This window comes from Kosakonia sp. YIM B13571, from assembly GCF_042788095.1.
In the GTDB taxonomy this organism is placed as follows: domain Bacteria; phylum Pseudomonadota; class Gammaproteobacteria; order Enterobacterales; family Enterobacteriaceae; genus Kosakonia; species Kosakonia quasisacchari.
In genome coordinates, this window is the sequence record NZ_JBHZPL010000001.1 from 340,580 (window position 1) to 398,250 (window position 57,671).

Consider the following 57,671-nt stretch of genomic DNA (forward strand, 5'->3'; position numbering starts at 1 on the left):
AACCATCAGCATTACCGTGAGCAGCAGCGATGCGTTCAACCTCTACAACACCACCGGTGCAACGGCCGCTACCACAGGCCAGATCGTTAACGGCAGCGCACGTTCCACTGACGCACATGGCTTTGATGTGCTGCAGGGCGTGGTGAGCTCCGGCGGCACAACGGATGGTAATCCACTGGCCGATCTGGATAAAGCCATCAAAGCCGTGGATACTGAACGCAGCCTGCTCGGTGCTTCCCAGAACCGTTTTGAATCAACCATTTCCAACCTTAACAATACGACGAACAACCTGTCGGCAGCGCGCAGCCGTATTCAGGATTCTGACTATGCAACCGAAGTCTCTAACATGTCCCGTTCGCAGATCCTGCAACAAGCTGGCAGCTCCGTACTGGCGCAGGCTAACCAGGTTCCGCAAACCATGCTGTCCCTGTTGCGTTAAGTTGTGTGAAATCCGCTTACCTCCTTCAGGGCGGATTTTAAAGATGTCATTCCTTTGACTAACACCCGCTTTGTCATGAGGGCGGGCTTCATTGAGCATAACGAGTTTATTGTTCTTTTTTATCCCGCATATGTTGATGGCATTGCGGGATTTTTTTATTTAAAGGAATGAGATTTTTACGAGAAATAAACAGCCAAAAAAAGTGAATGCAAGAGTATTGCATTCACCAAAAGAAAAATTAGAGGATATCAATAAGCACTACAACGAGGGTGAAGCACGCACAAAATACATTACAGGCCAAGGCTATTAAGCAACTCGTCAATATCCTCTTGCCCGGCCAGTTGCGAAGCAGAATCAGCGCTGGCTTTATTGATGGCCGCGCGCCCTTCTCGCGGTACGTTATCTAACAGCACATTCAGGAACTCTTTCTCAATATTTTCCAGCAATGCCATCATGCGCAAAATGATCCGCGCCGTGGTATCCGGGAAATCCTGCGCCAGCATAATTTCCCGCAGGTAGGATTTTGTGACTTCGGTGCAATAGGGAACCGAGTCCAGCCAGACGCGCGTGGCGCGGGCAAGCGCCATTGTCTCGTCGATACTTGCGGCTTCATTATGCTGCTGCCATTGCGAAAGCAACTGGTTCGCTTGCTGGCTCAGTTGCTCCTGAAAAGGTTGTGACAGTTCGATATAGTTGAGCGTCTTGCCGGATGCCTGGGCCGTAAGATCGACCACGTACTGCAACCGACTGCGCGCATCCGGAATAGAGTTAGCCAGTTCAACAATGGTGATATCGTGGCCTAACTCACGCAGGCTGCTTCTTAACATGCGGGTGACGTTGCCAATGCGGGAAATCAATTCATAAATATCCGTCGACGCACCCGAAATACCTTGATGATGCATTATCACTTCTCCTTTAATGCATACGATAAGATATTCAGTTATCGGCAATCGATGCTGACACTTAAATAAAAGACGCCACATAGCCAGTCGCTATTAACATAAAAAAAGAGGCATGAATTTATTTAAAAATAATCAACAGAAAATACTTATATAAAAACAAAATATAGTTTTCACCTGTTAACAGAAAAAAGGAAAGTATCGACGAATAATACACAGAATGAAGAAAGGGGATATTCCCCTTTCTGCTTCAGGAGGTTGGGCTGACTTTCCACAACTCACCGTCAGATTCATCAGTCAGCACATATAAATAACCGTCCGGCCCAATGCGCACATCGCGTATGCGCTGCCCGCGATCGCCCAGAATACGGCCATCTTCCGTCACCTTGTCGCCCTGTACGGTCATGACGATGACATCTTCATCTTTCAGCGCGCCAATAAACAATTTGTTTTTCCATTGCGGAAACACATCAGCATGGTAGAAAGCCATACCACTGATCGCCGGGGATTTTTTCCAGTAGAAGATTGGCTGCTCGGTTCCCGCGACAATCCCGCCTTTCGCTTCCGGGATCTTCAGCCCGCTGTAGTTGATGCCCCAGGTGGCAATCGGCCAGCCGTAATTTTTACCCTTTTGCGGAATATTGATCTCATCACCACCACGCGGACCATGCTCGTTGAGCCACAACGCATTACTCCACGGGTTCATCGCCATCCCCTGCGGATTGCGAATACCGTAAGACCAGATTTCCGCTCGCGCCCCCGCTTTGCCAGCAAACGGGTTATCCTCTGGCACTTTGCCTTGATCGGTCAGCCGCACCAGTTTGCCCTGTAATTTATCCAGATCCTGCGCCGTCGAACGCTGGTTATTCTCGCCCAGCGCAATCCATAAATAGCCTTTGCCATCAAACACCAGCCGACCACCAAAGTGGTTACCGGTGGAGAGTTTCGGCTGCTGGCGGAACACCACCTGGAAATCGTCGAGGCGTTTAAAATCCTCGCTAAGGCGACCATACCCCACCGCTGTTCCGGCTTTATCATCCTGACCCGCTTCGGCGTAGCTCAGCCACACCCGGCGCGACTGAGCAAAATCCGGGGCCAGCGCCACATCCAGCAAGCCCCCCTGGCCATGCGCCCAGACGTTGGGAACCCCCGTAATCGGATCGGAAATCCCCTTCCCTTGCTGCCATAAACGCAGTTGCCCGCCGCGCAGGGTAATTAACATGCCGTGATTATCAGGCAGGAAAGCCAGCGCCCAGGGATGATCAAGTTTGGTTTGTAACACATCAACTTTCACCGCAGCAGGCGCGGCGAACACAGAGGTGGAGAGAAAGAGAAAAAGCAGCGGGATCTGGCGCATACGGCGCTCCTTTATGCGGTTTTTTATTCTGATAAAGGGTAGACCGCGCAGCGCGGGCAAAAGCGACTTTTACATTACCTATACACAACCACATTCGCATCGCGGTTGCTGCAGGAAAGCCGCTGGGGATTCAGGTACAGCAGTGTGGAGGGCGTATACGCAGAAAGGGGGAGCTTCCTCCCCCTGGTATCAGGCTTCTTCGAGCGGTGAATGCTCGTTCAAATACTGAATGCAGTAATTAAGCACATTCAGAGAACGTTCCAGCTTGTCGACATTCACCGAAATGTAGGTGGGACAATCCTGTCGCCCGCTCATCAGACAAACAGCTGCTGAGGAGAGCGCTTCCTCGGCACGGTATATCGCACTGCGTGAGTCGCGATCCGGCATTTCGTTTAACCGTTCGCCTTTATCGCGGATCTCCAGCGCCAGGGCAAAGAAGCGTTCACGCAGACGATCATTTTCGCTGACCGACATGTACCCTTTCGCTTTTCGCATCTGGATATAGGCCGCAAGGTCACTTCGGGCAGCAATCAACTTCGTCAGCAGACGACGCGCAAGTTCATCAACGGTCATACATCTTCCCCCCTTGTCAGCCAGTGTAGGATCATAGTATGGTCGCTTTTTGAACAAAAGCATGCGTCCGGTCAATATTTAATTTTATCTACCGGACCTTTACATTTCACTTAAAGTAAGCCACGCACGCCAACCGCCGTAATCTGTGATATCCCGCGCACCCAGCAACCCATAATCTTCACAAATGAATCCCGTCAGCCAGCGACCGTCCTCCAGCTCAACCTTACCCAATCCGAGCGGAGCCGGAATACCGGCAAGAAAAGATCCCACTTCACTGTGTGGCAGTTCCCACACTTCCACGGCGATCGCCGCGCCTTGCACGGTATCCCGCACCATGCCTGGTCGTTTGCCGTCCGCTAATGCATACAAACGGTAGTGAGGAGCACTGCGGGTTGCACCGCGCAGCGTGGCCCCGCGCTGACGAAGCTGGAAATTGAGTGCCAGCCCATCCAGATGTGCGCCGCACACAACAATCGACATGCGGTCATTTGTCGCCACGCGGCCAGGCGCGACACGGCGCATTTCTCTGCCACCCGGCAACGCCAGTGGCTGGCTACGCTGTAACGCATCAGCAAGGCTTAATAAGTATTGATCGGTGAACAGGCGGCCAAACAGTGTCACGCCAGAAGGTAAACCATTCGCCATTGTGCCTGTGGGCACCGCGACCGCAGCGTAATCCAGCAGGTTCATAAAGTTGGTATAGAACCCCAGATCCGAATTGCGCTTGACCGGTTCCTCAGCCAGTTCAGCCAGCGTCACTGGGCGCGGATAGGTTGGCGTCAGCACGCACTCCAGCTCCGCCAGAATCGCATCGCACCGCGCTTTGTAGCGCTGCAACTGGTACTGCGCCGCAAACGCGACGACTGCGCTCATGGCTGGCGCATTGCCGAGCACGTCGCGGATCACTGGCAACACCGCCTCCGGCTGCTGCTCCATCAATGCTCCCGCCACATGATAACGCTCCGCCACCCACGGGCCTTCATACAGCAGTTTTGCCGCCGCGAGGAACGGTGAAAAGTCGATAGTGACCGGCACACCACCCAACGCTATCAAGCGGTTTTTGGCCTCGTGAAACAGCGACTCACTCTGCGCACACCCCAGGAACTCCAGCCTGTCCGGCACACCGAAGCGAAAACCGGGTTCTGGCACGCCAAATGCCTGCGCACTGTTCCATGCCGGGTTAGCCCGGCTGTATTCGTCCCGCGCGTCTTTAACTGCCGTTAACGCCAGCAACTGGCTGGCTTCCGCCGCCGTCGCGGTGAAAAATGTCACGCAGTCCAGCGTACGGCAGGCCGGCACCACACCGGCCGTAGAGATGAGCCCTTTGCTCGCTTTAAGCCCAACCAGGTTATTTAACGCTGCCGGAACGCGCCCGCTTCCAGCGGTATCCGTACCCAACGCAAAACTGGCGATCCCCAGCGCCACCGCCAGCGCAGACCCGGCGCTGGAGCCCCCCGCCGGGTAATCGGCCAGCACGCTGTTGCGACACGCACCATAGGGCGAGCGCGTGCCATTTAAGCCGGTGGCGAACTGATCGAGATTCGTTTTCCCCAGCGGCACCGCGCCCAGCGCAATCAGCTGCGCGACAATAGTCGCATCTTCGCTCGCGGTGTAGGCAAATGCCGGGCAGGCTGCGGTGGTGGCGATCCCCGCCAGGTCAATATTGTCTTTGATGGCAAATGGCACGCCATACAGCGGTAAGTTCTCTGGCGGTACGTCGTCGAGCGCCGCCAGATACGGCTCCAGCTCCGCGTCGCTGAGAAGATAAATAAAGGCGTTGAAATCAGGGTTAAGCGCTATCGCCCGCTCACGCAGTTGCGCGATGACAGTGCGCGGCGTAAAACGCCCGTCACGGTATGCCTGCGCCAGTGCGTCGAGGCGTAAATCAACAGGATGTGTCATAACGTTTTCTCCAGCACCACCACACACTGACCCGCGCGCACCTGGCTACCTGGCTGCACGCGCACCTGGCTCACCACACCGTTGTGGGTGGCGAGTAATGGGATTTCCATCTTCATCGATTCCAGCACCACCAGCACGTCGCCTTCTCGTACGGGTTTACCGATTTCCACATTCACCTGCCACAGATTACCGGAAACCGGGCTATCCACCCCCAGTTGCCCGGCGCTTAGCGGTGCGTCATCTTCCGCTTCCAGCAACACATCGCTGCTATCGAAATGTGCCTGCCCGCTGGCAATCCAGCGCTGGCGCTCGGCGTCGAACGCGCCTTGTTGCTGGCGACGGAACGCGTCAATGCCCGGGGCTTCATCGGCAAGGAACTGTTGATACTGCGCCAGTTGCAGCGTGGTAGGCTCAATGCGCAGCGGATAACGCCCCAACGGAAAGTCGCGGCGGATGGTCAGCAACTCATCAGCAGAAACCGGATAGAAACGGATCTGGTCGAAGAAGCGCAGCAACCAGGGCTTGCCGCCGAACTCCTCGACCGTATGATAGCGATTCCACATTTGCAGCGTGCGGCCCACAAACTGGTAACCGCCCGGCCCTTCCATGCCATATACGCAGAGATACGCGCCGCCGATACCAACCGAGTTTTCCGCCGTCCAGGTGCGCGCCGGGTTGTATTTGGTGGTCACCAGCCGGTGGCGAGGATCGAGCGGCGTGGCGACGGGTGCCCCGAGATAAACATCACCCAGCCCCATCACCAGATAGCTGGCGTCGAACACCGTTTTGTACACCTCATCGAGGTTCGCCAGATCATTAATACGGCGGATAAACTCCAGGTTACTCGGACACCACGGCGCGTCGCGGCGCACGGTGGTCATGTATTTATCGATAGCTTTCTGGCACGCCGGGTCGTCCCACGACAGCGGCAGCCAGACAATGCGTGACGGCACATCCAGATCTTCTCGCTTACAGACGCCCTGCCACAACCCGGCAACCACTTCCAGCAATTGCGTAAGGCTCAGCGTTTCCGGCCGATAGTGAATTTGCAGCGAGCGAATGCCTGGTGTCAGGTCGATAACGCCCGCCAGCGCACGGGATTCCAGCGCCTGCATTAAGGCGTGCGCGCGAAAACGCAGCACCAGATCCAGCTCCGTCTCACCAATCTCCAGCAGCAGGTGTGTGTCGCCAGAAAGGCGCGCCACCAACCGTTTATCCGCCTCGCCGCGCACCAACACAATCGGGGAAGCCAGTTCAGCCGCTTGCCACGCAGCCTGCTGTGGTTGCAGGTGGCTGATGAGTGTTTCCTGCGCTTGCGCCAGTTGGCGCGCAGTGGCGATATTCACCGGGATAAAACGCACTTTATCGCCCGCTTTCAGTTGCCCGATGGCGTGCAAGTCGGCTTCGATCACCGTCACCGGGCAGACAAAACCGCCGAGGCTTGGGCCATCCGGGCCGAGGATCACCGGCATATCGCCGGTAAAATCCACCGCGCCAATGGCGTACGGATTGTCATGAATGTTCGACGGATGCAGACCCGCCTCGCCGCCGCTGTCACGTACCCACTCCGGTTTCGGGCCAATCAATCGCACACCGGTGCGGCTGGAGTTGAAATGCACTTCCCAGTCGGTGGCAAAAAAGGTCGTCATATACGCCGGTGTGAAATACTCCGGCGCGCCGTGCGGGCCATAAATCACCCGCAGTTCGCGCACGCTTGCCAGCGTAGTGTACAAGGCTGGCGGCAGCGCAGAATCTGCGACTGGCGACGTTAACGGTGGCAGATGCAGCACGTCACCGGTACGCAGCGCTCGCCCGGCGTGGCCACCGAACTGGCCGAGGGTAAAGGTACTTTTGCTGCCGAGATAATCGGGCACGCTAAAACCACCGCGCAGGCACACATAGCTGCGTACGCCATCGCCGCGTATTTCTCCGATGCTAAGCGTCATCCCGGCACGCACACGCAAGACGTGGTTGTTGGGTTGCGGTTCGCCATCAAGCGCGACGGCGATCTCCGCACCGGTGACCACCAGTTGCGCGTCGCAGTTGAATTTCAGCGTCGGGCCGCTCAGCGTGATCTCAAGCGCGGCCGCCTGTTCATCATTGCCGAGCAGGCGGTTGCCGAGGCGCAATGCCAGGCTGTCCATCGGCCCGGAGGGCGGCACACCGACCGCCCAGTACCCCACGCGGCCCGGATAATCCTGCACGGTGGTTTGTGTTCCGGCGCTGAGCACTTCCAGTGTGCTGGCCTGGTAAGTTAGCCCTTCGAGGCAGCGCGTCCAGGGTTTACCGCTGGCGAACGGCGCGAAGGTTAAAATTTGCTGTAAATAACTGCGGTTGGTTTCTACGCCGTACAGCCGCGTTTCGCCGAGCGCGCTATGCAGTGCATCGATAGCCTTTGTTCGCGTAGGCTGCCAGGCGATGATTTTCGCCAGCATCGGGTCAAAAAAAGGCGGCACTTCACAGCCGGATCCCACCCAACGGTCGATACGCAATGCCTTGCGATCACCCACCGGAAAAAACACGTCGGTGAGTAGCCCAGGCGAAGGCTGAAACTGACGGCCAGGATCTTCGGCGTACACGCGCGCCTGAATCGCGTGCCCGTTCGGGGAAAGGCTTTCCCGCAGCGTGGCAAGCGACGGCAATTCTCCGGCAGCGAGCGCAATCATCCAGCGCACCAGATCAACACCCCACACTTGCTCGGTGACGCCATGCTCCACCTGCAAGCGGGTGTTCACTTCAAGGAAGTAAAAGCGCTGCGCGTCGCTGTCGTAAACAAACTCAACCGTGCCTGCGCTACGGTAATTGACCGCTTTCCCCAGCGTGATTGCCGCCGCGCACAGCGCTGCTTCCATCCCGGCGGGTAAATTGGGCGCGGGCGTCTCCTCCAGCACTTTCTGGTTGCGGCGCTGCACGGAACAGTCGCGCACACCGAGGGCAATCACCTCGCCGTTGCCATCGCCAAATAGCTGCACTTCAAGGTGACGCGCGCGTTCGATGTACTTCTCGATAAACACGCCCGCATCGCTAAAGTTGTTTTTCCCCAACCGCACCACGGCGTCGAAGGCGTCATTAAGCTCGTCAGCGTGATAACAGACGCGCATACCGATACCGCCGCCGCCCGCCGTACTTTTCAGCATCACCGGGTAACCCACCGTTTGAGCGGCGCGTAATGCTTCACCCACGTCCGCCAGCAGTTCGGTGCCTTCCAGCATCGGCACGCCGTGTTTTTTTGCCAGCGCACGCGCGGTATGTTTCAGGCCGAAGAGGCGCAGTTGCTCCGGCGTCGGGCCAACAAAAGCAATTCCCGCCGCTTCACAGGCTTCGGCGAACGCCGCATTTTCCGAGAGAAAACCGTAGCCGGGGTGAATCGCCTGCGCGCCACTCTCTTTAGCAGCCGTAATAATTTTCTCACTCACCAGATAGGTATTCGCCGCCGGACCGTCGCCAAGGCTGATAGCTTCGTCGGCTTCGCGGATATGCAGGCTACTGATATCCGCTTCAGAGTAGACCGCCACGCCGCCCACGTTCATGGCGCGCAAGGTGCGCAGAATACGGCAGGCAATCGCCCCGCGGTTTGCGATCAGGAGTTTCGTCAACATAGGTCAGACTCAATCGTGGCGGGTCGTCCCGCCGAAAATCGGCTCACCGCATGGTCGTCCATGGGGAAAATACATTTACGCCACGATGCGCCCGGCGCGAACGGCAAACAGGTGGTAAATCACCTGACGCAGGCGCTGCCAGCGGGTCGGTTTCAGTTCCATATCAGCACCTCAGCGGGGGTTGGGTTCCAGCCATTACACGGGTTATTGAGCTGCGGGCAGTTGGAGATAAGCACAATGACATTGCACTCGGCGCGCAATTCCACATATTTGCCCGGCGCGGAGATGCCATCTTCAAAGGTCAGCCCGCCCTGTTCAGTGACCGGCACGTTCATAAAGAAGTTGATGTTCGCGCCAATATCGCGCTTTTGCAGGCGACCGTCATGCAAGCAGGCGCAGAGGAAATTGTCGCGGCAACTGTGCATATGGCGCTTGTCGAGCGCGTAGCGCACGGTGTTGCTCTCCTGCGCGCAGGCACCGCCGAGTGTGTCGTGGCGACCGCAGGTGTCGGCAACAATTGTCAGTAACGGGTTGCCAAGGTTGGAATAAAGTACGCTGCCGGTGGTGAGATACGCATTGTTCTGGCGGCGCAGTGTGCGCTGAGCATCGTAGCGTTCACGCGGGTTATCGGCGTTATAGAACAGCGTATCGACGGCCTGGTTACCTTCAAGATCGCGCAAGCGCAGGGTCTGGCCTTTTTTCACCTCAAACAGATACGGTTCGCCCGCCGGGATCACATGGCGGAACGTGGCCTGCTCAGCAGATTTTTCACAGGACTCAGTCATGTTGCGCCTCCTTACAGGGCGAAAAGTTCGGTATTGGTGAAGGCGCGTTCGTTTTCCGGGCGCGTCAGCAAGGCGTTTACTGCCGCCTGGTCGTCCTCCGCCTGTCGCCAGCTAAGCGCAACCGGGCGCGGCGCATAGGCGCGGGAGGGGTCCATCGGGTGTTGCAGCGCGGTCAGCACGATCAGCACATCCATTGGCGCGTAGAGATCGACATAGCTGCCCGGTTGCGAATGGTCGGGATGGAAGTGGAACTGGCCTTGTTCATCGACCGTCACCTTGCTGAAAAAGTTAACCACCATCAGCAGGTCTTCAAGATTGAGATCCCACTTGCCCATCTCCACCAGCAAGTTATCCGTGCCGTTGCGGTAAAAGCCGTTGCGCAGCTCTTGATAGCGCCCCTGACCATATTTTTCCGCCACTTCGGCGGCATTCAGCACGCCGCCAAACGGGTCATGCCAGCCGCAGGTATCGTTAATCATGCCCGCCAGCACGCGGCCCATATCGGAATAAAAGCAGTGCCCGGCAGTCAGCCGCGCGGTGTGCTGGCCTTTTAAGGTGTCCGGCAGGTTCAGACGCTCACTTTTCTCGTGCGCGTTGAACATCATCAGGCTGATGTTCGCGCCGCCTTGCGTGTCGGTCATGCGCAGGATCTGCCCGCGTTTGAGGATAAAAGAGAGATGCCCGCCGCCCGGCAGCATCTCCTCGCGAAATGGGGTTAAGGTTGTCACAGGATTAACTCCTTAATGCGTAAACGTTATCGGGCTCAGAACCGCTCAACGCGGAGAGCCGCGTCTCATTAAGCGGAATGTCATAGGTGATGCGCGCGCCATAGGCATTGGGGGCGTGCGGGTCGATGCGCACCTTGTCGAACACCAGCAAGCGGGTGCCGAGATTGAACCCTTCGGAAAGATCGTGAGTGACCATAAAGACCGTCATGCGGGTTTCACTCCACAGCTGTAACAGCAGCGCATGCATCTCTTTGCGAATACCGGGGTCGAGTGCGCCAAACGGCTCATCCAGCAGCAACACGCGCGGTTGCATAATGAATGCCTGAGCGATAGCTAAGCGTTGCTGCATACCGCCCGAGAGCTGCGCCGGGTATTTATCCAGCGCGTGACCAAGGCCGACTTTTTCCAGCATCTGTTTTGCCTGTTCGCGTACCGCCCGTTTTTTCGCGCCAAATAGCCGCCCGAAAAGGGGTGATTGCGGTAATTCAAGGCCAATGGCGACATTATCCAGCACGCTAAGATGCGGAAATACGGAGTAGCGCTGGAATACCACACCACGGCTGCTGTCCGGTTCAGCGCTGAGCGGTTTACCGTCTAACGTGATGGAACCACGGCTGGGCGCTTCCTGACCAAGCAGCAGGCGCAGAAAGGTCGATTTACCGCAGCCGGACGCTCCCACCATCGAGCAGAACTCGCCCTCTTTGACCTGCAAATTCAGGCGCTCCAGTACCACGTGATCGCCATACTCCTGCCAGATGTTGTTGATGGTGATAAAGCTCATGCCTTCCCTCCTTCCGCCCAGGGAAAACAGGCTTTATGTAACTGGCGCAGCGCCAGATCCATCAACCACGCCAGCAGCGTCACCCACAGTACGTACGGGATAATGACGTCCATCGCCATGTAGCGGCGCACCAGGAAAATGCGGTAGCCCAGCCCGGCAGTGGAAGAGATGGCTTCAGCAGAAATCAGGAATAACCATGCCGATCCCAGCAACAGGCGCAGCGAGGTCAGCAGGCGCGAAAGCAACTGCGGCAACACGACCCGCAGCACCAGCGTCCAGCTGTTTGCTCCCAGCGTTTGCGCTTTGATGAGGATCTCGGGTGGAATTTCACAAGCACGATGTTCGAGATCACGCGCCAGCATCGGCGTGATGCCGATAACTATCAGCATCACTTTTGACACCTCATCCAGCCCGAAAACGATAAACAGCACCGGTAAAATCGCCAGCGGCGGGATCATCGACAACACCGTCATCAACGGCGACAGCGAAGCGCGCCACAGCGGGAATACGCCGGATGTGACGCCAATGCACAAGCCCAGCAGCGAGGCAATCGCCAGCCCCGTCAGCAAGCGAGCAAGGCTCACCAGCGTATCCACCCAGAACAAGTATTCGCCGCTGCGTTTATCCGGGGTAAACGCCATCCGTGAAAAGGCGTCCAGCATCTGCTGCAAGCCGGGTAACAGCTTGTCCTGCGGGTTGGCCTCCAGCCGCACTGCTGAGCCCAGAAAGTAGGCAGCCAGCAGCAAAACAAAAGGCAGCAGCACGAGCATCATCCGCATGCCGGGCGTGGGATGGCGGTTAATTTGTCGCATGGCGGGCTCCGTCAGTGATCACAGCGCGCCGGCGGCGGCCATTTTCACGAAGCTGTCGTCAAAGCGCAGTTTCACATTGTTGGCATCCCCCTGGCTGATATTGCCGGGGAACGTCATACCAATGAAATCCGCACTCTGCGCGCCATCGCCGAGCAGCCCTTTTGCGAAGGAGAACGACGCAACGCGCTGCATGGTTTTCGCCAGTTCGCCCGAGGTAACAAACGCAATGTTGTCCGCCGGGGTATAGAACAGATGCGTGGTTTTCAACTGCGCCTGATAACCGGCAAGGTCAGTGCCGGAAGCGGCGGCCATGGCATTCAGAACGGTGTTGTCCTGTGCTTTCATTAACCCCATCATTTCATACCACGCACCGGTCAATGCTTTGCCAAGCGCCGGGTTGTCTTTCAGGGTTTGGCTGTTAACCACCATCATGTCGATAAGCTCGCCCGGCACCTGCGAAGAACTGAAGACTTCAGTGGTTTTTGGCGTGCTTTTAATGACGGAAAGCTGCGGGTTCCAGGCCACAGCGGCCTGCACATTTGGCGTGGCGAACGCCGACACGATATCGGCATCCGAGGTGTTTACCACGGTCACGTCTTTTTCCGACAACCCCGCTTTTTCCAGTCCGCGCACCAGCAGATAGTGAGAAACAGACAGTTCCGGCAGGTAAACTTTCATCCCTTTCAAGTCCTTAAGGGTTTTGCCTTCACCTTTCATCACCACGCCGTCGTTACCTTCGGAGTAGCTGCCGAGGATCAACGCCGTGGTATCGACGCCGCCCGCCGCCGGAATGGTCAGCGCATCCATGTTGGTCATGGTGCAGCCATCAAACTGGCCAGCGGTGTACTGGTTAATGGATTCGATATAGTCGTTGAGTTGAACGACATTGATTTTGATGCCGTATTTGCTGGCCCATTTATCAATGATCTTGCTACTGCTGATGGTGCCCCACGGCATCCATCCGGCGTAGATCGTCCAGCAGACGTTGAACTCTTTTTTTACGGCGGCAAAAGTGGGGAGGCTGACCAGCATCACCAGCGACAGCACAAGGGAGCGGAGTAACGGCGTTTTTTTCATTCTTGACCTCTGATTGGCACAAAATTAGGGGGCAGCGCGACACCCATTGGTGCTGCTGTCTCCCGGGTTTTTGTCCCGCCGTGTAACCTCGCAGAGGTCGCCAGCTCTTGGACCAGACATTCACATAAGTGAACCGGAACCCTAGCCAGCTATTTTTCAAATTGTGTGTTGCACTGCGATTCCCCTTCTGCAAGGCCTGTGCCAAATTGTTTTTTAATTGTAATCAGCGAGTTAACAGAACGCGCCACGGCGAACTCCCTGTTTTGGTGAGCCACTGCAACGCGCTGCACCAGGCTGGTGCTCTCAGGCCAGTGGTCAGAAAGCATTTGTCTGGTGTATTGTTTTTAAACGATTAATCACAAACATGGACACCTGCAATATGCTTAAGATTCTTGGCAAAACGACGTCGATCAATGTGCGAAAAGTGCTCTGGACCTGCGAAGAAGCCGGGCTGGATTATGTGCAGGAGGATTACGGCAGCGGTTTTGCCTCCACGGAAACGGACGAATTCCGCGCCATGAACCCCAACGCGATGGTGCCGGTACTGATAGACGACGGTTTTGTACTGTGGGAGTCCAACTCGATTTGCCGTTATCTGGTGCGTAAAGCCGGGCGTGAGGATTTGCTCCCCAATGAGCCACAAGCCTGTGCCAACGTTGAGCACTGGATGGACTGGCAAGCCACCGAGTTCAACAACGCCTGGCGCTATGTTTTCCCTGCGCTGGCGCGCAAAAACCCGGCCTTTAACGACCCGAAAGCCATCGAAGCAGGCATCAAAGAGTGGAATCACTGCATCGGCATTCTGGAACAGCAGTTGCAGCGCACCGGGGCATTCGCTGCGGGCGACACCTTTACGCTGGCGGATGTGGTGCTGGGGCTGTCGGTCAACCGCTGGAAGATGACGCCGTTTGAACACCCGCACGTACCCGCTATCGATGCGTGGTTTGCGCGATTAAACCAGCGTCCGGCGTTTTTGCGCCACGGCAATAATGGCATGGTGTAAAGCGGTGCTATCTCCGGCGAGCGTCACCCACGATTACACGTCAGCGTATCCCGACCCGATTGCGGTGAGCAAAGGCGAGCGCGTACTGATAAGCCATTGCGATTTGCAGTGGCGCGGTTGGGTGTGGGTGACGTTAGCGTCGGGGAAAAGTGGTTGGGCGCCGCAGCAGCTTTTCTCGGCACTCAGCAGCCATGAAGGGCTTTGCCGGGAAGATTACTGCGCGCACGAGTTGACAGTGCGCACCGGGGAAACGCTTACGATCCTCAACGTTCTCAATGGTTGGTACTACGCGCAGAAAGCGGATGGGGAAAGGGGTTGGCTGCCGCAGGAGTGCGCAACCCTGCTATAAGCGAGCAATCAGCGCCCGATTTTAGCCCGCAGCACCTTGACGCCGCGGGCTAAAAGCCAGGCGATAACCAGCACAATCACCACCAGCATAATGGTGCTCGGCGGATCCATGCCCCATTCATAGGTATCGGTAATAAGTTGGTGCCGCCAGAGCAGATCAAACAGCCAGTTCGATGACCATTGCCAGAACCAGTTAATCGGCTTGATGACAGCGCAAATGAAAAAGGCGAGCACCACATACAATAGCCCCGCCAGCACCTTTATGATTGCCGCCCGCATCGTTTTTCCCTTTCCGGTGTTGATAAACCGGACGTTTTACCAGCGCGTGGGGCGCATTTCAATGAATACGCGTTCTGGCCATTTTTCGCCGCAATCATGCTGGCGAACTACTTTTCAGGCCGTTCGGCCTGTTTGTAAATATCCGGTCGGGCAATCGTCCACGTATAATCGGGCCGATTGATAGGCACATAACCGGCTTGCGCGTACAGCCAGGGGGCGGTGGAGGTAAAAAGGACAATCCGGCGCAATTTTTCAAAAAGCGGATGCGCATGGCAGCAGGCGATGAGCCATTTCCCCAGTTTTTGCCCCTGATACGTTTCCAGCACATAGACATCGCACAAGTAGGCAAAAGTGGCGTAATCGGTCACAAATCGGGCAAACCCTATTTGTGCATCTTGGTGAAAAAGACCGAAATTAAGGCTATTTTGCACGGAGATTGCCACCGTTTCTCGGTCAATACCCGCCGCCCATGTGGATCGCGTCAGGTAACGGTGAATCGCTGCAATATCCTGCTTTTCGGCGTCGGTTGTTATCAGATAATCCTCTTTACGCCATTCCTGAACCTCGAAACCTGCCATAACGCCTGCCCTTTATCACGTGGGGAAAACGTTCAAATTAGCACGAATTTTGCGCACCAGTGAGCACGAGAAAAGACGAAAACCTGGGGCTTTTTTACCGGGTAAGCGAAGCGCATAGTAATGATTTACTCGCGAAGGGGTAAACGAACGTTGCCCGGTGCCGATAATACAACTACCCCCAAGCGCTTCATTTACAAGGAAGATGCCATGAAAACCTATGTGTTCTACTCCAGTGACATTGCCGTGAATGTCTATGAGAAAAAAGCCTTGTCGGCCGAGGAAGTGCGCCAGCTTAAAGCTGAAGGCTTTCGCAAAATGCCGTTTGAAACCAAAGCGGAAGACGAAGCGCAGGCAATCGATATCATGCTAGCGCATTTCAAAGAAAATACTGAAGCCCTTGAAGAGTTCACCAAAGACTGGTGCATCCCCGCCACCATTTTCTGCGCAATTTCTGCGTTGAGCTGAGTAGCAGAAAGCCGCATATGCGGCCTCTTTTAATGCGCGCAGGAAAGTGTCTCGCCGGAAACGTGCAACAGCGCCGTATGCATCGACGCGGTAAACATCGCGCCATGCGTCAGGCCGGGATAAAGCCGATACGTTACCGGTATTCCCACACTGCGCAGGTGTGAAGCCGTCTGGCTTGCCACATTTAACGCGTCCGACGTGGCGTTTTCGTCACGGGATTTTCTGTCACCATCGCCTTCCATAAACCACACAGATTTCTGGCTGCCCTGCGCTTTGTTGGTATGTTCAAGAGCGTTGAGCAGCGTTGTGTTATTACGATCCAGCGAAGGAACGGCTGAGTAGAATGTGTGAAAGAAGTCGGACGATAAAAAGCTCTCCAGCACAAATAATCCGCCGTAAGAGTGCCCCCACAGCGCCCGTTTTTGTGGGTCAATATTGAGATTTTTTTCAGCCTGCGGCGCAATGGTGTGCTCCAGCAACACGCGGAAAACAGCGCTACCGCCACCGGCCCTGCCGCGCAAATTCTGCGGGCTACTTTGCGTTGCAGGCGTGTAATCATACGCTCGGGCGGTTAAGTCAAACGGCAGATCGGTCTGATAGCCAATCGCTATCAGCACGGGCGGATCGCGCTGCGACAGTTTTTGCAACAGATCATCAGATAACCGGTCCATCACCGCGTTGCCGTCCAGCAGATAGAGCACCGGGTAGCCGCTAGCGGGCGGTTTTTTATTCGGGATGGCGGTCCAGACTTTGTAGTGGCGTTTGCCATCGGCGGAATCAAAGGTACTGACGGTGAAATGGTAAAACGCGGAGCCTCTATCGGCGATATTCGGCCCTAAAGGTGCCATGTCCGGGCGGGCATAACTGTTTGCCGCGCAGAGCAGCAGCAAAAAAGCCGCCAGGCGGCGAATCACTGCGATATGGGTAACACAAGAGTTAACTAAACTGGCTGCATTAAACGAGTTTAACTGCATGAATATATAGTTATTTTCAACTGAACGCGTGAACATTATCCTTCCCTGGCGCAGAAACAAACAGCAGTAAAGTTAATGCGAATCATTATTGATTGCAACCAAAATGGCCTTTGCTGCAGCTTCGCCTGATAACGGCAACTGGCTTCTTACCCGGAAACAAAAATCATACTTTTGTATGAGAAAACTTTGCGCCGCTGCGTCTAATAATTCAGCAATACCCCTACATTCTGGACCGTTACCATGCGAGCAATTCTCCCGCTTCTGTTGCTCATTTTATGTAGCATAATCAATCGTGTGGATGCTCGAGAAACCAGCACCCTCAGCAATGATAGGTTAGATATTGAGTCACACCAGACGGATGATTTACTCAAAGAACATCCGTTTGAAACGAGAATAAAATCAGCTGAATATGAATCAACTATCTTCAATCTGGCCATCCGCAACATGCAGCAGGAAGGTATTAACCAATACCCTACGCGTAATGAAGATAATAAAAACGTAATGGAGAAATTGAATTTACCGCCAGGCAGCATTGCTGAAAATACACCAGTCTGTAATTCAGCTACAGTTGAATATTATCGTGGCTATGGCGATAAAAAATCGGCGCAATCTGTCATTAACCGTTGTCAAAAAAAGCTGGAAAAGAATAATTTCGGGACATTCACGTCTGCGGATAAATTTATTCCCTCAATCGTTTACTTACGGTCGCCATTAGAAATGTGCACAGGCTTTTTAATTAATAACACCACCGTGGTAACAGCAGCGCATTGTAATGTCGACACGGCTTATTTTAGCAACGGCGAATCGAGAAAAGTCAGCAAACAAAATGGTAAAGTGTGTTTTCAAACTGAGGGCAGTTATTGCGACTATGCTGCATTAACTATTGATAAAATTAACATTGCATTGCCCCCTATTCAGTGGCAACAAGCTGATGTCAATGACGATTTATGGATCCCAGGCGTTGCTATTTCCTCCCTTGAAACTATCCCAAAAAGTTATCCAACTTCTATTATGGCGGCAACCGATAACCAACAAAATAAAAGCTGCAAAGTGGTTTATATCAACAATAACTGTCTTATTCATCTGTGTACGGTGCTGCAGGGATTTTCCGGTGCGCCAATCGTTAATATGACTAAAAGCAAAAAAGAAAATAGCGTTGTAATAAGTGGCATACATATATCATCGGAACAAACTCTCAGTAAAAAGATGTGCCAATTAGACACCGAAAAATTACTGGCTAATTACGGTGTACCAAAATCAAAACTACCCTTTTAAGAGGTAACCATATGCCCGGGAAAAGAACACTTCTGTTTATCAGTGCACTCCTGGCAGGGTGTGCAGGTGAGCATGCAAACAACGTCAGTTATAACCCGCAGACAATAAAAGAGGGCGGAATTGAAGAAATGCGTGCGTTTATATCCGCAGATCCCTGCCCTGCTGCAATAAATGAGGACAGAGGCTCCAATGAAGCCGCCGCGCTATTATTAGCGGTGGCAACACCGATCCTCAGTGAAACCCTTAAATATGGATTTGCGCTAATATCAAAAGTTGGCAGCAATATGGCGAAGCCCTATCCGTTAAATGCCTATATTTATCCGAATGAAACCACGCTAATTTCCAACGCGCAATGTTTAACGCTGGTTTATGGTGAGTTTGGCGGCACGGGGAAAAATAATCTGGCGACCCCCGAATTACCCTATCAATATTACAATAACAAACTTCTGGCCGGGCAATTAACCAGCGATCTCGGTTTTGCCATGCAAATTAAAATACAGCGTAGCGAAGAGCGATTATCGTTTGTTCCGTATTCTCTTTTTTACCCCAAACAACTGCGGCCATACGGCATTAATAATCACCATGGGTTAACCGTGGCGATAGATTTTGGCGGTAATGATGCCACGATCGAGTTTGATAAATTATATGTCGGGCGTTATTACAATCAAAAAGCAGTAATTACGCACGGCAAGACCATTGAGCTGGCAAAAGTGACGCCGTATACCCTGAAAATTACGGTAACGGAAGGGCCAGACAATGAAACGCTCGCCGGGCTGTTGCAGGCGGTGTCATCAAGTGATGTCGTTGCGGCGCAGCAGCAGCTCCTTAAAACCTATATTGATAAAAAGATCGCCGAAAAAACGGGAAAATAAAGGCCACGCATAGCGATTAAAAGCCAGCCTTCTCTGGACATAAAAGGCGGTAAGATCTGCCCCTAACCGCCAATAGCGCAACGCATTTAACGCTGCGCTATTTCCCTGCTACGAGTAAATTGCTGTTCCAGCATCGCGCTTCCCCACTGTTCGCCCAGCCACTCTTTGCTTAGAGTGAAGCCGAAAGATTCGTAAAGTGCGCGCGCGGCATCCAGCCCGCTGAATGTCCAGAGCTGCACGGCGGAAAACTGCTGTTCATCGCAAAACTGCATCGCTTTGGCGAGCAATTGTCGCCCCACGCCGGTGCCACGGCATTCATCAGCAAGAATGAACCAGCGCAGATGCGCCTCGTTATTACCTAAATCCTCTCCGTCGATGGCAACCGAACCGACGATTTTGCCCTGAGACACCGCGAGCCAGATGTGATTACGCGCATTCTCCAGACGCCCGGTAAATTCGGCCAGGCCAGCGGCCACTTTGCTTTCAAAAAAATAGCCAAAACCATAATGTTGCGAATAGTAGCTGGCGTGCATTTCGCTGATGCGGCCAATCATTCCCGGCAGATAACCGGTAACGATTTCCGGTTTTTCACGGGCAGGAAGCGGCGCGCCCTGGCGGCAGGCTTCAAGTGCGGCGGCATAGGCCGACAAACCACGAGCAACCGTCTCCCGCTCAGCAGCATTAAGATGTTGCAGCGCTTCACGCACACGCATTGCGCCGTAGCTATTAATGCGCGCGACGCTCTCTTTGCCCTGCGCGGTCAACTGCAACGTTTTATAGCGGGCATCCTCAGCCGAGGGAACGTCCTGTAATTCACCGGCAGCGATAAGCCGGCTCAGCATACGGCTGACGCTTGATTTCTCCAGCCCCAGGATCTGCACCAGTTGCGCGGCCGTCATCGCCCCCTGCTTTTCCACTTCCAGCAGCGTATGCACGGCGGAAGGGGAATAATCTGTCGCCGCAAGTGTGCTGTTCATGAAGCCCAGCTCACGCACCATCCGCCTTGATGCTGCCCGGATATCGTTGATCAGTTGGTCGACGGCCACGTTGTTGCCTCACGGGGGAAATAGATAGTTGTGTAATACAACCATCAACGCAGCAGGCTGTCAACCCAGGAGCCGTTGATGTGGCTTCACCCCGCATTACCGCGTCAGCGACACCCTTCCCGCCAAAAGCCGACTGTTGCTGTTCATAATTCCCTGAGCTCCCCCTTAATTACCCTATAAATCCAGGCGAGAGCCCTGTACAATCCCTGCCCTAAGATCCTATAACTGATTAATTTTTGAACTATGAGCAATGTAAACCTGCAGCCGAAAATCGGCTTTGTCTCTCTTGGCTGCCCGAAAAACCTGGTGGATTCCGAACGTATTCTCACCGAGCTGCGCACCGAAGGCTATGACGTGGTGCCAAGCTATGACAACGCCGATATGGTTATCGTCAACACCTGCGGCTTTATCGACAGCGCGGTGCAAGAGTCGCTGGAAGCCATCGGCGAAGCGCTGAATGAAAACGGCAAAGTCATTGTGACCGGCTGCCTGGGCGCGAAAGAGGATCAAATCCGCGAAGTGCACCCGAAAGTGCTGGAGATAACCGGGCCGCACAGCTATGAGCAGGTGCTGGAACATGTTCACCACTATGTGCCGAAACCGCAGCACAACCCGTTCCTGAGCCTGGTGCCGGCACAGGGCGTAAAACTGACGCCGCGCCACTACGCTTATCTGAAAATTTCCGAAGGCTGTAACCATCGCTGCACGTTCTGTATTATCCCGTCGATGCGTGGCGATCTGGCGAGCCGCCCGATTGGCGACGTGCTAGCCGAAGCCAAGCGTCTGGTCGATGCGGGCGTGAAAGAGCTGCTGGTGATCTCGCAGGACACCTCCGCCTACGGCGTGGATGTAAAACATCGCATGGGCTTTCACAACGGCGAGCCGGTGAAAACCAGCATGGTTGGCCTGTGCGAGCAACTGGCGAAACTCGGCGTCTGGACGCGCCTGCACTACGTTTACCCGTACCCGCACGTTGATGACGTCATTCCGCTGATGGCGGAAGGCAAAATCCTGCCGTATCTGGATATCCCGCTGCAACACGCCAGCCCGCGCATTCTCAAGCTGATGAAGCGCCCCGGCGCGGTCGACAGGCAACTGGCGCGCATTAAACAGTGGCGTGAAATCTGCCCGGAACTGACCCTGCGATCCACCTTTATCGTCGGTTTCCCTGGCGAAACGGAAGAAGATTTCCAGATGCTGCTCGATTTCCTCAAAGAAGCGCGCCTGGATCGCGTCGGCTGCTTTAAATACAGCCCGGTAGAAGGCGCAACCGCCAACGAACTGGCAGATCAGGTGCCGGAAGAGGTGAAAGAGGAGCGTTGGAACCGCTTTATGCAACTGCAACAGCAGATCTCCGCTGAGCGCTTGCAGGAAAAAATCGGCCGCGAAATTCTGGTGATCATCGATGAAGTGGACGAAGAAGGCGCGATTGGCCGCAGCATGGCAGACGCTCCGGAAATCGATGGCGCGGTGTACCTGAACGGCGAAACCGGTGTAAAACCGGGCGACGTTATCCGCGTAAAAGTGGAAAACGCCGACGAATACGATCTGTGGGGCTGCCGCGTTTAACACCTTTTCCCTCTCTGCACACGGAGAGGGAATTTCCTATCCCTTAATCTTCGGGTCGAGCGCGTCGCGCAGGCCATCACCCAGCAGGTTAAACGCCAGCACCGTCAGAAAAATCGCCAGCGAAGGAAACAGCGCTACATGCGGCGCAATCACCATATCTGCACGCGCTTCGTTGAGCATCGCCCCCCACTCCGGCGTTGGCGGCTGTGCGCCCATACCGAGAAACGAGAGGCTGGCGGCTGAGATAATCGACGTGCCGATGCGCATGGTGAAATAGACCACAATCGATGAAACCGTGCCCGGCAGAATATGGTGGAACAGGATCACTGCATCACTGGCACCAATGCTGCGCGCGGATTCGATAAAGGTTTGTTGCTTGAGTACCAGCGTATTACCACGCACCAGGCGGGCAAACGCCGGCACGGAGAACACCGCCACGGCGATGATCACGTTCGCCATGCCGCTGCCCATCACCGCTACCACCGCAATTGCCAGCAGAATGCCAGGGAACGCGAACAGTACATCGCAGATGCGCATAATCAGGCGATCCCACCAGCCTTCGTAGTAGCCCGCCAGCAGACCCAGTACCGTGCCGATAGTCGCGCCAATGAGCACCGCAAAGAGACCCGCCGCGAGCGAAATCTGCGCGCCGACCAGCACGCGGCTTAAGATATCGCGCCCCAGCGAATCAACGCCAAACCAGTGCACCAACGATGGCCCTTCATTAAGGCGGTCATAGTCGAAATAGTTTTCCGCATCGAACGGGGCTATCCACGGGGCGACAATCGCCAGCAGGATCAGCAGCAGCACAAAAATCCCGGCGGCCATCGCCAGCGGTTGTCGGCAAAAACGCCGCCAGAATTCATGCCACGGCGTGCGCACATGCCCCGGTTTGACTACGGGCATGGCGTTTAAAACCGCCTGTCGACGCCAGTTTAATAATCGCATCCTTACTTGTACCTGATCGCGGGATTAAGGGCGGCGTAGAGTACATCCACCGCTAAGTTGATAAGAATAAACTCCAGCGAGAAGAGCAGCACCTCGGCCTGAATCACCGGGTAGTCGCGCATTTCCACCGAGTCCACCAGCAAACGGCCCAGCCCCGGCCAGTTGAAGACTTTCTCCACCACAATGGAGCCACCGAGCAAAAAGCCAAATTGCAGCCCCATCATGGTGACCACCGGGATCAGCGCGTTGCGCAGGCCATGCTTGAGGATCACCCATCGCTCGCTGACACCTTTGGCGCGCGCAGTACGCATATAGTCCTCGTTGAGCACTTCCACAAACGAGGCGCGGGTAAAACGCGCCATCACCGCCGCCACTGCCGCACCGAGCGTTAATGATGGCAAAATATAGTGTAGCCAGCTGTCAGCACCGACGGTCGGCAGCCAGCCGAGTTCCACTGAGAAGATCTGCATTAGCAACATGCCCAGCGCAAACGCCGGAAATGACATGCCCGTTACCGCCAGCGCCATCCCCAGATGATCCGGCCAGCGGTTACGCCACACGGCGGCGGCAATCCCCGCGCCAAGCCCAAACAGCATCGCCCAACACATGCTGGTGATAGTCAGCAGCAGCGTTGGCATAAAACGGCTGGCGATTTCGTCCACTACCGGGCGGCGCGAGGCCATCGATATGCCAAAATCGCCCTGCAGCACATTGCCGATGTAGTGCCAGAACTGCCGCCACAGTGGCTGATCCAGCCCAAGCTGGCGGCGCACCAGCTCAATCACCTGCTCGTCGGCTTCTGGCCCGGCAATCAACCGCGCCGGATCGCCCGGCAGTAAGTGGACAAACAGAAACACCAGCACCGCCACGATCAGTAGCGTCGGAATCAGGCCCAGCAAGCGTTTAATAATATAATTTTGCATTGTGCGTTCCCTCACGCCTCCTTTTGCTCTGCGAGGTGGAGTGAGTTATTTCACCAAATCCGCGTTATCAAAACTAAACCCGGTATCGGGCATAATGTAGAAACCGGTGAGCTTCTTGTTATGCGCTGAAACCAATTTTTCCACCACCAGCGGCACCCACGGCGATTCCTGCCAGATGAGATCCTGCGCCTGTTTGTACAACTGCTCTTTCTCCACGGCATCCGTGGTTTTTAGCGCGTCGGCCAGGTCTTTATCCACTTGCGGGTTGCTGTAAAACGCAGTGTTGAATTGCGTTGGCGGCCAGTTCCACGAGGCAAACAGCGGCGACAGCGCCCAGTCTGCTTCGCCGGTCGAGGCCGACCAGCCGGTGTAGAACATGCGTACGCCGCTCTGCTGCTGCCCTTTGGCTTCCACTTCCGCCGCGCGCTGCCCGGCATCCATCGCCGTGACCTGCACTTTGATGCCCACCTGCGCCAGTTGCTGTTGGGTAAACTGCAACACTTTTTGCGCAGTGCTGTGGTTATGTGATGACCATAACGTAGTGCTGAATCCTTGCGGATAACCGGCTTCTTTTAGCAACTCGCGGGCTTTTGCCGGATCGTACGGCCAGGGTTGATAGGCCTGCGAATAGGCAATGGTTGGCGGCACAACGCCCGTGGCGGGCGTCGCGAAACCGGCGAATGCCACTTTCACCAGCGCCGGACGGTTGATGGCGTAGTTGATCGCTTCACGCACTTTCGGGTTATCGAACGGTTTCTGCGTGATATTCATACTGATGTAACGCTGCATAATCGACGGGCTGGCGACCAGTTCCAGTTTGCTGTTTCTTTTCAGCACTTCCGCCTGTTCGTAAGGAATGGGGAACGCGAACTGCGCTTCGCCGGTTTGCAGCATTGCCGCTCGGGTGTTGTTGTCCACTATCGGCCGCCAGGTAATCGAGTCCAGCTTGGGTAAACCTTGCTGCCAGTACCCGGCGAATCTCTTCACTTTCACGTAATCGGTCTGGTTCCACGCTTCCAGCTCATACGGCCCGGTGCCAACCGGGTGAAAACCAATGTCGTTGCCATATTTTTGCAGCGCCGCCGGAGAAATCATGGCAGTGGCCGGATGCGCAAGAATATTGATAAACGCGGAAAAGGGCTGCTTAAGGGTAATTTTTACCGTGTAGGCATCCACCACATCGGTTTTCGCGATATTTTTGTACAGGTTATAACGCTTCAGGCTATTGCGCGGGTTGCTGGCGCGGTCGAGGTTGGCCTTTACCGCTGCGGCGTCAAAGTCAGTGCCGTCCTGGAACTTCACCCCGTGGCGCAAGTTGACGGTATAGACCATGCCGTCATTGGAAACGCTGTAACTCTCTGCCAGCACGTTTTCCAGTTGCATATCTTTATTCAGGCCAAATAAGCCCTGATAAAAGGATTTCGCCACCGCCTGCGAGAGTGTGTCGTTAGCATCATAAGGGTCGAGGGTTGTGAAATTGGATCCCACTGCGACAACCACATCTTTCGCCGCAAAGGCCGGGATAGTGGTCAGCGCGAACATCACGCCAGCGAATACCCGCCAGTGCCGTGAAACGAATTGTGTCATGTTGCTCTCCTGCAGAACCCTGCCAGTGCTTAGTTAAAAACGGGATTGCGTGCTACCGGGCGTTGAACGGGCGACAAAATGTCCCGGCCCCACGTTCTGCAACTGCACGCGTTGCATTGACTCGCCGCGTTTGCGGATATTGCTGGGCATGTCATCAGACAACAACACACGCTGCGCGTGATGATGCGCCGGATCGGCAACCGGAACCGCCGACATCAACTTACGTGTATACGGATGCTGCGGGTTTTCAAACACCGCCTGCCGTGGGCCGATCTCAACAATTTGCCCAAGGTACATCACCGCGACCCGGTGGCTGATGCGTTCTACCACCGCCATATCATGAGAGATAAACAGAAATGCAATGCCCATCTCACGCTGCAAATCGAGCAGTAAATTGATGATTTGCGCGCGAATCGAAACATCCAGCGCCGAAACGGCTTCATCCGCCACCACCACGCGCGGGTTGAGCGCCAGCGCACGGGCAATGCAGATGCGCTGGCGCTGCCCGCCGGAAAACTCATGCGGATAGCGCCAGGCGTGTTCCGGCTTCAGACCGACGCGTTCCAGCAGCCACTCCACGCGCTGCCGCCCCTCTTCTGCCCCCAATAAATTGTGCACCCGCAGCGGTTCGATAATCGAATCGCCAACGGTCTGGCGCGGATCCAGCGAGGCGTAAGGGTCCTGAAAAATAAACTGAATATCGCGGCGGATCCGCTTCATTTTGTTGTCCGCCAGCGTATCAATGCGCTCACCGTTAAAGGTGATGGCGCCGCTCTGGTGCTCTACCAGCCGCAACAGCGCGCGCCCGGTGGTCGATTTACCGCTGCCGGATTCTCCCACCAGCGACAGCGTTTCGCCCGGCCAGAGATCAAAGCTCACCCCTTCCACAGCGTGCACCTCTTTGGTGACGCGATTGAGAATGCCGCTGCGCAGCGGGAAGCGCGCCACCAGATCGCGCACCTGCAAAATCGGCTCGCCCGGTACCACCGTATCCTGCTCAATTTCCGCTTCCTGATGTGGCGGGTTTTTCGGCGAAATCAGCGCAAAGCGGCGCGGCAGCGTGCTGCCATTCATCGCCCCCAGTTTTGGCACCGCCGCCAGCAGCGCTTTGGTATACGGGTGCTGTGGATGATTGAAAATTTGCTCGACGCTGCCGGTTTCCACCGCTTCGCCCTGGTTCATCACCAGTACGCGGTCGGCAACATCAGCGACTACGCCCATATCGTGAGTGATAAAAATCACCCCCATCGACATCTCTTTTTGCAGCACGGCGATCAGTTGCAGGATCTGCGCCTGAATCGTGACATCCAGCGCGGTCGTGGGTTCGTCGGCAATCAGCACCGCCGGGCGGCAGGAGAGCGCCATGGCAATCATTATGCGCTGACGCATGCCGCCGGAAAGCTGATGTGGAAAACTGGATAAAATCGCCTGAGATTCCGGGATGCGCACCAGATCGAGCATACGCCGCGCTTCAATCATGGCGTCTTCGCGCCCCAGTTTCTGGTGCAGGCGAATCGACTCGGCGATCTGCTCACCCACCGGAAACACCGGGTTGAGCGAGGTCATCGGCTCCTGAAAAATCATCGCGATATCCGCACCGCGCACGCTGCGCATCTGCGATGCGCTCAGCCGGGTAAGTTCCACATTCTGCCGGTTCCGCCGTGTCAGGCGCATATGATCGCAACTCACTTCGCCGCCTGCCTGTTCAATCAGGCGCAGTAAAGAGAGCGCGGTGACGGATTTACCGGAGCCGGATTCACCGACGATCGCCAGCGTTTCGCCGCGTTTGAGGGAAAAGGAGAGATGGCGTACCGCCGGGAGCAGTTGTTTATCATGGCTGAAGGCGACGTTCAGATTACTGACATCCAGCACCACATCCGCGTCAGTTTCTACCCGCCCAACCTCACTCACTTTATTCACGATAAATGCCCACGCTTGGCGCATCGCCCGCGTAACCCCACGCGCGATACATCCCTTCACTGTTGAACGGCAAGGCCACGTTGCCTTCGCGATCAACCGCAATCAGCCCGCCGCTGCCGCCCAGCGCCGGGAGTTTTTCCATCACCACGGCGTCACTGGCTTCCTGCAAACTCAAACCGCCGTACTCCATCAGCGCGGCGATGTCGTAAGCGGCCAGCGCGCGGATAAATACTTCACCGGTGCCGGTGCAGGAGACCGCCACGTTGGCGTTATTGGCATAACAGCCAGCGCCGGGTAACGGGCTATCCCCCACGCGGCCCGGTAATTTATTGGTCATGCCACCGGTTGAAGTTGCTGCCGCCAGATTGCCCTGTTTATCCAGCGCTACTGCCCCCACGGTGCCAAATTTTTTGCTCTCATCAAGCGGCGCGGAGCCGTGATCCAGCACCGTGTGCCCGGCGTCCCGCGCTTCCATCAGTTGTGCAAAACGTTCCGGGGTGGAAAACAGGCTTGGCGATACCGCTTCCATGCCGTGGGAAAAGGCAAACTGTTCCGCCCCTTCGCCAATCATGAAGACATGCGGGCTGCGCTCCATCACCAGACGCGCCGCCAGCACCGGGTTACGCAAGCGGCTGACACCCGCCACCGCCCCCGCTTGTAGCGTGTTGCCATCCATCACGCAGGCATCCAGTTCATGGGTTTCATCGCGGGTAAACACCGCGCCAATACCGGCGTTAAATAACGGACACTCCTCCAGCAGCCGCACTGCTTCCGTCACCACATCCAGTGCGCTAACGCCCGATTCCAGCATGCGCTGCCCGGTTTCGATAATGGACGAAAGTACGTGTACGTAACGTTGCTCTTTTTCCGGGCTCATCTGTGCACGGCCGATAGCACCCGCACCGCCGTGTATTGCGATTACCGCTTTAACCATTTGTGCCGCCTGGATTTCTCTGCGCCTGGAGGGATTTCTGAATATAGAAAGTCGTTACAACGATGTAAAGCAATGTCATTCCAATGGGGTAGGCGTAAGGCATGTTGAGACCTCCCCTTTTCTGCCATAATGGCCGCTTCATCGCGTTGACTGGATATTAATTATGGAATCATCAAACGGCCTGATCTCGCTCGATACGGCCCTGTCACAGATGCTGTCACGCATTTCACCGCTGACTGAAAGCGAAACCCTGCCGCTGGTGGCCTGCTTTGGTCGCGTGGTGGCGCAAGATATTATTTCTCCGCTGAACGTACCGGGTTTTGATAACTCGGCGATGGACGGCTACGCCGTGCGGCTGGCGGAGGTACAAAGCGGTAACGCTCTGCCGGTGGCGGGCAAAGCGTTTGCCGGGCAGCCATTTGATGGCGAGTGGCCTGCGGGCACGTGCGTACGCATTATGACCGGCGCACCGATCCCCGCCGGATGCGACGCGGTAGTGATGCAGGAGCAGACGGAACAGACTGACGCTGGGATTCGTTTTACCGCTGAGGTGCGAGCCAATCAGAATATCCGCCGCGCGGGCGAAGATATTCAACAAGGTGCCTGCGTTTTCGCCGCTGGCACAAAACTGACGGCCGCCGAGTTGCCGGTCATTGCTTCATTGGGCATTGCTGATGTTAACGTGCTGCGCAAAGTGCGCGTGGCGCTGTTCTCCACCGGCGACGAACTGCAACTGCCGGGCCAGCCGCTGGCTGACGGGCAAATCTACGATACCAACCGCTTGTCCGTTCACCTGATGCTGAGCCAGCTCGGTTATGAGGTGATTAACCTTGGCATCGTGCCGGATAACCCGCAGAAATTGCGCGACACCTTTATCGCTGCCGATAGCCAGGCTGATGTGGTGCTAAGCTCCGGCGGCGTGTCGGTGGGGGAAGCGGATTACACCAAAGCTATTCTTGATGAGCTGGGCGAAATTGCGTTCTGGAAACTGGCGATCAAACCAGGTAAACCGTTCGCCTTTGGCAAGCTTAAAAACAGCTGGTTCTGCGGCCTGCCGGGTAACTCGGTTTCCGCGACGCTCACGTTTTATCAGCTGGTATTGCCGCTGCTGGCGAAGCTTGGCGGTAACATCGCCGGTATACAGCCGCTGCGTTTTCGCGCCCGTGCGGTGGAGCGCCTGAAAAAGACGCCAGGGCGTCTCGATTTCCAGCGCGGCGTAGTGAGCCGTGGCGAAGATGGCACGCTGGAAGTGCGCAGCACCGGTCACCAGGGTTCGCATATTTTCAGCTCCTTTAGCCAGGGTAACTGCTTTGTGGTGCTGGAGCGCGAACGCGGCAATGTGGAAGCCGGTGAATGGGTGGATGTCGAGATGTTTAACCATCTCTTCGGAGGCTAAACATGGCTGAAGAACTCAGCGATGTGGAGATGATGCGCTACAACCGACAGATTATTCTGCGCGGTTTTGATTTCGACGGCCAGGAGCGGTTAAAAGCCGCTCGCGTACTGGTGGTCGGCCTCGGCGGCCTCGGCTGCGCCGCCGCGCAATATCTGGCAGCGGCAGGCGTCGGGCACATGACGCTGCTGGATTTTGATACGGTGGCGCTCTCCAACCTGCAACGCCAGACGCTGCACAGCGACGCGGATATCGGCGTGGCAAAAGTGGACTCGGCGCACGAGTCGTTACTGCGTATCAACCCGAATGTGCACTACATCGCACTCAACGCCCTGCTTGATGACACGGCGCTGCTCACACAGATTGCCGCCCACGATTTGGTGCTGGATTGCACCGATAACGTCGCCATTCGTAACCAGCTCAACGCGGGCTGTTTTCAGCATCGCGTGCCGCTGGTTTCCGGTGCGGCCATTCGCATGGAAGGCCAGATCAGCGTCTTTACCTGGGGCGAAAACGACCCGTGCTATCGCTGCCTGAGCCGTCTTTTTGGCGATAACGCGCTGACCTGTGTCGAAGCGGGTGTCATGGCGCCGCTGGTCGGGGTGATTGGTTCGTTGCAGGCGATGGAAGCCATCAAAGTGCTGGCCCATTACGGTACGCCTGCGGCCGGAAAAATCGTGATGTACGATGCGATGACCTGTCAGTTCCGCGAAATGAAACTGCTGCGCAACCCTACCTGCGAAGTCTGCGGACATTAATTTACATCCCCCCGGTTTCGGGGGATATAAATTAATGTTGTCGATTACGCTTCATTTTAAATAATTACTCCACTTGCTAGCGTTTAATATTTTCCGCAACAAGAAAATGCCATCAGCATATTTTTAAACAATCCTTACTCGCTAATAAAGAACGTTGATATGCATAAAGTTAGTAATAAAAAAGCCATACAATTTTGTTAAAGGTGGCCTACTTACGTAGGCCACTTAGCACAATTTACGCGTTCTCAAGCTGTTGAGACCACCTTATTAACCATACACTTCGTGAGCAGGTTTTGGTCTGTGGAACCATCCTGTTATTTTCGCGGAAATACTTCTCCAGACCCCAGCCATTCTTGCTCCGAAATTTGATGTCGTTTTTTGTGAAGTAACATTGATAAAGAAAGATGGCCCCGCATCACCCTTTTCTGCTTCCTTACGGATCACTGAAGTAGCTTTAAGATTGAACGCTGTTAATATGCGAGCAGTCGATTTTCCGTTTGGCGTTTTTTGGAAAAACGCATCGAACAACGCCTCGCCAGTTAGCCCCTCCGTCGCCTGCAAAGTGGTTTTATTGATAACCTCACTGCGTACAATCTGTTTTGGCATTTTGCCTAAGAACCCAATATTTTCAGCGACATATTTATATTGATATTGCGCAATATGTGTTGCGAAATAAGGTTCTGATTGATCTTCTCTAAAATTATAACCAAAAGTCCATTTATCTTTAGTGTATATATTGAGAAAAACATTTTTATCGGTATGTACACTTTTCGATTCGATGCGGACCTCTTCCGTTCCTATAAACTTCATCAATAAATGGCTAAAATTTTCGCGACTGGCGATATAATCCAACGCTTTCTTATCCACATCGCTGAGATTCCGAAAGGCGAATTTTTTCGATGGTGCAGAGGCGCCGGAAAAAGGTCGCAAATGTTTAATATGACCGAAGATACGAAAAGCGGCGACTCCGCTAAGGTTCCTTTTGTTTATTTCATGTAATACATGGTTCATCGAACGCGGATTTTCAGCCATAATTTCATCAATAATACGCATTTCCTCTCTGCCAGAAAGAGCCGCGCTAAAGCCATCAGGATCGTTGGCCGTGACCGGATTATTCCATACCATCCTGAATAGGTTGAGTCCATCTACCGTCCCGGCAGGATCGGCACTTAACCACCTGCCCGCCCACGACTGGTAATAACGATAACCGTAGTAATACAGTCCCGTCGCGTCCTGTTCTTTTCCGGAATAACGGAGGATTTTGTAATCCGCTTCCAGCTGGCTGCGCGCGGCAAACAGCGCCGTGCCGCCATACGGGTAATACTCTTCCTGGCTGATAAGCTCGCCGCTGCCGTCCACTTCCAGCGCGCTGCTGCCGGTGAGGTTGTCGTAGCTGTAACGAATTTGATTGTTACTGATATCTGCGGGCTGACCGCTTTCCCAGTGCAGCACCCGCACCTGGGCGCGCCCGACTTCTCCGACGGTTATCACCTGGAGGGTTTCCGTGTTGCTGCTGCGCAGTTCCAGACCCGGCAGGTAAATCACCTTTTTCGTCTGCGTACTGTTACCGGTCAACTGCGAGGTGATTTTCAGCACGCGCTGGCTGCTGGCGTCGTAACGGTAACTTTCATTGTCGTCCGCTGAGTCATCGCGGGTGACGGGCGTGACTTTTTGCAACTCCTGGCGCGCCGTCCAAAGCAGGTTCTGCCCTGGTAAAAGCTGTTTCTGCTGACCGCCGGCGGTAAACAGCGCCTCCACATCCGCCGGGTTTTCGGTGAATGTGCTGAGTACCGCGCGGTTGCTGCGGTCGGACACCGTCATGCTCGTGGTGTAGCTGTTGCCGGATGCAGGCGCGCTGTGCTGGATTTTTGTCAGGTTACCGGCGTTGTCGTAGGTGTAAGTGCGGGAGTAGTTCGTGTAGGTGGCGTTATCGAAGGAGGTGAAATCAGGAAGGTTGCTGTTCTGCTGTGCCGCACTGGCCATTTCGCGCCCGGTGGCGCTGACCAGCTGGTACAGGCTGTCGTAGGCGTAGGTGTTTTCGGGCACTACTTGCTGATTGCGCCAGAAACGGGTCTCCTCGGCATCGTTAGTAATCACCAGCACGTTGCCCACCGGGTCGTACTCGTAGCGCAAATCCTGCAGCACTTTCGTGGCTGTCGTACGCTCAGTTTTAATGCCAACAAGACGCTGGGTTTCCGCTTCGTAGCTGTAGGTTGTCACCACGCCATTGCCGTGCTCCTCGCGCAGTTTCTGCCCGGCGGCGGAGTATGTCAGGGATTTGACTATGACCTGCTCTGAACCGCCGCTGACCGTCAGCCAGCTCCCCTTCAGCAAACCCGCCACATCAAACGCCACGCGCTGGATATTGCCTTTCGCATCAAGCGTGGTCAGCACATTTCCGGCGGCGTCTACCGTGCTAAGCGTGGTGTAGGTTTCGCCCGCCAGAAGGTCATTCCACGCTGAGGCATCCGCGCCCTGCCAGTCGGCCAGTACATCATCCGGCAGCAGCTGGCGGGTGACGGAAAGCGGCACGCCGTTCAGGGAAACGCTGTCCGTCGAAAGCAGTCCTGCCGGGTCGTAATGGCTGACCAGTTGACCGGCGAGGTTGTGGCTCTGTTCATCCGCCGACGCGCTGCCCCAGATAAACCGCTCAGTGACGTGCGCGCTGTCTCCGGCAATCTGTTCCGTCGTGCTCAGTGGTCGCCCCGGCAGGCTGGCCTCTTCATACTGAAAAGTTCGGGTGACGGCGGCGCTGCGCTCATTGCCTGCACCGATATTGCTGATCTGCAAAAAAGCCCGCTCTGCTGCGTCGTTCAGGGCAACGGATGTACCAGCATCCGCACTTTGCGTGCGCAGCGTCGTACCGTTCAGATCATGGAGGTAACTGAAGTTCGCCAGCCCGGCGGCATCAAGACGCGGGTCGGCACTTTGTGACGGTAAACCGCGCACGTCGAACTGGTGATGGGTGATGCGCTCGTCAGTGGCGTCCGCCGTGTCGGGATGGCGGTGATATGCGATTTCACGCACCGCCAGGCCCCGGTTATCCAGTATCGAAACTGTCGGGGTCTTACTGTAAAGGGATGTGCTCATAAGTTTCTCCAATAAAGAATTGTCCCATCGGTATCCGCTGTGTGCTGAGGAACCGATGCTCACATTATAGTGTTGGCGTAGAAACTCCGACATTTAGGCAAACTGTAAAACGCTTTCGCTACGTATCATCAGTGTGGCAATACCTTAGCTTTCCTCAAAATGTGATGGTTCACGTACTTTCTCTCTCCACTTCTGCGAATGATCGCGAAGTTGATTCCAATCAAAAAAACTTTCATTCGAAAGTAATTTAATCTCCATATGAAATTAATGGAGATAAATTATGATCTTCAATATCCAGCGCTATTCCACTCATGATGGCCCCGGCATTCGCACCGTCGTGTTCCTGAAAGGCTGCTCGCTAAGCTGTCGCTGGTGCCAGAACCCGGAGAGCCGCAGCCGCACACGGGATCTGCTGTTTGACAACCGTCTGTGCCTTGCCGGGTGTGATTTATGCCAGCACGCCGCGCCAAAGGTCATTGAACGTGCGTTGAACGGTTTGGTTATCCACCGCGAAAAACTTGATGATACGCAGCTTGATGCGCTCACCGATTGTTGCCCGACGCAGGCACTGAGCATCTGCGGTGAAACGCCAGAGGTGAGCGATATCATGGCTACCGTTTTGCGTGATAAACCCTTTTATGACCGCAGCGGCGGTGGCATCACCCTTTCCGGCGGCGAACCGTTTATGAACCCGCAACTGGCGCTGCAACTGCTTCAGGCCAGCCATCAGCACGGCATTCACACGGCAGTGGAAACCTGCCTGCATGTGCCGTGGCGCTATATCGAACCTTCCCTGCCCTTTGTTGATCTGTTTCTCGCGGATTTAAAACATGTCGACGCCGCCGCCTTTCGCCAGTGGACCGGCGGCTCGGCAAAACGCGTGCTGGATAACCTGAAGCGGTTGGTGCAGGCGGGGAAAAAACTCACCATCCGCGTGCCGCTGATCCCCGGTTTTAATGCCGATCAAGACACCATACGCGCCATTACTGCCTTCGCTGCCGATGAGCTGAAGGTCAGCGATATTCATTTTTTGCCTTACCACACGCTGGGCATGAACAAATATCACCTGCTCGGCGAACCCTACACCGCCCCAGAGAAGCCGCTCGACGCCCCGCAACTGCTGGCGTTTGCGCAGGATTGTGCCCAACGCAAAGGGCTGACGGCGACATTACGAGGATAGAACCATGACCACGCTGCAACTCAACACGCTAACTGACCGAATCAACGCGCACAAAACCGCGCTGGTGCATATTGTGAAGCCACCGGTTTGCACCGAGCGCGCCCGGCATTACACGCAGATTTACCAGCAAAATATGGACAAACCGCTGCCGGTACGCCGCGCGCTGGCGCTGGCGCATCACCTGGCCGAGCGGACTATCTGGATCAAACATGACGAGCTGATTATCGGTAACCAGGCAAGCGAAGTGCGCGCCGCACCAATCTTCCCTGAATACACCGTTTCGTGGATCGAAAAAGAGATCGATGCGCTCGCCGACCGCCCCGGCGCAGGCTTTGCGGTTAGCGAAGAGAACAAACGCGTGCTGCATGAGATTTGCCCATGGTGGCGCGGTCAGACGGTGCAGGACCGCTGTTACGGTATGTTTACCGACGAACAAAAAGCGCTGCTGGAAACCGGCATTATTAAAGCCGAAGGCAATATGACGTCTGGCGACGCGCACCTGGCGGTGAACTTCCCGCTGCTGCTGGAATTGGGTCTCGACGGGCTGCGCCACAAAGTGGATGAGCGCCGCGCGCGCATCAACCTGACGGTGCTTGAGGATCTGCACGGTGAGCAGTTCTTAAAAGCGATTGATATTGTGCTGGAAGCCGTCAGCCTGCATATCGAACGCTTTGCCGATCTGGCGCGCCAAATGGCCGGGGAAGAGACGCGGCGAAACCGCCGCGATGAGTTGCTGGCGATGGCGGAAAACTGCCTGATTATCGCCCACGAACCGCCGCGCACCTTCTGGCAGGCATTGCAGCTCTGCTACTTTATCCAGCTGATTTTGCAGATTGAATCCAACGGGCATTCGGTCTCTTTCGGACGCATGGATCAGTATCTGTATCCGTACTATCGCCGCGATGTCGAGTTGCAACAGTCTCTGCCCCGCGAACAGGCCATTGAACTGCTGCACAGTTGCTGGCTGAAGCTGCTGGAAGTGAACAAAATTCGCTCCGGCTCCCATTCGAAAGCCTCGGCGGGCAGCCCGCTGTATCAGAACGTCACCATCGGCGGTCAGCAGTGGCATAACGGTGAAGCGCGAGACGCGGTTAACCCGCTCTCTTACGCGATTCTGGAGTCCTGCGGACGCCTGCGTTCTACCCAGCCGAACCTGAGCGTGCGTTACCACGCCGGCATGAGCAACGACTTCCTCGACGCCTGCGTGCAGGTGATTCGCTGCGGCTTCGGCATGCCCGCGTTCAATAACGATGAAATCGTTATTCCCGAATTTATCAAACTCGGTGTTGAACCCGCAGATGCCTACGACTACGCAGCCATTGGCTGCATTGAAACCGCCGTTGGCGGCAAATGGGGCTACCGCTGCACCGGCATGAGTTTTATCAACTTCGCCCGCGTGATGCTGGCAGCGCTGGAAGGTGGCCGCGATGCCACCAGCGGCAAAATCTTTCTGCCGCAGACCCAGGCGCTGTCGGCGGGTAATTTCACCGCGTTCGATGAGGTCATGCACGCCTGGGATCGGCAGATTCGTTATTACACCCGTAAATCGATTGAGATTGAGTATGTGGTCGACACCATGCTGGAAGAGAACGTGCCGGATATTCTCTGCTCCGCGCTGGTTGATGACTGCATTGAACGGGCGAAAAGCATTAAACAGGGCGGCGCGAAATATGATTGGGTTTCCGGCTTGCAGGTCGGGATTGCCAACCTCGGTAACAGCCTCGCGGCGGTGAAAAAGCTGGTCTTTGACCAGGGCGCTATCGGGCAACAACAACTGGCGCAGGCGCTGGCAGAAGATTTCGACGGCCTGACGCAGGAACAGTTGCGCCAGCGGCTGGTCAACGGCGCGCCGAAATACGGCAACGACGATGACAGTGTGGATACGCTGCTGGTACGCGCTTATCAAACCTATATTGACGAGCTGAAGCAGTACCACAACCCGCGTTACGGTCGCGGCCCGATCGGCGGCAATTATTACGCTGGAACTTCATCCATTTCCGCTAACGTGCCATTTGGCGCGGCAACGATGGCGACACCGGATGGCCGCAAAGCGCATACGCCGCTGGCGGAAGGCGCCAGCCCGGCATCCGGCACCGATCATCTGGGACCGACGGCGGTGATAAGTTCCGTGGGTAAATTGCCGGTGGAAGCGATTCTCGGCGGTGTGTTGCTGAACCAGAAACTGAATCCGTCGACGCTGGAAAACGAGAGCGATAAGCAAAAACTGATGGTGCTGCTGCGCACGTTCTTTGAGGTGCATAAGGGCTGGCATATTCAGTACAACATTGTGTCGCGCGAAACGCTGCTGGAGGCGAAGAAACACCCGGATCAGTATCGCGATTTGGTGGTGCGTGTCGCCGGTTATTCCGCGTTCTTCACCGCGCTGTCGCCAGATGCGCAGGACGACATTATCGCCCGCACCGAACATACCTTATGAAGTGATGGCCGGGTGACCGTTATTCGATATCCACTAACAGCCGCCTTTTGTCAGTCTACTTCCTGATGTTTAACCTATGGATTTCGGATTGCAGGAAGGCGGCAAGACGGTAAGTCCCCGGGAGCTTACATAAGTAAGTGACCGGGGCGCGCCGCCGCAGCCAACGCACCTGCAGTTCGAAAGACGACGGTTAAACGAGCTTACATCAGTAAGTGGCCGGGCCTTGCCGCCGCCGCCAACGCACCTGCGATTCGAAAGACGACGGTTAAACGAGCTTACATCAGTAAGTGACCGGTCCGCACCGCCGCAGCCAACGCACCTGCAGTTCGAAAGACGACGGTTAAACGAGCTTACATAAGTAAGTGACCGGTCCGTGTCGCCGCAGCCAACGCACCTGCAGTTCGAAAGACGACGGTTAAACGAGCTTACATCAGTAAGTGACCGGGCCGTGTCGCCGCAGCCAACGCACCTACAGTTCGAAAGACGACGGTTAAACATCAATGACCAGAAAAGACCACAGGTTTACTTTCGAATGAAATAAAATTTGTGCTTCCCCTCACATTATCTCTAGAATGTTTCTCGTCGCAGTTACATTCAGGAGCGCTATGTATGACCGTCAAAGTTATCGTCACTGATATGGACGGAACCTTCCTTGATGACGCCAAACAGTACGATCGTACGCGATTTATGGCGCAATTCGAGCAACTTCGTCAGCGGAATATTGAGTTCGTTGTCGCCAGTGGCAACCAGTATTACCAGCTGATCTCTTTCTTCCCGGAGCTAAAAGAGACCATTTCGTTCGTCGCGGAAAACGGCGCGCTGGTGTATGAGCACGGCCAACAATTGTTCCACGGTGAGCTGACCCGCCATGAAGCGCAAGTGGTGATTGGCGAGCTGTTAAAAGACAGCAGCCTCAACTTTGTCGCCTGCGGCCTGGAAAGCGCTTACGTCAGCGAAAACGCTCCGGCTGAATTCGTCGACCTGATGTCGAAACACTATTACCGCTTAAAACCGGTGCGCGATTTTCAACAGATTGACGATACCCTGTTCAAGTTCTCGTTGAACTTGCCGGACAGCGACATCCCGCAATTGATTGACGCCCTGCATGTCTCGCTTGATGGCATCATGAAGCCAGTCACCAGCGGCTTTGGTTTTGTCGATTTGATAATCCCTGGCCTGCATAAAGCTAACGGCATAACGCGCCTGCTTAAACGCTGGGGTATATCGCCGCAACAGTGCGTCACCATTGGCGACAGCGGTAACGACGCGGAAATGCTGCGCATGACCGATTTCTCGTTCGCTATGGGCAACGCCAGTGAAGCCATTAAAGCCATTGCCCACCATCAAACCGATGATAATAACCACCAGGGCGCGCTGAATGTGATTCAGGCTGTGCTTGATAACGCTGCGCCATTCGATCGTTGATCCTCCGCCGGAGCGCCCGCTCCGGCCGTTCCTGTTGCTACTTTTCCGCTTTGTGCTCCGCATCAAGTTTTTAAACTTGCATTAACTTATTTTTAACTTATTTTATCACTTGTAAGTTAAATAACTTTCGAATGAAAGAATGAGAGGGTCAATATGGCTTTTACCAGTGAAACGCTGCCTACCGATCACAAAGCATCGATCCGTCAGATGAAACAGCAACTGCGCGCGCAGATCGGCGATGTACAGCAGGTATTTAACCGCCTGAGTGAGCAAATTGCTGCCCGCGTGGCTGATATCAATGCCCTTAAAGCACAAGGTAAATCTGTGTGGCCGCAAATTGCCTACAGCGACATTGCACAAGGCAAGGTCAGCGAGGCGCAGCGGGCGCTGATCAAACGGCGCGGTTGTGCGGTCATCAAGGGGCATTTCCCGCGTGAGCAAGCGCTGGGCTGGGATCGCTCAATGCTGGATTATCTCGACAACAACCATTTTGATGACGTGTACAAAGGGCCTGGTGACAGCTTCTTTGGTACGCTGGAAGCCTCGCGCCCGGAAATCTACCCTATTTACTGGTCGCAGGCGCAGATGCAGGCGCGCCAGAGCAATGAAATGGCCGCCGTGCAATCCTTCCTTAACCGTCTGTGGCGCTTTGAGAGCGAAGGCCAGCAGTGGTTCAACCCGGATGTCAGCGTTATCTACCCCGATCGCATTCGACGCCGACCGCCGGGAACCACCTCGAAAGGCCTCGGCGCGCATACAGATTCCGGTGCGCTGGAACGTTGGCTGTTGCCTGCTTACCAGCGAGTATTTGCCAATGTGTTTAACGGCAAAGTTGAGGAGTATGACCCGTGGGATGCGGCGCACCGCACCGAAGTGGAAGAGTACACGGTGGATAACACCACCAAATGTTCGGTGTTCCGCACCTTTCAGGGCTGGACAGCATTGTCAGACATGATCCCCGGCCAGGGGTTGTTGCACGTGGTGCCGATCCCGGAAGCAATGGCGTACATCCTGCTACGTCCGCTGCTCGATGATGTACCGGAGGATGAACTGTGCGGCGTGGCGCCTGGCCGGGTATTACCGGTTTCAGAGAAGTGGCATCCGCTGTTGATGGAAGCTCTGAGCACTATTCCAGCGCTGGAAGCGGGAGATTCCGTGTGGTGGCACTGCGATGTGATCCACTCCGTTGCGCCGGTGGAAAACCAGCAAGGCTGGGGCAATGTGATGTACATTCCCGCCGCACCACTGTGCGCGAAAAACCTCGCGTATGCGCGCAAAGTGAAGGTCGCGCTGGAGCAAGGTGCTTCGCCGGATGATTTCCCGCGTGAGAACTACGAAAGCGACTGGTCAGGCCGCTTTACGCTGAGCGATCTGAATATTCATGGCAAGCGCGCACTGGGTATGGACGTTTAAGCATCGTATAACCCTTCGCGCTCCACGGCGGTACGTTGCTGTCCCGAACGTATCCGCCGTACCGATTCCCGCACCGCAAGCGTGCCGTTGAGTAACAGCGAACCGGTGGTAGCCTGCGGGCGGATCAAACGCTGTTGCAGCAGTTGTACTGCCTCCACGCCCAGTTCATCACGCGGGACATGCACCGCCGTGAGCGGCACATCCTGAATTGCCGCCAGATTAAACGCATCAATGCTCATCACCGAGACATCCTGTGGCACGCGCAGCCCGCGCTGCTGGAGCGCATGAACCGTGCCTTCAGCCATAAAATCGCCACCAACCAGAAACGCAGTGGGCGGTGATTTATGCGCCGGATCATCAAGCCATTCCGCTACCCGCATTCCTGCTTCTTTGGCACTAAAACTGGGTACGGTGATCAGATCCCGCTTACTTTGAAAACGCAGATTGCGCCGCTGCCAGGCCTCTTTGATCCCTGCCAGGCGCAGATCCATGGTGTAGCGACGCAGACACATCACATTCACCACATCGCGGTGGCCCATATCAAACAGATAATTTGCCGCAAACTCGCCGATGGTCCGGTGATCCGGCGCGATGGAAGGCAAACGCATACGCCCGTCGCGGCAGTTGATCAACACGCAGGGTTTACCCATATCCGCCGCCAGATCATGAATATGGGGATCATCAATGCCCAGCAGGATCGCCGCCTGAGTTTCCGGCGCATTCATACGTGAGAGAAATTCATTGGCGTCGCTGTCCAGCTCTTCCAGCGCGCAGTAGCGCAGCCGCACTTCATGAGGTGCCAACGCTTTGTTAATACTCTGGATCACACGGTAATAGAAGATATCGGAACGCTCATCAAATGCCCGCTGCGGTGCGAAAACAACCAGGTTATTCAGCAGCAGCCGTCCTGCGGCAATCCCCTCCATTACCCCCAGCTCACGCGCGCAGGCCAGCACTGCTGCACGCGCTTTTTCGCTGGTGTTCGCCTTACCTGCAAGCACACGGGAAACCGTACTGGTCGACAGGTTAGTGCGCAGGGCAATTTCGTTGATTTTGAGCTTTTTATCCATTCTGTGATCTTGCTCCGTTTCCGAAATGGGAAAATTTTCATGAATCGAAAAGCCTGATATTCATGGCATCAATATAAGTTTGCCGCATGCCGTCGCTAATTGATGAGAATCCTTGCACAAAATCCACTTTAGCTGCCGATTTTTCTCGCCTAACGTAAATGTGTCATACAACTTCCATACTAGTTGTATGAACAATAACCAAAAAAACGCAGATAAATCATCACGCAAACCTGTGCGGTATAACAACTCCGCGAGAGTTTGCCCCGACTTCCCTACAAGAAGATGTGCGGAGAAAAAAATGAGCCAGGGAATCAACAATGAAATGGCGGCCAGTAAAAGCCGCCGGATAGTCAAAAATTTACGCTGGTGGGTATTAGTCCTGTTTTTATTCGGCGTGACGGTGAACTACATCACGCGTAACTCGCTGGGGATTCTGGCACCGGAATTAAAAACCAGTCTGGGGATCACCACTGAACAATATTCGTGGATTGTCGGTGCATTTCAGTTGGCTTACACCATTTTCCAGCCGCTGTGTGGCTGGTTGATTGACGTGATTGGTCTGAAAGTCGGCTTTATGGTGTGCGCCATCATCTGGGCGCTGGCCTGTATTTTCCACGCCGGTGCAAGCAGTTGGATACATCTGGCGATTTTGCGTTTCACCATGGGCGCATCCGAAGCAGCGGCAACGCCGGCGAACGCCAAAACGATCGGCGAATGGTTCCCGAAATCAGAACGCCCGGTGGCTGCCGGTTGGGCAGGCGTTGGCTTCTCGATTGGCGCCATGCTGGCCCCGCCGATTATCTACTTCGCTCACGCCTCATTTGGCTGGCAGGGCGCGTTTATGTTTACTGGTGTTCTGGCGCTGCTGTGGGTGATTTTGTGGTGGGCGTTTTACCACAACCCGGAAAAACACCCGAACCTCAGTAAAGACGAGCTGGCATTTATTCAGCAGGATAATGAACCGCCAGCGGTCAAACTGCCCTTCTTTACCGCCCTGAAAAACGTGTCGAAAAACAAACGGTTTTACGGTATCGCCATCCCGGCGTTTATGGCAGAACCCGCCTGGGCGGTGCTGAGTTTCTGGGTGCCACTCTATCTGGCAAAAGAACACGGTATGGATCTGAAACAGATCGCTATGTTCGCCTGGCTGCCGTTCCTCGCCGCCGATCTCGGCAGCGTCGCCAGCGGTTACCTGACCAAACTCTATACCCGCTGGTTTGGCTGCACCCGCGTGAACTCGGTGGTTGCCAGCTCCGTAACTGGCGCGTTTTTGATGATTTCACTTGCCGCTGTCGCCATCACCCGCGATCCGTACCTCACCATTGTGCTGATTTCGATTGGCGGTTTTGGTCACCAAATCATCTCCTGCATGTTGAGCGCGCTGGTGGTGGAATCCTTCGATAAAGGCCAGATGGCGACGGTGAACGGCATGCGCGGTTCAGCAGCGTGGATCGCCAGCTTCCTCTTCTCACTGCTGATTGGCGTTACCGCCGACAAAATTGGCTTCAACCCGCTGTTTATTGCCATGGGTTTCTTTGACCTGATTGGCGCTTGTTTCCTGGTGGCATTTATTGCTGAACGACGCGCAAAACGCGCCTGATTGTGGATGTCTGATATGAAAACCCTGAAGAACTGGACGTTACAAAAACAGTCAGCTCACCATGTTGAGCTGCTGGTAGACGGGCAACATACCTTGTGCCTGTATGTGCTGGAAGAGAACCTATTTCGCGTGCTGCTCAAGCGTAAAGGTGAGCTGGCGCTGAACAGGACCTGGAGCATCGCGCCGAAAGATGACGTGCCATGGGAAGGTCGCTCACGCGACGATCTTTCGGGTTTTAGCCTGCCGCAATGGTCACTGACGCAACAGCAGGAGACATTAACCATTGAGAGCGCAAAACTGCGCGTTACTGTGCACCAGCCGCTGTCGCTGGAGTGGCACTACCGCGATGGCGCAGGCGTCTGGCAATGGCTGGCAAGCGATCGCCCGACCAGCGCTTATCTGGTAAACGCGCATGGCGACGGCGTGGCACACTATCTCAGCCGAAAAAAAGAGGAGCGTTTCTACGGCCTCGGCGAGAAAGCGGGTAACCTGCAACGTACCGGCCAGCGCTACGAGATGCGCAACCTTGATGCGATGGGTTATAACGCAGCCAGCACCGACCCGCTGTATAAGCACATTCCGTTTACCCTCACCCGCCGCGATGACATCAGCTACGGTCTGTTGTATGACAACCTCAGCAGTTGTTGGCTGGATCTGGGTAACGAGATCGATAACTACCACACCGCTTATCGCCGCTGGCAAGCGGAAGCGGGCGATATTGATTACTACATTTTTACTGGCGCGCGTGCGCTGGATGTCACCAAAGCGTTTGTGCGCCTCACCGGGAAAACGCTGTTCGGCCCGAAATGGAGCCTCGGTTATAGCGGCTCCACCATGCATTACACCGATGCGCCGGATGCGCAAAACCAGCTGATGAACTTTATTCGTCTGTGCGAAGAACACGCCATTCCGTGCGATTCGTTCCAGCTCTCTTCCGGCTACACCTCGATTAACGGCAAGCGCTATGTCTTTAACTGGAACTACGACAAAGTGCCGCAGCCGAAGGTGATGAGCCAGGCGTTTCACGATGCGGGCCTGAAGCTGGCGGCGAATATCAAACCCTGCTTGTTGCAAGATCACCCGCATTATAGCGACGTGGCGGAGCGCGGTCTGTTTATTCGCGACTCCGAAACCGATGCGCCGGAACGCTCCAGTTTCTGGGATGACGAAGGCTCACACCTCGATTTCACCAACCCGCAGACTGTCGACTGGTGGCAGGAAGGCGTCACTACCCAGTTGCTGGAGATGGGGATCGATTCGACCTGGAACGATAACAACGAATTTGAAGTATGGGACGGTGAAGCGCGCTGCCACGGCTTTGGCCAGGAAATCGCCATTAAACACATTCGCCCGGTGATGCCACTGTTGATGATGCGCGCCTCGATGGAAGCGCAGCAGCGGTTTGCTCCCCAAAAGCGCCCATACCTGATTTCACGTTCCGGCTGTGCGGGCATGCAGCGCTATGTGCAAACCTGGAGCGGTGATAACCGCACCAACTGGGATACATTGCGCTACAACATCCGTATGGGCGTGGGCATGAGTTTGTCCGGCCTGTATAACGTGGGTCACGATGTCGGCGGTTTTTCCGGCGATAAACCGGATGCGGAACTGTTTGTGCGCTGGGTGCAAAACGGCGTGATGCACCCGCGTTTTACCATCCATTCATGGAACGATGATCACACGGTGAATGAGCCGTGGATGTACCCGGCGATCACCCCGTCGATCCGCAGTGCGATTGAGCTGCGCTATCGCCTGCTGCCCTATCTCTACACATTGCTGTGGCAGGCGCATGCCGACGACGAACCAATGCTGCGCCCGACGTTCCTCGATCACGAACATGACGAGCAGACGTTCGAAGAGTGTGACGACTTCCTGCTCGGCCGCGATCTTCTGGTGGCAAGCGTTGTCGAGCCCGGTCAACGCGAGCGCCGCGTCTGGCTGCCAGCCAACGATACAGGCTGGTACGACTTTTACACCGGTTGCTGGTATGCACCAGGCCAGTGGGTGACGCTCGATGCACCGCTGGAAACGCTGCCGTTGCTGGTGCGCGCCGGTGCCGGCCTGCCGCTCAGCGATCGCATCAAGCATGTGGATGCAAAAACGGATACCACACGTGAACTGCACCTGTTCCCGATAAAAGGCACAGGGCGCGCCAGCGGCTTGCTGTTTGAGGATGACGGCGAGTCCTGGGGTTATAAAGAGGGCAACGCGCTGTGGCTGGAGTGGGAAATGCTCTGTACGGGCAGCGTCATTGATTTGCAGGTACACGCGCGCGGCGACTATCGCCCGGCCTGGCAGTCACTAAAAGTGACGCTTCCGGCGGGTGAAAAACGCCAGTTATTAATTAATGGCGTAGCGGCCAGCGAGTGGACCTTTGCTTAATGTGAAAAGCCCGGTAGCCATGTGCTTACCGGGCTTTTTTCCTCTCATTGACCTAAATATTTCGCATCCCAGACAGGCGGCAAGTCGGGGTATTCCGGAAAATTACTCAAGACGCAAGTAAGTGACCGGGGTACGAAAGTGCAGCCTACGCACCTGTAGCGTGAGAGAGGTCGGTGAATTATTTACCTAAGGATTTCGCGCGACAGGAAGGCGGTAAATCTGAGTATCCCCGGGAGCTTACATAAGTAAGTAACCGGGGGACGAAGGTGCAGCCAACGCACCTGTAGCGTGAGAGAGGTCGGTGAATTATTTACCTAAGGATTTCGCGCGACAGGAAGGCGGCAAACCTGAGTATCCCCGGGGAGCTTACATAAGTAAGTGACCGGGGTACGAAAGTGCAGCCTACGCACCTGTAGCATGAGAGAGGTCGGTGAATTATTTACCTAAGGATTTCGCGCAACAGGAAGGCGGCAAAGCTGAGTATCACCGGGAGCTTACATAAGTAAGTGACCGGGGTACGAAGGTGCAGCCAACGCACCTGTAGCGTGAAAGACGACGGTAAATTTATTCGATACCTTTACTACGCAAATAATCCTCATAATTCCCGGAGAAATCCACCACACGCTGCGGTGTAATCTCAATCACGCGGGTCGCCAGCGAACTAACAAACTCACGGTCGTGGGAAACGAAGATCAATGTGCCCTGGTACATCTCCAGCGCCATGTTCAGCGATTCGATGGATTCCATATCCAGGTGGTTGGTCGGTTCGTCCATAACGAGGATGTTCGGTTTTTGCATCATCAGCTTGCCGAACAACATGCGGCCTTTTTCGCCACCAGAGAGTACTTTCGCCGGTTTCTTGATATCGTCCTGGCTGAAAAGCAGACGGCCAAGGATGCTGCGCACCGCTTGCTCGTCATCGCTTTCCTGTTTCCACTGGCTCATCCAGTCGAACACAGTGAGATCGTTATCAAAATCTTCGGCGTGATCCTGCGCGTAGTAGCCGATCTGCGCGTTTTCAGACCATTTCAACGTCCCATGATCAGGTTCAAGCTCGCCAACCAGCGTTTTCAGCATGGTGGATTTACCCACACCGTTCGCACCCAGAATGGCGATTTTCTCGCCCACTTCCAGCAGCAGGTTGAAGTTTTTAAACAGCGGGCCTTCATCAAACCCTTTCGTAAGGGCTTCCACTTCCAGCGCGTTACGGAACAGTTTCTTGTCCTGCTCGAAGCGGATAAATGGGTTCTGACGGCTTGAAGCCTTAACTTCTTCCAGCTTGATTTTGTCGATCTGGCGCGCGCGGGATGTTGCCTGGCGAGATTTGGAGGCGTTAGCGCTAAAGCGGCTGACGAACGATTGCAGGTCGGCGATCTGCGCTTTTTTCTTGGCGTTATCCGCCAGCAGACGTTCGCGAACCTGAGTTGCCGCCGTCATGTATTCGTCGTAGTTACCTGGGTAAACGCGCAGCTCACCGTAATCGAGATCCGCCATGTGCGTACAGACCATGTTGAGGAAATGGCGGTCGTGCGAAATGATGATCATGGTGCTGTCGCGTTCGTTCAGCACCTGTTCCAGCCAGCGAATGGTATCGATGTCCAGGTTGTTGGTCGGTTCATCGAGCAGCAGAATGTCCGGGTTGGCAAACAGCGCCTGTGCCAGTAACACACGCAGCTTCCAGCCTGGCGCGATTTCGCTCATCGGGCCGTAGTGTTGCTCAACCGGAATGCCGACGCCGAGCAGCAGTTCGCCCGCGCGAGCTTCCGCCGAATAGCCGTCCATTTCGCCGTACAGCACTTCGAGGTCGGCCACTTTGTAGCCGTCCTCTTCGCTCATCTCCGCGAGGCCATAAATACGGTCGCGTTCCTGTTTCACTTCCCACAGTTCCGCATGGCCCATGATCACCGTGTCGAGCACGCTGAACTCTTCAAAAGCAAACTGATCCTGGCGCAGCTTACCGATGCGCTCATTCGGATCGAGAGAGACGTTACCCAGCGTCGGCTCTAAATCGCCGCCGAGGATTTTCATAAAGGTGGATTTACCACTCCCGTTAGCCCCGATCAGGCCGTAACGGTTGCCGCCGCCAAATTTGACGGAGATATTTTCAAACAGCGGCTTGCTGCCGAATTGCATGGTGACGTTGCTGGTGACTAACACAGAGGTATCCTGAAATATGTGACAAACACCCTATTATGCCACAATTCCGAATTAGATTCCTGCCCGGTGTCAGGCCGCTAAAATGCAAGCAAAGGGAAAAAAGTGTGATTTCGTACACATCTGAATTCCCTGGACGGTGGAATGCACATATAATGCGCTTCCTGCATTCTCAACCCAACGGCCAGTGTGGCAATAAATCTTGCATAAGATGAACATGAAATTAACAACCCTTTTAGCGGCGGCGTTTGCTGTCGTGGGATTTTGCAAAAGCGCGTCTGCTGTTACATATCCGCTGCCCACTGATGGCAGCCGTTTGATCGGCCAGAACCAGGTCGTCACTATTCCGGAAGGCAATAGCCAACCGCTGGAATATTTTGCGGCTGAATACCAAATGGGTCTGTCCAACATGCTGGAAGCAAACCCGGGCATTGATGCCTACCTGCCGAAAGGCGGCACTGTGATGAACGTTCCACAGCAGCTGATCCTGCCGGATACGGTTCACGAAGGGATCGTGATCAACAGTGCAGAGATGCGCCTCTACTACTATCCGAAAGGCACCAACACGGTAATCGTGCTGCCAATCGGTATTGGCCAGTTGGGCAAAGACACCCCGATTGCCTGGACGACCAAAGTAGAACGTAAAAAAGCCGGTCCGACCTGGACGCCGACGGCGAAAATGCACGCGGAATACGTCGCAATGGGTCAACCGCTGCCGCCGGTGGTACCGGCTGGCCCGGATAACCCGATGGGTCTGTACGCACTCTATATCGGCCGCCTGTACGCGATTCACGGCACTAACGCTAACTTCGGTATCGGCCTGCGCGTCAGCCACGGCTGTGTTCGTCTGCGTAACGACGACATCAAATTCCTGTTCGAAAACGTGCCGGTCGGTACGCGCGTACAGTTTATTGATGAGCCGGTAAAAGCGACCACCGAGCCGGATGGTAGCCGTTACATCGAAGTTCACAACCCGCTGTCGACCACTGAAGCCCAGTTCACCGGTGGTGAGATTGTGCCGATTGCGCTGACCAAAGCGGTGCAGACCGTAACCAACCAGTCTGATGTCGATTCGAATGTTGTCGATCAGGCGTTGCAGAACCGTTCCGGTATGCCGGTTCGTCTGAACTGATTGCGGTTCATCGCATAAAAAAGCGGAGCAATGGCTCCGCTTTTTTTTTACCCGTGATTCACCACGATAATGCCGCCGTGGTCGTAACGGTAATGACAATGGGCATATTCCAGCGGCGTTCCGTCTTCCAGATAAATCACCTGCTCGACTTCCAGCACCGGATCGGTCTCTTCGCAGTTCAGATACAGCTTATCTTCCGCCCAGGGTTTTAACGCACGCACAATGCGATATGAGCCCATAATCTTCAGCGCCAGATCGTCCTGCACATAGCGAAATACTGAGCTTTCGAGATGTCCACGGTTTAATCCCGGCACCAGATTCACCGGCATCAGGGTAAACTCCAGTGACATCGGTTCGCCTTCCAGCATTCGCAGGCGAATAAAGTCATACACCGGGTCATCCGGCCCCACCAACAACGAGGCCTGCTCCTTTTCCGTGGGAAAACGCAGTTCAAAGCGGATGATTTTACTGGTGACTTCACCCACGTTTTCCCAGGTTTTGGTGGCGCCGAAATAGTCGCTACCGGGTAGATCCCAGCGCGACAGTTGCAGGAAATTCTTGCGGATAAACGTGCCCTGCCCCTGGCGGGTATAGACCAGCCCTTCAACAATCAGCTGGCGCATCGCCTGCTGGATGGTCATACGGCTGGTTTCAAACTCCGCCGCCAGCGCAAACTGCTCCGGCAATGGCGCACTGGCGGCGTACTGCTGGCTGAGAATGCGCCGCTTAATTTCCCGCGCGATAGTGATGTATTTTGCCGCCATAGCCTTCCTTCATTTTTAGTCTATCCCATTGTTTCTTAAGGCCACTCTCTCGGCAATTTTGAGGAAAGGCAGGTAGAAGAATACACCAAAGATGATGATTATCAACTGAACTACCACTGCCCGCCAGTCGCCTGCTGTGGCCAACCAGGCGCTTAAAATCGGCGGCGTTGTCCACGGGATCATGACCACGCAGCGCGAGATCCACCCCAGCGTAGTACAAAGCCAGGCAAACCAGATACCCAGCGCCGGAAGCAGCACAAACGGGATCATCAATGGCAGGTTAAAAACGATGGGCAGGCCGAAAATCACCGGTTCATTAATATTGAATAAGCCCGGCGAAATGGCGAGCCGCGCCACCTGCTTCGCCGACTGCTGTTTCGCGAAGATAAAGATGGCGATCAGCAGTGAAAGGGTGCTGCCGGTGCCGCCAATCATACCGAACGTGGGTACAAAAATGCTGTTGATGATATGCGGAATGGGCTGCCCGTTGGCAAATGCCAGCATGTTCTCGTTGGTGTTAATCAACAGCAGGGGTTCAAGGATCACGCCGTTGACCACCGTCTGGTGAATACCGAGCGTAAACAGAAAGTTACCAAAACTGTAGATAAACAGTGTGCCCGGTAAACTGGTGTTAATCTGCCGCAACGGTTGCTGGATAAGTGTGGTGATGAGGTGGATCAAATCCGTGTGCAGCACGTTCGCCAGCAGCGCCGCGACAATAGCAAACAGCGATAAGGTAATGATTGCCGGGATCAGCGAGGAGAAAGATTGCCCCACCGCCGAGGGCACATTTTCCCCGAGCGAAATAGAGAATTTCTTCACGCTGGCGACGCGGATAAACAGCTCCGTGGAGAGCAAACCAATAATCACCCCGGCGAAAATTCCCGTCGAGCCAATGTTGGTGAACGCCAACATCTGCGTCACGCTCACTGTCGCTTTGCCACCAACAGGCACCACATCCAACTGCATCGGCATCATGATGATAAAGCTGGAAAGCGCAATGACCACCGCCGACACCGGGTTGTCAAAGTTCTTATTGCGTGCCAGCGACCAGGCGGTCATCGGCGCAATCAATAGCGCGGCGATATTCAGCGTGCCGTTGATCACCGCCTCGCCCCATACTTTAAAACGCGCCAGCGTCTCCCCTTCCAGCACCCAGGGGAAAACCACGTTATTAATCAATACCGCCAGCCCGGCGAGGATAAAAATCGGCATCACCGCCGCGAACGCGTCACGCAGCGATCGCAGATGCACCTGGTTTGCCAGCCGGGCGGAGAACTCGACAAATTTATCGACGAATGACTGCATTTTCGGCGTGATGTTGCTGTCAGACATTGCGGCTACCCTCTCAGTCGTTACTTACATGTCGCGGCCGTCGCTGTGAATCAGCTGTTGCAGCCAGCGATAACTCTTTTTCGGTACGCGTTTTAAGTCTCTCAGGTCATGGTTTTCACGGTTGACGTACACCACGCCGTAGCGCTTACGCATATCGCCCTGGGAACTGAGAATGTCGATCAAACCCCAACCGAGGTAGCCCAATACCTGTGCGCCGTCCTCAAAGATGGCGTCCTGCATCGCCTGGATATGGTCGCGGTGATAAGCAATGCGGTAATCGTCCTCGATCGGGTTAACGCCGTCCCACTCCTCAATCACGCCGATGCCGTTTTCAATCGGGAACACGGGTAAGCGCCAGTCGTTGTAATACCGGGTGATAATGGCGCGAAAACCGAGCGGATCGATTTGCCAGCCCCATTCGGTCGCCTCAAGATATGGGTTCGCTTTATCACCCTGTTGCAGGAAATAATTGACCGGCGTTCCGGGCGCAATAGCATCGCTGTCGAGGGTTTTACTGGCGTAGTAGCTAAACGCCATAAAGTCGTTTTTGACCCGTGCGATTTCCGCCAAATCCTCATCGCGGTAGATATCACGGAAGCCTTCTCTGTCGACCACCGCCAGCACTTCCGGGCTGTAACCCTGCCCGGCATAGACTCGCAACAAGTTCTGATTGAGGAATTCGTCATATTGCGTGGCGCAAAACACATCGCGCGGTTTACAGGTCGCCGGATAAACCAACTGATGCGCCAGCATGCCGCCCATTAATTTTCCGGGCTGGGTGGTGTGCAGATAGTGGGTCAGCAACACATGCGCCATCATCACATGGTGCTGAATCTGATAGAGCTCACGCAGGGTTTTCTCGCCTTTCAGATAGCCACCGACCTGAAACGCACCAGGCATATGGTAGATATTTTGCTCGTTAAAGGTCAGCCAGTACTTCACCCGACTGCCAAAGCAGTCGATCATCTTTTTGCCGTAGCGCACAAAAGCATCCTGCACGCGGCGGTCAGCAAAACCGTTGTACTGCTCGGCCAGCGCCAGCGGCATATCAAAGTGATACAAGCAGATCATCGGTTCAATGCCGCGCGCCAGCAAATCGTCGATAAAGCGGTCATAAAATGCGATGCCTTCGTCATTGAACTCGCCATCACCCTGCGGACAAACACGGCTCCAGGAAATCTGGAAGCGGTAGCAGTTCATGCCCAGATCCTGCATCAGGTCGAAATCTTCCTGATATCGGTGGTAGGAATCCGTGGCGACTTTCCAGTCGGAGGCAAATTCACTGGCTTTGCGAATATCGTAAACCGACATCCCTTTCCCGCCCTCGTTCCAGGCACCTTCGGTCTGCATGCTGGATACAGAGTTACCCCATAAAAAGCCGTTCGGTAACGTTTTGTTCATCTCGCTTCTCCATGACTAGTCATTTTTTATATATGACTAGTCATATAGATAATGGCGAAAAAATGGGCAAAGGAAAGGGTGTGTTTTTGTGACGCTATTCGAAAGAAAAGAAAAACGCGACGGGGTGAGCGTCGCGTTTGAGAGGAAGGATAATTACTGTTGTTTTAACTGGTTACGGCGATATTCACCCTGGCGCTCAAACATCCAGCCGGGATATTCGCGCGGTAGTGCGCTCACCGCATCCAGCTGTTGCAGTTCGTCATCACTCAGGCGGATCGCCGTCGCCGCAATGTTATCGTCCAGTTGTTCCGCGCGTTTCGCGCCAATAATCACGCTGCTGACCACCGGCTGATGCAGCAGCCAGGCCAGCGCGATTTGCGCCACGGAAACCCCTTTACTGTCGGCGATGGTGCGCATAACGTCCACGCAATCAAAGGCGCGGTCTTTATTCACCGGCGGGAAATCAAACGCCAGGCGGCGTCCACCGGCTTCCGCCTGACCATCGCGGCTATATTTACCGCTCAGCAAGCCGCCTGCCAGCGGGCTCCAGACCATCAGCCCCACGCCTTCGCTCTGCATCATCGGCACCAGTTCACGCTCCAGATCGCGACCGGCGATGGTGTAGTAAGCCTGTAGCGAGGCAAAGCGCGCCAGCCCAAGACGCTCCGAAATCCCCAGCGCTTTGGCGATTTGCCACGCCGCCCAGTTAGAGACGCCGATATAGCGCACATGGCCGTGCTGCACGAGGTTATCCAGCGCGTAAAGCGTTTCCTCAATGGGTGTGGCCGGATCAAAGCCGTGCAACTGGTAAAGATCAATATGATCCAGTTGCATGCGCTTGAGGCTCTCTTTCACGCTATTCATGATGTGATAACGCGAACTGCCGCGCGAGTTCACCCCGGCGGTGCCGGTTTCGCCAAACACTTTGGTGGCGACGATGACGTTTTCGCGTGGCACTTTCAGGTTTTTCAGCGCCTGGCCGGTGATCTCCTCCGAACGCCCGTCGGAATAGACGTTCGCGGTATCGATAAAGTTAATGCCAGCATCGAGTGCGCTGCCGACCAGTTGCTCGGCTTGCGCCTGTTGCAACTGGCCGATTTTGCTCCACATGCTCTCGCTGTCGTCACCGCCAAATGTCATGGTGCCGAGGCACAGTTCAGAAACAAACAGTCCGGTATTACCCAGTTTTTTGTAGCGCATAGTGGCGTCTCCTCATCTGTTTAGTTAACCCAGACAGTTATACGCAATCCTCTGCGGCGGCGAATGTGAGGATCCTGCCTGTTTCTTGCCCAATTCTCTGATTATCCGCGCGGTGCATCACCAAACACTTTATAATCAGGTAGTTGCATATTCTGATACGGCTCCCAGCCGCCGCCGAGCGCTTTATACAACGCCACCAGATCGAGGCTGCTTTGCACCCGCGCTTGCTCGCGTTGCTGGCTGGCCTGCGCCAGTTGGCGCTGCGCATCCAGCACATCGATAAAGCTGGCAATTCCCTGACGGTAGCTGTCGGTGGCAAGCGAGAAGGCGTTTTGCAGCGCACTGAGCGTTTTATCCAGCCCCGCTTCCCGCTGCTGATCGGCGCGGTAACTGACCAGCGCATTTTCCACATCGCCCAGTGCGCTGAGCACCGTCTGGCGGTAGTTCAGCACCGCTGCGCCCTGCTCTGCTCGCGCCAGCTTGACGCTGGATACCAGCCGCCCGCCCTGGAAAATGGGAATCGAAATCTGCGGGCCGACGCTATAAAAATGGCTGCTCCAGTCGGTAAGCCAGTTGGTTTCGCTGTTGCGCAGACCGAACTGGCCACTCAGCGACAAGCTGGGGAATAGCTGCGCGACTGAAACGCCAATCTGTGCCGTCGCCGCATGCAGGCTGGCTTCCGCTTCGCGAACGTCCGGGCGACGACGCGCCAGCGTCGACGGAATTCCGGTGGGTACAATGTCCGGCAGCGCGGGTAACGGCTGCGCATTACGCAATTCGCTGTCCAGCGCACCGGGCGGTTTACCGAGCAGGATAGCTAGCGCGTTCATCGCCTGGCGCTCCTGCGCTTCATATTGCGGGAGTTGCGCTTCCAGATTGCCGACCTGGGCGCGGGCATTTTCCACATCCAACTGTGGAGAAAGGCCGCCCTTTTGCCGGTTTTCAGTGAGCGAAAATGTCTGCTGCGCGCTATCGATTTGCGTTTTCAGCGTACTGATGATGTGCTGCGCACCGCGCAGTTGCAGCCACGCACGCGCGACTTCAGCCTCCAGCGAAACCAGTGCGTCGTTACGTTGTTCAATTGCTTGCTGTTGCTGTGCCGATGCCGCTTCAACCTGGCGTCGCACTTTGCCCCACAGATCCAACTCCCACTGCGCGTCAAAACTGCCCTGATAGAGATTCACCGGTTGGGTAAGCGCACCGAGCGCCCCGCTGATTGCCGGGTCGGCGTTCTGCAACTGACCTTCCACGTTATGGGATTTCAGCTCGCCTTCAATGCCTAACTGCTGGCGAGTCGCTTTCAGCGAACCGTTAACCGCTGGCAGAAACGCGCCGCCCGCCTGATTAATCTGTTCGCGCGCGCCAGCAATGCGCAACACGGTTTGCTGGAGCGAGAGATTATCTTTAATCGCCCGCTCAATCAGGCTGTTCAACTGCGGTGACTGGAAGGTTGTCCACCAGCGCGGATTCACCGCCTGCGAAGAGGTCTGCGATTTAACCGCTTTGTCACCCGGATCGTTCCAGCGCGCAGGCGTTTGCGGTTTGGGCGCCTGGTAATCCGGCCCGACAGCACAGCCTGCAAGCCACAGCGACAACAGGGTTACGGGAAAACGACACCACGTCATATTAATGTGCTCCTGCGCTGCCTTCGCTTTTGATCGGCGAAAGCAATAAACAAAAGGGGATCAGCAACATCGCCACCAGACTGAGCACGGTGAAAACGTCGATATAGGCCAAAAAACGCGACTGGGCGATCATCGTTTTGTACATCTGCCCGGTGGCGCTGCTCAGCGGATCGCCGACCAGGCTGGTGAAGTTACGGATCGCCTCGGCGGATTCACGCAGCGCCAGCTGGAATGGTTCATTAAAGGGAGACGTATGGTCTGATAAGTGCGACATATGCGCCTGCGAGCGCTCGGTGATCGCCGCCGTTGACAGCGAAATACCAACCGATCCCGCCACGTTACGGAACATGGTAAACAGCGCCGCCGCATCGGCATTTAGCTGGCGCGGGATCGAGATAAAGGCGATGGTTGTCAACGGAACGAACAGGAAACCCAGCCCAATCGACTGCGCACTGCGAAACAGCATCAGCGTTTCGAAATCGATATCCGGCGCCAGGGTGCGCGACCACCAGAATGAGGCCGCCAGGCAGAAAAAGCCGAAGGCGATTATCCAACGCGTTTGCACTATTGGCATCAATTTCAACACCAACGGAATGGTCAGCACAATCAACACCGCGCCAGGCGAGAGCACCAGCCCGGACCAGGTGGCGGTGTAGCCCAGATCCTGCTGCGCCAGTTGCGGGATCACCACCGAGCTGCCATAGAGGATCATTGCCATGCCCGCCATCAGCAGGCTTGAAACCGTAAAGTTTTTATCCGCCATGCAGCGCAAGTCGACCACCGGTTTTTTGGCGTACAACAACCAGTAAATGGCACCGACAATACCTATCGCAGTGAGAACGGCGAAAATGCGCGTGAAATCGGAGTTGAACCAGTCTTCATCTTCACCGCGATCGAGCATCACTTGCAGGCAACCCAGCCCCAGCGCAATCAGGCCGATACCCGGCCAGTCGATGGACAATTTCTGCTTTGATTTGCGCTCCCAGGGCGGATCTTCCAGCAGTTGGTAAATTGCAAGAACCGTGACAATACCCACCGGAATGTTGATAAAAAAGACCCAGCGCCAGGAGTAATTATCGGTTATCCAGCCGCCCAGCGTCGGCCCCAGCACCGGGGCGACAATAATGGCGATAGAGGACAGACCAAACGCTTTGCCGCGATCTTCCGGCTTGAAATAATCCAGCAGCACCGACTGCTGCGTGGGTTGCAGGCCTCCACCAAAAAAGCCCTGCAAAATACGAAACAGAATGATCTGCCAAAGCTCGGTGGCGATGCCGCACAGAAACGAACAGACGGTAAACATCACAATGCAGATCAGGAAAAACTGTTTGCGCCCAAAAGTGCGGCTGAGAAAAGCGGAGATCGGCAGAACGATACCGTTCGCCACCAGGTAGCTGGTCAGCACCCATGTCGATTCGTCATAACTGGCGGAGAGCGACCCGGCGACGTGCGGCAGCGCCACGTTGACAATCGTGGTATCGAGGATCTCCATAAACACCGCAAGGGTGACGACCCACGCCACCGCCCACGGGTTACTGGCGGGTTTCCAGTTCTCGTGGCTGTGATCGGTCATTCCAGCGTTACCTTCGGTTCAACGGAAAGGCCTAACGGCAACGGTTTGTTGGGATCCAGGCCTTTATCAATGACGATTTTCACCGGCACGCGCTGGACGATTTTGACAAAGTTGCCGGTGGCATTTTCTGAAGGAAACGCGGCGAACTTCGACCCGCTGCCCTGCTGGATGCTGTCGATATGCCCTTCCAGCTCCAGATCCGGCCACGCATCCACTTTGACGCTGACTTTATTCCCCGGACGCATGCGTTCCAGTTGCGACTCTTTAAAGTTCGCCACCACCCACACGTCCGGTGAAACCAGAGAAAACAATGCGCTGCCCGCCTGCACTAACGTACCGTTTTGCACGTTGCGTTTGGTGATAAAGCCATCGAACGGGGCGCGAACTTCTGTCCAGGATAAATTTAGATTGGCGGTTTCCAGCTGCGCTTTTGCCTGCGCCACTTGCTGTTGGCGCGCTTCTACATTGGTTTCCTGCTGGCGGATTTGCAGTTGCACCTGGTCGGCCACTTCCAGCTGTGCCTGTGCGCTGGCAAGCTGTGCCTGCGCGCTACGCAACTGGGCATTGGCGCTATCGATATTCTGTTGTGTGGTGGCGCGAGGATCGACACCGCGCTGACGTCGATAAGCGGCTTCGGCGTTCGCCAGGTCGGCTTTTGCTTTCAGCACCTGCGCGCGCGCTTCGTCACGCTGTGCCGGATACTGCACTTTAGATAAGTCCAGTTGCGCCTGCGCCTGGTGTAGCTGAGCGGTCGCCAGCCCCAGTTGCGCTTGTGCTTGATCGCGCTGCGCAGTGGCATCGCGCGGGTCAATGGTGACCAGTAAATCCCCTTTCTTGACGCGCTGGTTGTCTTTAACCCGCAGCTCGGTGACATAACCTGCCACCTTCGGCGCAATCGTCACCGCGTCGCCATCGGTAAAGGCGTCGTCTGTGGTTTCTTCATTACGGGTTAACAGCCACCACACCAGCGCAACAATCACCATCACGCCAACAACAATGGCGAGGATAATCAGTGGCTTCTTTCCGGGGCGTTTACGTGTGTTTTGATTGTTATCTTCCTGAACATCGTCAGGATGCGTTGTGTTTTCTGCCATAGTTTCGCAACAGTCCTGTCAGGTAACGGCGCCAGGTTTGCACCGTTACCTAAAGTTAGGCGGTTGCTATACATTTGCCAGGATAAACTGACAAATCAGCACTATCTGAATAAGAGTAATCCGTATCCAACTAGCGCCGCCCACAGCAGCATCGGCAGGGAATAGAGATGAAAGCGCCACCAGATGCGGCGATCGTTTGCCATACGCAGCGCGATAAGATTAGCCAGCGAACCGGGCAGCAAACCAAAGCCGCCAACGTTCACCGCCCAGGCCAGCAGCGTATCCGGCGGCACATAATTGAGCAGCAAAATGGTGGCAGGCACGTTACTGATAAACTGCGACAGGCCAATGGCCGTCAACCACAAACCAGAAGGTGACAACTGGCTGGCGCTGGCCAACACCGAGTGCAGCGCCGGGAGCTGGATAAGCAGGTGCACATCAATAAACATGGCGATAAAGACCAGCAGTAGCGTCCAGTCCACGCTCAGCACTACCCGGCGAGCCAGAAGCAAGAACCCGACGGCGACTATTGCCAACCCCCACAGTTCCTGTTTCAGCTCCAGCGCGGTAATAAAGATTAAGTAGAAACCGAGGCAGCTCCATACCAACCGGGGTTGCCAGTCCGGCGTTTGTACGCCGCTGTGGTAGTTAAGCGCTTTTTTCGGAAAACAGAACCAGCACAACACCAACAGCGTGACCATCATTGCCAGCGCCAGCGGTGCCATCTGCCAGATGAACGCAGGAAAAGAGAGGCCAGAGCGGCCCCAAATAAGAATATTTTGTGGGTTTCCGATAGGCGTTAATAACGATCCGGCATTTACTGCCAGCGCTTCAAAAATGATCAGCCGGTTAACCGGAATTTCGCACAGTTTCTTTAGCGTAATGGTCAGCGGCACGACAATAAACAGCGCCACGTCATTGGTGAGAAATGTGGAAAGGAGTGCCGCCGCCAGCACCATAAACATCGCCAGC

Annotated in this window: 46 protein-coding genes and 1 riboswitch (2 of these 47 running past the window's edge); of the genes, 16 read left to right on the plus strand and 30 right to left on the minus strand. The window is 55.2% G+C overall.

Features of this window, described 5'->3' with window-relative positions:
• On the plus strand, positions 1–439 hold the final stretch of the coding sequence (locus ACFX4O_RS01650; RefSeq protein WP_017456069.1) for a flagellin. It extends 467 nt beyond the left edge of the window; the window shows 439 of its 906 coding nt (coding positions 468–906); the start codon falls outside the window, past its left edge; the stop codon is at positions 437–439.
• A 290-nt stretch (positions 440–729) separates the two neighbouring features.
• Here the strand turns inward: ACFX4O_RS01650 and ACFX4O_RS01655 are convergent, their stop codons facing one another.
• The 10 genes from ACFX4O_RS01655 to ACFX4O_RS01700 form a co-directional block, all read right to left on the minus strand.
• On the minus strand, positions 730–1,341 hold the full coding sequence (locus ACFX4O_RS01655) for a protein phosphatase CheZ (RefSeq protein WP_380206833.1): 612 nt from the start codon (positions 1,339–1,341) through the stop codon (positions 730–732).
• A 247-nt stretch (positions 1,342–1,588) separates the two neighbouring features.
• On the minus strand, positions 1,589–2,695 hold the full coding sequence (locus ACFX4O_RS01660) for a PQQ-dependent sugar dehydrogenase (protein ID WP_380206835.1): 1,107 nt from the start codon (positions 2,693–2,695) through the stop codon (positions 1,589–1,591).
• A gap of 189 nt (positions 2,696–2,884) precedes the next feature.
• Complete coding sequence (locus ACFX4O_RS01665; protein ID WP_017456065.1) at positions 2,885–3,268, minus strand: biofilm formation regulator BssR; 384 nt, start codon at positions 3,266–3,268, stop codon at positions 2,885–2,887.
• A gap of 99 nt (positions 3,269–3,367) precedes the next feature.
• Complete coding sequence (atzF, locus tag ACFX4O_RS01670) at positions 3,368–5,170, minus strand: allophanate hydrolase (protein WP_380206837.1); 1,803 nt, start codon at positions 5,168–5,170, stop codon at positions 3,368–3,370.
• Entirely contained in the window at positions 5,167–8,769 is a 3,603-nt protein-coding gene (gene uca, locus ACFX4O_RS01675) for an urea carboxylase (RefSeq protein WP_380206839.1), read from the minus strand. Before uca ends, atzF begins: the two co-directional genes overlap by 4 nt.
• Before the next feature lie 152 nt (positions 8,770–8,921).
• On the minus strand, positions 8,922–9,554 hold the full coding sequence (locus ACFX4O_RS01680; protein WP_131410826.1) for an urea amidolyase associated protein UAAP2: 633 nt from the start codon (positions 9,552–9,554) through the stop codon (positions 8,922–8,924).
• 11 nt (positions 9,555–9,565) lie between these two features.
• Positions 9,566–10,252 (minus strand): urea amidolyase associated protein UAAP1, encoded by a 687-nt coding sequence (locus ACFX4O_RS01685; RefSeq protein ID WP_131411063.1) that lies wholly within the window; start codon positions 10,250–10,252, stop codon positions 9,566–9,568.
• Between the two features lie 34 nt (positions 10,253–10,286).
• The gene (locus ACFX4O_RS01690) at positions 10,287–11,063 is read right to left on the minus strand and encodes an ABC transporter ATP-binding protein (RefSeq protein WP_380206841.1); all 777 of its coding nucleotides are present in this window, start codon (positions 11,061–11,063) and stop codon (positions 10,287–10,289) included.
• A complete protein-coding gene (locus ACFX4O_RS01695) occupies positions 11,060–11,875 on the minus strand; it encodes an ABC transporter permease (RefSeq protein ID WP_380206843.1) in 816 nt (271 codons plus the stop codon). The genes ACFX4O_RS01690 and ACFX4O_RS01695 overlap by 4 nt, the downstream gene beginning before the upstream one ends.
• 18 nt (positions 11,876–11,893) lie before the next feature.
• Positions 11,894–12,952: a putative urea ABC transporter substrate-binding protein gene (locus tag ACFX4O_RS01700; RefSeq protein ID WP_380206845.1), complete on the minus strand. Its 1,059-nt coding sequence runs from the start codon at positions 12,950–12,952 to the stop codon at positions 11,894–11,896.
• Between the two features lie 57 nt (positions 12,953–13,009).
• Positions 13,010–13,108: riboswitch (guanidine-I (ykkC/yxkD leader) on the minus strand.
• A gap of 223 nt (positions 13,109–13,331) precedes the next feature.
• Here ACFX4O_RS01700 and ACFX4O_RS01705 point away from each other — a divergent pair.
• Complete coding sequence (locus ACFX4O_RS01705; protein WP_131410818.1) at positions 13,332–13,955, plus strand: glutathione S-transferase family protein; 624 nt, start codon at positions 13,332–13,334, stop codon at positions 13,953–13,955.
• A complete protein-coding gene (locus tag ACFX4O_RS01710) occupies positions 13,942–14,304 on the plus strand; it encodes an SH3 domain-containing protein (protein WP_380206847.1) in 363 nt (120 codons plus the stop codon). The genes ACFX4O_RS01705 and ACFX4O_RS01710 overlap by 14 nt, the downstream gene beginning before the upstream one ends.
• A gap of 8 nt (positions 14,305–14,312) precedes the next feature.
• On the opposite strand, the gene ACFX4O_RS01715 is transcribed toward ACFX4O_RS01710, so the two are convergent.
• Both ACFX4O_RS01715 and ACFX4O_RS01720 read right to left on the minus strand, forming a co-directional pair.
• A complete protein-coding gene (locus ACFX4O_RS01715; protein ID WP_131410814.1) occupies positions 14,313–14,582 on the minus strand; it encodes a hypothetical protein in 270 nt (89 codons plus the stop codon).
• 107 nt (positions 14,583–14,689) lie between these two features.
• Complete coding sequence (locus tag ACFX4O_RS01720) at positions 14,690–15,160, minus strand: GNAT family N-acetyltransferase (RefSeq protein WP_131410812.1); 471 nt, start codon at positions 15,158–15,160, stop codon at positions 14,690–14,692.
• Between the two features lie 207 nt (positions 15,161–15,367).
• On the opposite strand from ACFX4O_RS01720, the gene ACFX4O_RS01725 reads away from it, so the two are divergent.
• Positions 15,368–15,625 carry a hypothetical protein gene (locus tag ACFX4O_RS01725; protein WP_131410810.1) on the plus strand — a complete coding sequence of 86 codons (258 nt, stop codon included), beginning with the start codon at positions 15,368–15,370 and terminating at the stop codon, positions 15,623–15,625.
• 29 nt (positions 15,626–15,654) lie between these two features.
• On the opposite strand, the gene ACFX4O_RS01730 is transcribed toward ACFX4O_RS01725, so the two are convergent.
• Positions 15,655–16,635 (minus strand): alpha/beta hydrolase, encoded by a 981-nt coding sequence (locus tag ACFX4O_RS01730; RefSeq protein ID WP_380206850.1) that lies wholly within the window; start codon positions 16,633–16,635, stop codon positions 15,655–15,657.
• A 204-nt stretch (positions 16,636–16,839) separates the two neighbouring features.
• Between ACFX4O_RS01730 and ACFX4O_RS01735 the strand changes: the two genes are divergently transcribed.
• Together ACFX4O_RS01735 and ACFX4O_RS01740 are read left to right on the plus strand one after the other, a co-directional pair.
• Positions 16,840–17,874: a trypsin-like serine peptidase gene (locus tag ACFX4O_RS01735; protein ID WP_380206852.1), complete on the plus strand. Its 1,035-nt coding sequence runs from the start codon at positions 16,840–16,842 to the stop codon at positions 17,872–17,874.
• A gap of 128 nt (positions 17,875–18,002) precedes the next feature.
• Entirely contained in the window at positions 18,003–18,746 is a 744-nt protein-coding gene (locus tag ACFX4O_RS01740) for a hypothetical protein (RefSeq protein ID WP_380206854.1), read from the plus strand.
• Between the two features lie 86 nt (positions 18,747–18,832).
• Here ACFX4O_RS01740 and ACFX4O_RS01745 read toward each other — a convergent pair whose 3' ends face one another.
• Complete coding sequence (locus tag ACFX4O_RS01745; RefSeq protein WP_380207623.1) at positions 18,833–19,744, minus strand: GNAT family N-acetyltransferase; 912 nt, start codon at positions 19,742–19,744, stop codon at positions 18,833–18,835.
• 291 nt (positions 19,745–20,035) lie between these two features.
• Between ACFX4O_RS01745 and rimO the strand changes: the two genes are divergently transcribed.
• Positions 20,036–21,361 (plus strand): 30S ribosomal protein S12 methylthiotransferase RimO, encoded by a 1,326-nt coding sequence (gene rimO / locus ACFX4O_RS01750; RefSeq protein WP_380206856.1) that lies wholly within the window; start codon positions 20,036–20,038, stop codon positions 21,359–21,361.
• Positions 21,362–21,397: 36 nt separating this feature from the next.
• Here rimO and gsiD read toward each other — a convergent pair whose 3' ends face one another.
• From gsiD to iaaA, 5 genes are read right to left on the minus strand one after another with little or no spacing between them, the layout of a single operon-like run.
• Complete coding sequence (gsiD, locus tag ACFX4O_RS01755) at positions 21,398–22,309, minus strand: glutathione ABC transporter permease GsiD (protein ID WP_131410800.1); 912 nt, start codon at positions 22,307–22,309, stop codon at positions 21,398–21,400.
• Between the two features lie 2 nt (positions 22,310–22,311).
• Complete coding sequence (gene gsiC, locus ACFX4O_RS01760; RefSeq protein WP_131410798.1) at positions 22,312–23,232, minus strand: glutathione ABC transporter permease GsiC; 921 nt, start codon at positions 23,230–23,232, stop codon at positions 22,312–22,314.
• Positions 23,233–23,277: 45 nt separating this feature from the next.
• A complete protein-coding gene (gene gsiB / locus ACFX4O_RS01765) occupies positions 23,278–24,819 on the minus strand; it encodes a glutathione ABC transporter substrate-binding protein GsiB (RefSeq protein WP_131410796.1) in 1,542 nt (513 codons plus the stop codon).
• Between the two features lie 33 nt (positions 24,820–24,852).
• Complete coding sequence (gsiA, locus tag ACFX4O_RS01770) at positions 24,853–26,763, minus strand: glutathione ABC transporter ATP-binding protein GsiA (protein WP_131410794.1); 1,911 nt, start codon at positions 26,761–26,763, stop codon at positions 24,853–24,855.
• Positions 26,732–27,673: a beta-aspartyl-peptidase gene (gene iaaA, locus ACFX4O_RS01775; RefSeq protein ID WP_380206859.1), complete on the minus strand. Its 942-nt coding sequence runs from the start codon at positions 27,671–27,673 to the stop codon at positions 26,732–26,734. The genes gsiA and iaaA overlap by 32 nt, the downstream gene beginning before the upstream one ends.
• A gap of 163 nt (positions 27,674–27,836) precedes the next feature.
• On the opposite strand from iaaA, the gene moeA reads away from it, so the two are divergent.
• Positions 27,837–29,069: a molybdopterin molybdotransferase MoeA gene (moeA, locus tag ACFX4O_RS01780; RefSeq protein ID WP_380206861.1), complete on the plus strand. Its 1,233-nt coding sequence runs from the start codon at positions 27,837–27,839 to the stop codon at positions 29,067–29,069.
• Between the two features lie 2 nt (positions 29,070–29,071).
• The gene (gene moeB / locus ACFX4O_RS01785) at positions 29,072–29,824 is read left to right on the plus strand and encodes a molybdopterin-synthase adenylyltransferase MoeB (protein ID WP_380206863.1); all 753 of its coding nucleotides are present in this window, start codon (positions 29,072–29,074) and stop codon (positions 29,822–29,824) included.
• A gap of 267 nt (positions 29,825–30,091) precedes the next feature.
• Here the strand turns inward: moeB and ACFX4O_RS01790 are convergent, their stop codons facing one another.
• Positions 30,092–32,914, minus strand: a complete 2,823-nt coding sequence (locus ACFX4O_RS01790) for an RHS repeat protein (RefSeq protein ID WP_380206865.1) — start codon at positions 32,912–32,914, stop codon at positions 30,092–30,094.
• Between the two features lie 280 nt (positions 32,915–33,194).
• Between ACFX4O_RS01790 and ACFX4O_RS01795 the strand changes: the two genes are divergently transcribed.
• From ACFX4O_RS01795 to ACFX4O_RS01810, 4 genes are all read left to right on the plus strand, one after another.
• Positions 33,195–34,094 carry a glycyl-radical enzyme activating protein gene (locus ACFX4O_RS01795; protein WP_380206867.1) on the plus strand — a complete coding sequence of 300 codons (900 nt, stop codon included), beginning with the start codon at positions 33,195–33,197 and terminating at the stop codon, positions 34,092–34,094.
• A gap of 4 nt (positions 34,095–34,098) precedes the next feature.
• Positions 34,099–36,531 (plus strand): formate C-acetyltransferase/glycerol dehydratase family glycyl radical enzyme, encoded by a 2,433-nt coding sequence (locus tag ACFX4O_RS01800; RefSeq protein WP_380206869.1) that lies wholly within the window; start codon positions 34,099–34,101, stop codon positions 36,529–36,531.
• Between the two features lie 609 nt (positions 36,532–37,140).
• A complete protein-coding gene (locus ACFX4O_RS01805) occupies positions 37,141–37,956 on the plus strand; it encodes a Cof-type HAD-IIB family hydrolase (protein WP_380206871.1) in 816 nt (271 codons plus the stop codon).
• A 153-nt stretch (positions 37,957–38,109) separates the two neighbouring features.
• Positions 38,110–39,369: a DUF1479 domain-containing protein gene (locus ACFX4O_RS01810; protein ID WP_380206873.1), complete on the plus strand. Its 1,260-nt coding sequence runs from the start codon at positions 38,110–38,112 to the stop codon at positions 39,367–39,369.
• Here ACFX4O_RS01810 and ACFX4O_RS01815 read toward each other — a convergent pair.
• Positions 39,366–40,439, minus strand: a complete 1,074-nt coding sequence (locus ACFX4O_RS01815; RefSeq protein ID WP_131406390.1) for a LacI family DNA-binding transcriptional regulator — start codon at positions 40,437–40,439, stop codon at positions 39,366–39,368. The genes ACFX4O_RS01810 and ACFX4O_RS01815 overlap by 4 nt on opposite strands.
• A gap of 298 nt (positions 40,440–40,737) precedes the next feature.
• Here ACFX4O_RS01815 and ACFX4O_RS01820 point away from each other — a divergent pair, with 298 nt between their 5' ends.
• Together ACFX4O_RS01820 and ACFX4O_RS01825 are read left to right on the plus strand one after the other, a co-directional pair.
• Entirely contained in the window at positions 40,738–42,039 is a 1,302-nt protein-coding gene (locus ACFX4O_RS01820; protein WP_131406389.1) for an MFS transporter, read from the plus strand.
• A 15-nt stretch (positions 42,040–42,054) separates the two neighbouring features.
• A complete protein-coding gene (locus ACFX4O_RS01825) occupies positions 42,055–44,421 on the plus strand; it encodes a TIM-barrel domain-containing protein (protein ID WP_380206876.1) in 2,367 nt (788 codons plus the stop codon).
• Between the two features lie 564 nt (positions 44,422–44,985).
• Here the strand turns inward: ACFX4O_RS01825 and ACFX4O_RS01830 are convergent.
• Positions 44,986–46,578 carry an ABC-F family ATPase gene (locus ACFX4O_RS01830; protein ID WP_380206878.1) on the minus strand — a complete coding sequence of 531 codons (1,593 nt, stop codon included), beginning with the start codon at positions 46,576–46,578 and terminating at the stop codon, positions 44,986–44,988.
• A 208-nt stretch (positions 46,579–46,786) separates the two neighbouring features.
• Here ACFX4O_RS01830 and ldtB point away from each other — a divergent pair, with 208 nt between their 5' ends.
• The gene (ldtB, locus tag ACFX4O_RS01835; protein WP_380206880.1) at positions 46,787–47,707 is read left to right on the plus strand and encodes a L,D-transpeptidase; all 921 of its coding nucleotides are present in this window, start codon (positions 46,787–46,789) and stop codon (positions 47,705–47,707) included.
• Between the two features lie 47 nt (positions 47,708–47,754).
• Here ldtB and ACFX4O_RS01840 read toward each other — a convergent pair whose 3' ends face one another.
• The 8 genes from ACFX4O_RS01840 to ACFX4O_RS01875 all read right to left on the minus strand — a co-directional run.
• A complete protein-coding gene (locus tag ACFX4O_RS01840; RefSeq protein WP_380206882.1) occupies positions 47,755–48,471 on the minus strand; it encodes a GntR family transcriptional regulator in 717 nt (238 codons plus the stop codon).
• Positions 48,472–48,486: 15 nt separating this feature from the next.
• Entirely contained in the window at positions 48,487–49,806 is a 1,320-nt protein-coding gene (locus ACFX4O_RS01845) for a PTS sugar transporter subunit IIC (RefSeq protein WP_380206884.1), read from the minus strand.
• A gap of 24 nt (positions 49,807–49,830) precedes the next feature.
• Positions 49,831–51,207, minus strand: coding sequence for a glycoside hydrolase family 1 protein (locus ACFX4O_RS01850; protein ID WP_380206886.1), 1,377 nt, complete (start codon positions 51,205–51,207; stop codon positions 49,831–49,833).
• A gap of 153 nt (positions 51,208–51,360) precedes the next feature.
• Positions 51,361–52,407 (minus strand): aldo/keto reductase, encoded by a 1,047-nt coding sequence (locus ACFX4O_RS01855; RefSeq protein ID WP_380206888.1) that lies wholly within the window; start codon positions 52,405–52,407, stop codon positions 51,361–51,363.
• 101 nt (positions 52,408–52,508) lie between these two features.
• The gene (locus ACFX4O_RS01860) at positions 52,509–54,032 is read right to left on the minus strand and encodes an efflux transporter outer membrane subunit (RefSeq protein WP_380206890.1); all 1,524 of its coding nucleotides are present in this window, start codon (positions 54,030–54,032) and stop codon (positions 52,509–52,511) included.
• Between the two features lies 1 nt (position 54,033).
• The gene (locus tag ACFX4O_RS01865; RefSeq protein WP_380206892.1) at positions 54,034–55,605 is read right to left on the minus strand and encodes a DHA2 family efflux MFS transporter permease subunit; all 1,572 of its coding nucleotides are present in this window, start codon (positions 55,603–55,605) and stop codon (positions 54,034–54,036) included.
• Positions 55,602–56,699, minus strand: a complete 1,098-nt coding sequence (locus ACFX4O_RS01870; protein ID WP_131406379.1) for an HlyD family secretion protein — start codon at positions 56,697–56,699, stop codon at positions 55,602–55,604. Before ACFX4O_RS01870 ends, ACFX4O_RS01865 begins: the two co-directional genes overlap by 4 nt.
• A gap of 101 nt (positions 56,700–56,800) precedes the next feature.
• On the minus strand, positions 56,801–57,671 hold the 3' portion of the coding sequence (locus tag ACFX4O_RS01875; RefSeq protein ID WP_131406378.1) for an anion transporter. The gene runs 239 nt beyond the window's last position; only the last 871 of its 1,110 coding nucleotides appear in the window; its start codon lies beyond the right edge, outside the window — the gene reads right to left on this strand; its stop codon occupies positions 56,801–56,803.

Excerpts from the sequence above, each read along its gene's own strand:
- ldtB (WP_380206880.1), top strand. The coding sequence starts at position 46,787 with ATGAACATGAAATTAACAACCCTTTTAGCGGCGGCGTTTGCTGTCGTG.
- ACFX4O_RS01790 (WP_380206865.1), bottom strand. The coding sequence starts at position 32,914 with ATGAGCACATCCCTTTACAGTAAGACCCCGACAGTTTCGATACTGGAT.
- ACFX4O_RS01705 (WP_131410818.1), top strand. The coding sequence starts at position 13,332 with ATGCTTAAGATTCTTGGCAAAACGACGTCGATCAATGTGCGAAAAGTG.
- ACFX4O_RS01685 (WP_131411063.1), bottom strand. The coding sequence starts at position 10,252 with ATGCTGCCGGGCGGCGGGCATCTCTCTTTTATCCTCAAACGCGGGCAG.
- ACFX4O_RS01730 (WP_380206850.1), bottom strand. The coding sequence starts at position 16,635 with ATGTTCACGCGTTCAGTTGAAAATAACTATATATTCATGCAGTTAAAC.
- iaaA (WP_380206859.1), bottom strand. The coding sequence starts at position 27,673 with ATGGTTAAAGCGGTAATCGCAATACACGGCGGTGCGGGTGCTATCGGC.
- ACFX4O_RS01815 (WP_131406390.1), bottom strand. The coding sequence starts at position 40,439 with ATGGATAAAAAGCTCAAAATCAACGAAATTGCCCTGCGCACTAACCTG.
- ACFX4O_RS01680 (WP_131410826.1), bottom strand. The coding sequence starts at position 9,554 with ATGACTGAGTCCTGTGAAAAATCTGCTGAGCAGGCCACGTTCCGCCAT.
- ACFX4O_RS01745 (WP_380207623.1), bottom strand. The coding sequence starts at position 19,744 with ATGGTGCGTGAGCTGGGCTTCATGAACAGCACACTTGCGGCGACAGAT.
- ACFX4O_RS01715 (WP_131410814.1), bottom strand. The coding sequence starts at position 14,582 with ATGCGGGCGGCAATCATAAAGGTGCTGGCGGGGCTATTGTATGTGGTG.
- ACFX4O_RS01660 (WP_380206835.1), bottom strand. The coding sequence starts at position 2,695 with ATGCGCCAGATCCCGCTGCTTTTTCTCTTTCTCTCCACCTCTGTGTTC.
- ACFX4O_RS01800 (WP_380206869.1), top strand. The coding sequence starts at position 34,099 with ATGACCACGCTGCAACTCAACACGCTAACTGACCGAATCAACGCGCAC.
- ACFX4O_RS01810 (WP_380206873.1), top strand. The coding sequence starts at position 38,110 with ATGGCTTTTACCAGTGAAACGCTGCCTACCGATCACAAAGCATCGATC.
- ACFX4O_RS01655 (WP_380206833.1), bottom strand. The coding sequence starts at position 1,341 with ATGCATCATCAAGGTATTTCGGGTGCGTCGACGGATATTTATGAATTG.
- ACFX4O_RS01795 (WP_380206867.1), top strand. The coding sequence starts at position 33,195 with ATGATCTTCAATATCCAGCGCTATTCCACTCATGATGGCCCCGGCATT.
- ACFX4O_RS01825 (WP_380206876.1), top strand. The coding sequence starts at position 42,055 with ATGAAAACCCTGAAGAACTGGACGTTACAAAAACAGTCAGCTCACCAT.
- ACFX4O_RS01725 (WP_131410810.1), top strand. The coding sequence starts at position 15,368 with ATGAAAACCTATGTGTTCTACTCCAGTGACATTGCCGTGAATGTCTAT.
- uca (WP_380206839.1), bottom strand. The coding sequence starts at position 8,769 with ATGTTGACGAAACTCCTGATCGCAAACCGCGGGGCGATTGCCTGCCGT.
- ACFX4O_RS01695 (WP_380206843.1), bottom strand. The coding sequence starts at position 11,875 with ATGCGACAAATTAACCGCCATCCCACGCCCGGCATGCGGATGATGCTC.
- rimO (WP_380206856.1), top strand. The coding sequence starts at position 20,036 with ATGAGCAATGTAAACCTGCAGCCGAAAATCGGCTTTGTCTCTCTTGGC.
- ACFX4O_RS01845 (WP_380206884.1), bottom strand. The coding sequence starts at position 49,806 with ATGTCTGACAGCAACATCACGCCGAAAATGCAGTCATTCGTCGATAAA.
- ACFX4O_RS01665 (WP_017456065.1), bottom strand. The coding sequence starts at position 3,268 with ATGACCGTTGATGAACTTGCGCGTCGTCTGCTGACGAAGTTGATTGCT.
- moeB (WP_380206863.1), top strand. The coding sequence starts at position 29,072 with ATGGCTGAAGAACTCAGCGATGTGGAGATGATGCGCTACAACCGACAG.
- atzF (WP_380206837.1), bottom strand. The coding sequence starts at position 5,170 with ATGACACATCCTGTTGATTTACGCCTCGACGCACTGGCGCAGGCATAC.
- gsiA (WP_131410794.1), bottom strand. The coding sequence starts at position 26,763 with ATGCGCCAAGCGTGGGCATTTATCGTGAATAAAGTGAGTGAGGTTGGG.
- ACFX4O_RS01855 (WP_380206888.1), bottom strand. The coding sequence starts at position 52,407 with ATGCGCTACAAAAAACTGGGTAATACCGGACTGTTTGTTTCTGAACTG.
- ACFX4O_RS01690 (WP_380206841.1), bottom strand. The coding sequence starts at position 11,063 with ATGAGCTTTATCACCATCAACAACATCTGGCAGGAGTATGGCGATCAC.
- gsiB (WP_131410796.1), bottom strand. The coding sequence starts at position 24,819 with ATGACACAATTCGTTTCACGGCACTGGCGGGTATTCGCTGGCGTGATG.
- ACFX4O_RS01850 (WP_380206886.1), bottom strand. The coding sequence starts at position 51,207 with ATGAACAAAACGTTACCGAACGGCTTTTTATGGGGTAACTCTGTATCC.
- ACFX4O_RS01740 (WP_380206854.1), top strand. The coding sequence starts at position 18,003 with ATGCGTGCGTTTATATCCGCAGATCCCTGCCCTGCTGCAATAAATGAG.
- ACFX4O_RS01820 (WP_131406389.1), top strand. The coding sequence starts at position 40,738 with ATGAGCCAGGGAATCAACAATGAAATGGCGGCCAGTAAAAGCCGCCGG.
- ACFX4O_RS01735 (WP_380206852.1), top strand. The coding sequence starts at position 16,840 with ATGCGAGCAATTCTCCCGCTTCTGTTGCTCATTTTATGTAGCATAATC.
- ACFX4O_RS01865 (WP_380206892.1), bottom strand. The coding sequence starts at position 55,605 with ATGACCGATCACAGCCACGAGAACTGGAAACCCGCCAGTAACCCGTGG.
- ACFX4O_RS01720 (WP_131410812.1), bottom strand. The coding sequence starts at position 15,160 with ATGGCAGGTTTCGAGGTTCAGGAATGGCGTAAAGAGGATTATCTGATA.
- moeA (WP_380206861.1), top strand. The coding sequence starts at position 27,837 with ATGGAATCATCAAACGGCCTGATCTCGCTCGATACGGCCCTGTCACAG.
- ACFX4O_RS01700 (WP_380206845.1), bottom strand. The coding sequence starts at position 12,952 with ATGAAAAAAACGCCGTTACTCCGCTCCCTTGTGCTGTCGCTGGTGATG.
- ACFX4O_RS01710 (WP_380206847.1), top strand. The coding sequence starts at position 13,942 with ATGGCATGGTGTAAAGCGGTGCTATCTCCGGCGAGCGTCACCCACGAT.
- ACFX4O_RS01860 (WP_380206890.1), bottom strand. The coding sequence starts at position 54,032 with ATGACGTGGTGTCGTTTTCCCGTAACCCTGTTGTCGCTGTGGCTTGCA.
- ACFX4O_RS01805 (WP_380206871.1), top strand. The coding sequence starts at position 37,141 with ATGACCGTCAAAGTTATCGTCACTGATATGGACGGAACCTTCCTTGAT.
- gsiC (WP_131410798.1), bottom strand. The coding sequence starts at position 23,232 with ATGCAAAATTATATTATTAAACGCTTGCTGGGCCTGATTCCGACGCTA.
- gsiD (WP_131410800.1), bottom strand. The coding sequence starts at position 22,309 with ATGCGATTATTAAACTGGCGTCGACAGGCGGTTTTAAACGCCATGCCC.
- ACFX4O_RS01840 (WP_380206882.1), bottom strand. The coding sequence starts at position 48,471 with ATGGCGGCAAAATACATCACTATCGCGCGGGAAATTAAGCGGCGCATT.
- ACFX4O_RS01870 (WP_131406379.1), bottom strand. The coding sequence starts at position 56,699 with ATGGCAGAAAACACAACGCATCCTGACGATGTTCAGGAAGATAACAAT.